This is a genomic window from Porticoccus sp. Uisw_050_02 (assembly GCF_047729555.1).
GTDB lineage: Bacteria > Pseudomonadota > Gammaproteobacteria > Pseudomonadales > Porticoccaceae > Porticoccus.
Genome location: NZ_CP159825.1, coordinates 1,326,447 through 1,384,117, shown reverse-complemented (window position 1 = coordinate 1,384,117; position 57,671 = coordinate 1,326,447). Strand labels below are relative to the sequence as shown.

60 protein-coding genes, 1 other RNA gene and 1 pseudogene (2 of these 62 cut by a window edge) are annotated in these 57,671 nt (G+C 41.7%); 34 read left to right on the top strand and 28 right to left on the bottom strand.

The window, feature by feature from the left end:
* The 3 genes in view from ABXT41_RS06750 to pdxH are tightly spaced (at most 57 nt apart) and all read left to right on the top strand, a layout consistent with a single transcriptional unit that may run on beyond the window.
* Positions 1-919: the 3' portion of a phosphoserine transaminase gene (locus ABXT41_RS06750; RefSeq protein ID WP_415390739.1), read on the top strand. It extends 197 nt beyond the left edge of the window; only the last 919 of its 1,116 coding nucleotides appear in the window; its start codon lies off the left edge, out of view; the stop codon is at positions 917-919.
* A 33-nt stretch (positions 920-952) separates the two neighbouring features.
* Positions 953-2,122, top strand: coding sequence for a phosphoglycerate dehydrogenase (locus tag ABXT41_RS06745; protein WP_415390738.1), 1,170 nt, complete (start codon positions 953-955; stop codon positions 2,120-2,122).
* A 57-nt stretch (positions 2,123-2,179) separates the two neighbouring features.
* Positions 2,180-2,815, top strand: a complete 636-nt coding sequence (pdxH, locus tag ABXT41_RS06740; RefSeq protein ID WP_415390737.1) for a pyridoxamine 5'-phosphate oxidase — start codon at positions 2,180-2,182, stop codon at positions 2,813-2,815.
* A gap of 32 nt (positions 2,816-2,847) precedes the next feature.
* On the opposite strand, the gene rho is transcribed toward pdxH, so the two are convergent.
* The gene (gene rho / locus ABXT41_RS06735) at positions 2,848-4,107 is read right to left on the bottom strand and encodes a transcription termination factor Rho (protein ID WP_415390736.1); all 1,260 of its coding nucleotides are present in this window, start codon (positions 4,105-4,107) and stop codon (positions 2,848-2,850) included.
* Positions 4,108-4,311: 204 nt separating this feature from the next.
* The gene (gene trxA, locus ABXT41_RS06730) at positions 4,312-4,635 is read right to left on the bottom strand and encodes a thioredoxin TrxA (protein ID WP_415390735.1); all 324 of its coding nucleotides are present in this window, start codon (positions 4,633-4,635) and stop codon (positions 4,312-4,314) included.
* A gap of 235 nt (positions 4,636-4,870) precedes the next feature.
* On the opposite strand from trxA, the gene ABXT41_RS06725 reads away from it, so the two are divergent.
* Positions 4,871-4,996: a hypothetical protein gene (locus ABXT41_RS06725; protein ID WP_415390734.1), complete on the top strand. Its 126-nt coding sequence runs from the start codon at positions 4,871-4,873 to the stop codon at positions 4,994-4,996.
* A 64-nt stretch (positions 4,997-5,060) separates the two neighbouring features.
* Positions 5,061-5,366 (top strand): annotated as a pseudogene (locus ABXT41_RS06720) (hypothetical protein); the annotation flags it as partial.
* A gap of 211 nt (positions 5,367-5,577) precedes the next feature.
* Here the strand turns inward: ABXT41_RS06720 and hemW are convergent.
* From hemW to coaBC, 9 genes are all read right to left on the bottom strand, one after another.
* Positions 5,578-6,735, bottom strand: a complete 1,158-nt coding sequence (hemW, locus tag ABXT41_RS06715) for a radical SAM family heme chaperone HemW (RefSeq protein WP_415390733.1) — start codon at positions 6,733-6,735, stop codon at positions 5,578-5,580.
* A 38-nt stretch (positions 6,736-6,773) separates the two neighbouring features.
* Entirely contained in the window at positions 6,774-7,628 is an 855-nt protein-coding gene (purU, locus tag ABXT41_RS06710; RefSeq protein ID WP_415390732.1) for a formyltetrahydrofolate deformylase, read from the bottom strand.
* Positions 7,629-7,696: 68 nt separating this feature from the next.
* The gene (rdgB, locus tag ABXT41_RS06705; RefSeq protein WP_415390731.1) at positions 7,697-8,284 is read right to left on the bottom strand and encodes an RdgB/HAM1 family non-canonical purine NTP pyrophosphatase; all 588 of its coding nucleotides are present in this window, start codon (positions 8,282-8,284) and stop codon (positions 7,697-7,699) included.
* 41 nt (positions 8,285-8,325) lie between these two features.
* Complete coding sequence (locus ABXT41_RS06700) at positions 8,326-8,769, bottom strand: DUF4426 domain-containing protein (protein WP_415390730.1); 444 nt, start codon at positions 8,767-8,769, stop codon at positions 8,326-8,328.
* Complete coding sequence (gene metW / locus ABXT41_RS06695) at positions 8,762-9,379, bottom strand: methionine biosynthesis protein MetW (protein ID WP_415390729.1); 618 nt, start codon at positions 9,377-9,379, stop codon at positions 8,762-8,764. The genes ABXT41_RS06700 and metW overlap by 8 nt, the downstream gene beginning before the upstream one ends.
* The gene (metX, locus tag ABXT41_RS06690; protein ID WP_415390728.1) at positions 9,376-10,566 is read right to left on the bottom strand and encodes a homoserine O-succinyltransferase MetX; all 1,191 of its coding nucleotides are present in this window, start codon (positions 10,564-10,566) and stop codon (positions 9,376-9,378) included. The genes metW and metX overlap by 4 nt, the downstream gene beginning before the upstream one ends.
* A 179-nt stretch (positions 10,567-10,745) precedes the next feature.
* Positions 10,746-11,342: a nucleoid occlusion factor SlmA gene (slmA, locus tag ABXT41_RS06685; protein ID WP_415390727.1), complete on the bottom strand. Its 597-nt coding sequence runs from the start codon at positions 11,340-11,342 to the stop codon at positions 10,746-10,748.
* Between the two features lie 7 nt (positions 11,343-11,349).
* Complete coding sequence (argB, locus tag ABXT41_RS06680) at positions 11,350-12,273, bottom strand: acetylglutamate kinase (RefSeq protein ID WP_415390726.1); 924 nt, start codon at positions 12,271-12,273, stop codon at positions 11,350-11,352.
* Between the two features lie 57 nt (positions 12,274-12,330).
* Positions 12,331-13,554 (bottom strand): bifunctional phosphopantothenoylcysteine decarboxylase/phosphopantothenate--cysteine ligase CoaBC, encoded by a 1,224-nt coding sequence (gene coaBC / locus ABXT41_RS06675; RefSeq protein ID WP_415390725.1) that lies wholly within the window; start codon positions 13,552-13,554, stop codon positions 12,331-12,333.
* A gap of 297 nt (positions 13,555-13,851) precedes the next feature.
* Here coaBC and rpmB point away from each other — a divergent pair, with 297 nt between their 5' ends.
* The 3 genes from rpmB (at position 13,852) to mutM (ending at position 15,206) form a co-directional block, all read left to right on the top strand.
* Entirely contained in the window at positions 13,852-14,088 is a 237-nt protein-coding gene (gene rpmB, locus ABXT41_RS06670; protein WP_415390724.1) for a 50S ribosomal protein L28, read from the top strand.
* A gap of 11 nt (positions 14,089-14,099) precedes the next feature.
* A complete protein-coding gene (gene rpmG, locus ABXT41_RS06665; RefSeq protein ID WP_415390723.1) occupies positions 14,100-14,267 on the top strand; it encodes a 50S ribosomal protein L33 in 168 nt (55 codons plus the stop codon).
* A 123-nt stretch (positions 14,268-14,390) separates the two neighbouring features.
* Positions 14,391-15,206 (top strand): bifunctional DNA-formamidopyrimidine glycosylase/DNA-(apurinic or apyrimidinic site) lyase, encoded by an 816-nt coding sequence (mutM, locus tag ABXT41_RS06660; protein WP_415390722.1) that lies wholly within the window; start codon positions 14,391-14,393, stop codon positions 15,204-15,206.
* 19 nt (positions 15,207-15,225) lie between these two features.
* Here mutM and coaD read toward each other — a convergent pair whose 3' ends face one another.
* Together coaD and rsmD are read right to left on the bottom strand one after the other, a co-directional pair.
* A complete protein-coding gene (coaD, locus tag ABXT41_RS06655; RefSeq protein ID WP_415390721.1) occupies positions 15,226-15,708 on the bottom strand; it encodes a pantetheine-phosphate adenylyltransferase in 483 nt (160 codons plus the stop codon).
* Between the two features lie 57 nt (positions 15,709-15,765).
* A complete protein-coding gene (gene rsmD, locus ABXT41_RS06650) occupies positions 15,766-16,338 on the bottom strand; it encodes a 16S rRNA (guanine(966)-N(2))-methyltransferase RsmD (RefSeq protein WP_415390720.1) in 573 nt (190 codons plus the stop codon).
* Between the two features lie 87 nt (positions 16,339-16,425).
* On the opposite strand from rsmD, the gene ftsY reads away from it, so the two are divergent.
* The 9 genes from ftsY to ABXT41_RS06605 all read left to right on the top strand — a co-directional run bounded on the left by ftsY (position 16,426) and on the right by ABXT41_RS06605 (position 23,501).
* On the top strand, positions 16,426-17,571 hold the full coding sequence (gene ftsY, locus ABXT41_RS06645; protein WP_415390719.1) for a signal recognition particle-docking protein FtsY: 1,146 nt from the start codon (positions 16,426-16,428) through the stop codon (positions 17,569-17,571).
* Between the two features lie 5 nt (positions 17,572-17,576).
* Positions 17,577-18,245: a cell division ATP-binding protein FtsE gene (ftsE, locus tag ABXT41_RS06640; RefSeq protein WP_415390718.1), complete on the top strand. Its 669-nt coding sequence runs from the start codon at positions 17,577-17,579 to the stop codon at positions 18,243-18,245.
* Positions 18,242-19,249, top strand: a complete 1,008-nt coding sequence (ftsX, locus tag ABXT41_RS06635; protein ID WP_415390717.1) for a permease-like cell division protein FtsX — start codon at positions 18,242-18,244, stop codon at positions 19,247-19,249. The genes ftsE and ftsX overlap by 4 nt, the downstream gene beginning before the upstream one ends.
* A 110-nt stretch (positions 19,250-19,359) precedes the next feature.
* Positions 19,360-20,211, top strand: a complete 852-nt coding sequence (rpoH, locus tag ABXT41_RS06630) for an RNA polymerase sigma factor RpoH (protein ID WP_415390716.1) — start codon at positions 19,360-19,362, stop codon at positions 20,209-20,211.
* Between the two features lie 105 nt (positions 20,212-20,316).
* On the top strand, positions 20,317-20,694 hold the full coding sequence (locus ABXT41_RS06625; RefSeq protein ID WP_415390715.1) for a DUF423 domain-containing protein: 378 nt from the start codon (positions 20,317-20,319) through the stop codon (positions 20,692-20,694).
* Between the two features lie 116 nt (positions 20,695-20,810).
* Complete coding sequence (gene trmB, locus ABXT41_RS06620) at positions 20,811-21,443, top strand: tRNA (guanosine(46)-N7)-methyltransferase TrmB (RefSeq protein ID WP_415391476.1); 633 nt, start codon at positions 20,811-20,813, stop codon at positions 21,441-21,443.
* 32 nt (positions 21,444-21,475) lie between these two features.
* Entirely contained in the window at positions 21,476-22,138 is a 663-nt protein-coding gene (gene elbB, locus ABXT41_RS06615; RefSeq protein ID WP_415390714.1) for an isoprenoid biosynthesis glyoxalase ElbB, read from the top strand.
* Positions 22,139-22,151: 13 nt separating this feature from the next.
* On the top strand, positions 22,152-22,655 hold the full coding sequence (locus ABXT41_RS06610) for a TIGR02444 family protein (RefSeq protein WP_415390713.1): 504 nt from the start codon (positions 22,152-22,154) through the stop codon (positions 22,653-22,655).
* Positions 22,656-22,733: 78 nt separating this feature from the next.
* Positions 22,734-23,501 (top strand): FKBP-type peptidyl-prolyl cis-trans isomerase, encoded by a 768-nt coding sequence (locus ABXT41_RS06605; protein WP_415390712.1) that lies wholly within the window; start codon positions 22,734-22,736, stop codon positions 23,499-23,501.
* A 49-nt stretch (positions 23,502-23,550) separates the two neighbouring features.
* Here the strand turns inward: ABXT41_RS06605 and ABXT41_RS06600 are convergent, their stop codons facing one another.
* The 3 genes from ABXT41_RS06600 to ABXT41_RS06590 are packed head-to-tail and all read right to left on the bottom strand — an operon-like array spanning position 23,551 to position 25,102.
* Complete coding sequence (locus ABXT41_RS06600; protein ID WP_415390711.1) at positions 23,551-24,255, bottom strand: LrgB family protein; 705 nt, start codon at positions 24,253-24,255, stop codon at positions 23,551-23,553.
* 2 nt (positions 24,256-24,257) lie between these two features.
* Complete coding sequence (locus ABXT41_RS06595; protein ID WP_415390710.1) at positions 24,258-24,623, bottom strand: CidA/LrgA family protein; 366 nt, start codon at positions 24,621-24,623, stop codon at positions 24,258-24,260.
* 2 nt (positions 24,624-24,625) lie between these two features.
* A complete protein-coding gene (locus ABXT41_RS06590) occupies positions 24,626-25,102 on the bottom strand; it encodes a disulfide bond formation protein B (RefSeq protein ID WP_415390709.1) in 477 nt (158 codons plus the stop codon).
* A gap of 139 nt (positions 25,103-25,241) precedes the next feature.
* On the opposite strand from ABXT41_RS06590, the gene ABXT41_RS06585 reads away from it, so the two are divergent.
* Positions 25,242-25,778: a hypothetical protein gene (locus tag ABXT41_RS06585; RefSeq protein WP_415390708.1), complete on the top strand. Its 537-nt coding sequence runs from the start codon at positions 25,242-25,244 to the stop codon at positions 25,776-25,778.
* Positions 25,779-25,784: 6 nt separating this feature from the next.
* Here ABXT41_RS06585 and gshA read toward each other — a convergent pair whose 3' ends face one another.
* A complete protein-coding gene (gene gshA / locus ABXT41_RS06580) occupies positions 25,785-27,371 on the bottom strand; it encodes a glutamate--cysteine ligase (RefSeq protein ID WP_415390707.1) in 1,587 nt (528 codons plus the stop codon).
* A gap of 545 nt (positions 27,372-27,916) precedes the next feature.
* Between gshA and ABXT41_RS06575 the strand changes: the two genes are divergently transcribed.
* From ABXT41_RS06575 to secB, 4 genes are all read left to right on the top strand, one after another.
* Entirely contained in the window at positions 27,917-30,100 is a 2,184-nt protein-coding gene (locus ABXT41_RS06575) for a hydantoinase/oxoprolinase family protein (RefSeq protein ID WP_415390706.1), read from the top strand.
* Positions 30,101-30,128: 28 nt separating this feature from the next.
* Complete coding sequence (locus ABXT41_RS06570; RefSeq protein ID WP_415390705.1) at positions 30,129-32,474, top strand: hydantoinase B/oxoprolinase family protein; 2,346 nt, start codon at positions 30,129-30,131, stop codon at positions 32,472-32,474.
* Positions 32,475-32,551: 77 nt separating this feature from the next.
* Positions 32,552-33,052: an acetone carboxylase subunit gamma gene (locus tag ABXT41_RS06565; RefSeq protein ID WP_415390704.1), complete on the top strand. Its 501-nt coding sequence runs from the start codon at positions 32,552-32,554 to the stop codon at positions 33,050-33,052.
* 254 nt (positions 33,053-33,306) lie between these two features.
* Positions 33,307-33,777, top strand: coding sequence for a protein-export chaperone SecB (gene secB, locus ABXT41_RS06560; protein ID WP_415390703.1), 471 nt, complete (start codon positions 33,307-33,309; stop codon positions 33,775-33,777).
* An 84-nt stretch (positions 33,778-33,861) separates the two neighbouring features.
* Here the strand turns inward: secB and ABXT41_RS06555 are convergent, their stop codons facing one another.
* The 5 genes from ABXT41_RS06555 to ABXT41_RS06535 are packed head-to-tail and all read right to left on the bottom strand — an operon-like array spanning position 33,862 to position 39,108.
* Entirely contained in the window at positions 33,862-34,596 is a 735-nt protein-coding gene (locus ABXT41_RS06555) for a 16S rRNA (uracil(1498)-N(3))-methyltransferase (protein WP_415391475.1), read from the bottom strand.
* Positions 34,583-35,434, bottom strand: a complete 852-nt coding sequence (gene metF / locus ABXT41_RS06550) for a methylenetetrahydrofolate reductase [NAD(P)H] (RefSeq protein ID WP_415390702.1) — start codon at positions 35,432-35,434, stop codon at positions 34,583-34,585. The genes ABXT41_RS06555 and metF overlap by 14 nt, the downstream gene beginning before the upstream one ends.
* Before the next feature lie 48 nt (positions 35,435-35,482).
* Positions 35,483-36,856 (bottom strand): adenosylhomocysteinase, encoded by a 1,374-nt coding sequence (ahcY, locus tag ABXT41_RS06545; RefSeq protein ID WP_415390701.1) that lies wholly within the window; start codon positions 36,854-36,856, stop codon positions 35,483-35,485.
* A 46-nt stretch (positions 36,857-36,902) separates the two neighbouring features.
* Complete coding sequence (gene metK / locus ABXT41_RS06540) at positions 36,903-38,057, bottom strand: methionine adenosyltransferase (protein WP_415390700.1); 1,155 nt, start codon at positions 38,055-38,057, stop codon at positions 36,903-36,905.
* A 28-nt stretch (positions 38,058-38,085) separates the two neighbouring features.
* Positions 38,086-39,108, bottom strand: a complete 1,023-nt coding sequence (locus tag ABXT41_RS06535) for an ArsR/SmtB family transcription factor (protein WP_415390699.1) — start codon at positions 39,106-39,108, stop codon at positions 38,086-38,088.
* Between the two features lie 138 nt (positions 39,109-39,246).
* Between ABXT41_RS06535 and tkt the strand changes: the two genes are divergently transcribed.
* From tkt to ABXT41_RS06500, 7 genes are all read left to right on the top strand, one after another.
* Positions 39,247-41,241 carry a transketolase gene (tkt, locus tag ABXT41_RS06530; RefSeq protein WP_415390698.1) on the top strand — a complete coding sequence of 665 codons (1,995 nt, stop codon included), beginning with the start codon at positions 39,247-39,249 and terminating at the stop codon, positions 41,239-41,241.
* A gap of 44 nt (positions 41,242-41,285) precedes the next feature.
* Complete coding sequence (gap, locus tag ABXT41_RS06525; protein WP_415390697.1) at positions 41,286-42,302, top strand: type I glyceraldehyde-3-phosphate dehydrogenase; 1,017 nt, start codon at positions 41,286-41,288, stop codon at positions 42,300-42,302.
* A 13-nt stretch (positions 42,303-42,315) separates the two neighbouring features.
* Positions 42,316-43,485: a phosphoglycerate kinase gene (locus tag ABXT41_RS06520; protein WP_415390696.1), complete on the top strand. Its 1,170-nt coding sequence runs from the start codon at positions 42,316-42,318 to the stop codon at positions 43,483-43,485.
* An 84-nt stretch (positions 43,486-43,569) separates the two neighbouring features.
* Positions 43,570-44,622: a class II fructose-bisphosphate aldolase gene (gene fba / locus ABXT41_RS06515; RefSeq protein ID WP_415390695.1), complete on the top strand. Its 1,053-nt coding sequence runs from the start codon at positions 43,570-43,572 to the stop codon at positions 44,620-44,622.
* A 101-nt stretch (positions 44,623-44,723) separates the two neighbouring features.
* Entirely contained in the window at positions 44,724-45,677 is a 954-nt protein-coding gene (locus ABXT41_RS06510) for an alpha/beta hydrolase (RefSeq protein WP_415390694.1), read from the top strand.
* Between the two features lie 136 nt (positions 45,678-45,813).
* Positions 45,814-46,956 (top strand): hypothetical protein, encoded by a 1,143-nt coding sequence (locus tag ABXT41_RS06505; protein WP_415390693.1) that lies wholly within the window; start codon positions 45,814-45,816, stop codon positions 46,954-46,956.
* Positions 46,953-47,987, top strand: coding sequence for a serine/threonine protein kinase (locus ABXT41_RS06500; RefSeq protein ID WP_415390692.1), 1,035 nt, complete (start codon positions 46,953-46,955; stop codon positions 47,985-47,987). Before ABXT41_RS06505 ends, ABXT41_RS06500 begins: the two co-directional genes overlap by 4 nt.
* A gap of 34 nt (positions 47,988-48,021) precedes the next feature.
* Here ABXT41_RS06500 and rpiA read toward each other — a convergent pair whose 3' ends face one another.
* Positions 48,022-48,726 (bottom strand): ribose-5-phosphate isomerase RpiA, encoded by a 705-nt coding sequence (gene rpiA / locus ABXT41_RS06495; protein ID WP_415390691.1) that lies wholly within the window; start codon positions 48,724-48,726, stop codon positions 48,022-48,024.
* Positions 48,727-48,897: 171 nt separating this feature from the next.
* Here rpiA and ilvA point away from each other — a divergent pair, with 171 nt between their 5' ends.
* Complete coding sequence (ilvA, locus tag ABXT41_RS06490) at positions 48,898-50,409, top strand: threonine ammonia-lyase, biosynthetic (protein ID WP_415390690.1); 1,512 nt, start codon at positions 48,898-48,900, stop codon at positions 50,407-50,409.
* Positions 50,410-50,431: 22 nt separating this feature from the next.
* Here the strand turns inward: ilvA and pyk are convergent, their stop codons facing one another.
* From pyk to ABXT41_RS06465, 5 genes are all read right to left on the bottom strand, one after another.
* On the bottom strand, positions 50,432-51,856 hold the full coding sequence (gene pyk / locus ABXT41_RS06485) for a pyruvate kinase (RefSeq protein WP_415390689.1): 1,425 nt from the start codon (positions 51,854-51,856) through the stop codon (positions 50,432-50,434).
* Positions 51,857-51,929: 73 nt separating this feature from the next.
* Complete coding sequence (locus tag ABXT41_RS06480; RefSeq protein ID WP_415390688.1) at positions 51,930-52,502, bottom strand: 5-formyltetrahydrofolate cyclo-ligase; 573 nt, start codon at positions 52,500-52,502, stop codon at positions 51,930-51,932.
* 19 nt (positions 52,503-52,521) lie between these two features.
* Positions 52,522-52,698, bottom strand: a non-coding RNA gene (ssrS, locus tag ABXT41_RS06475) — 6S RNA.
* 22 nt (positions 52,699-52,720) lie between these two features.
* Positions 52,721-53,029 carry a cell division protein ZapA gene (locus tag ABXT41_RS06470; RefSeq protein WP_415390687.1) on the bottom strand — a complete coding sequence of 103 codons (309 nt, stop codon included), beginning with the start codon at positions 53,027-53,029 and terminating at the stop codon, positions 52,721-52,723.
* Between the two features lie 5 nt (positions 53,030-53,034).
* Positions 53,035-53,241 carry a DUF904 domain-containing protein gene (locus tag ABXT41_RS06465; protein WP_415390686.1) on the bottom strand — a complete coding sequence of 69 codons (207 nt, stop codon included), beginning with the start codon at positions 53,239-53,241 and terminating at the stop codon, positions 53,035-53,037.
* Between the two features lie 200 nt (positions 53,242-53,441).
* Between ABXT41_RS06465 and ABXT41_RS06460 the strand changes: the two genes are divergently transcribed.
* From ABXT41_RS06460 to ABXT41_RS06445, 4 genes are all read left to right on the top strand, one after another.
* The gene (locus ABXT41_RS06460) at positions 53,442-54,002 is read left to right on the top strand and encodes a UPF0149 family protein (protein ID WP_415390685.1); all 561 of its coding nucleotides are present in this window, start codon (positions 53,442-53,444) and stop codon (positions 54,000-54,002) included.
* Between the two features lie 65 nt (positions 54,003-54,067).
* The gene (gene pepP / locus ABXT41_RS06455) at positions 54,068-55,381 is read left to right on the top strand and encodes a Xaa-Pro aminopeptidase (RefSeq protein ID WP_415390684.1); all 1,314 of its coding nucleotides are present in this window, start codon (positions 54,068-54,070) and stop codon (positions 55,379-55,381) included.
* Positions 55,382-55,402: 21 nt separating this feature from the next.
* Positions 55,403-56,722: a 2-octaprenyl-6-methoxyphenyl hydroxylase gene (ubiH, locus tag ABXT41_RS06450; protein WP_415390683.1), complete on the top strand. Its 1,320-nt coding sequence runs from the start codon at positions 55,403-55,405 to the stop codon at positions 56,720-56,722.
* Positions 56,715-57,671 carry the 5' portion of a UbiH/UbiF/VisC/COQ6 family ubiquinone biosynthesis hydroxylase gene (locus tag ABXT41_RS06445; RefSeq protein WP_415390682.1) on the top strand. The gene runs 276 nt beyond the window's last position, so 957 of the gene's 1,233 nt are visible here — the first part of the coding sequence; its start codon is at positions 56,715-56,717; its stop codon lies off the right edge, out of view. Before ubiH ends, ABXT41_RS06445 begins: the two co-directional genes overlap by 8 nt.

Genomic DNA, 57,671 nt, shown 5'->3' with positions numbered 1-57,671 from the left:
CGTTGTCCCAGCTTCAGATACTGGCGCCTTTGAAATGGCAATGTGGTCTTTACTTGGCGCCAAAGACGTCGATGTTTTCTCATGGGAGTCGTTTGGTCAAGGCTGGGTTACAGATATAATTAAACAATTAAAACTTGAAAATGTTAATAATTTTGGCGCTGATTATGGGCGACTTCCTGATCTTTCTCAGGCTAATGCTGATCATGATATAGTTTTCACTTGGAATGGCACCACCTCTGGAGTAAAGGTTCCACAGGCCGACTGGATTGCATCCGATAGAACTGGGCTAACTATTTGTGATGCAACATCAGCTGTTTTTGCTATGAGCCTCCCATGGGAAAAACTTGATGTTGTTACCTACAGCTGGCAAAAAGTTTTAGGTGGTGAGGGAGCTCACGGCATGCTTATACTGAGTCCTCGTGCTGTCCAAAGGCTGGAGAGCTACACCCCTCCTTGGCCTATGCCTAAAATTTTTAGACTTACTAAGGGCGGCAAGCTAATTGATGGTATTTTCAGAGGAGAAACCATCAACACCCCTTCAATGTTGTGTGTGGCAGATTACCTCGATGCCCTTAGTTGGATTAAATCTATAGGGGGTGTTCGAGCATCTATTGCTAGGTCAGAAAAAAATCTTAGTGTTATTAAGCAATTTGTTGCACATAATGACTGGATTAATTTTTTAGCCGAAGAGCCTGAAACTTTATCAAATACTAGTATTTGCTTGACCCTTGATTTAGAGGCTGACAAAGTAAAACAGGTGGTAAAATTACTAGAGCAGGAAGGAGTTGCTTACGATATAGGCGCTTACCGTGACGCACCGGCTGGATTGCGTATTTGGGGTGGAGCTACTATAGAGTCTTCAGATCTTGAGACACTTATGCCTTGGCTTAAATGGGCGTATTATCAGGTTGCAGCATAACCCCTTAATCATCACCGACATAGAGCAAAAGATATGTATAGAGTTCGCACTTATAACAAACTTTCATCCAAAGGATTAGATCGTTTTAATTCTGAAAATTATGATGTTTCTAGTGATGCTGTTGATCCAGACGCTTTTATGCTTAGAAGCCAGAAACTTCATGATGAAGAGATACCTATGAGCGTTAAAGCTGTAGCTCGGGCCGGCGCCGGCGTAAATAACATCCCAATTGAAAAATTTACCGAGAAAGGGATCGTTGTGTTTAATACTCCTGGCGCTAACGCCAACGCGGTAAAAGAACTGATTGCTTCTGCATTATTTATCTCATCAAGAGATATTTTTGGAGGAATGAATTACGTACAAGGCCTGACGGACATCAAGGATGCCGGCGAGATGTCGAAATTGCTTGAGAAGCAAAAAAGTCAATTTGCAGGTTCTGAGGTTATGGGCAAAACTCTAGGTGTAGTTGGACTTGGTGCCATTGGCTCCATGGTGGCCAATATGGCTCTAGAGTTAGGCATGAATGTTGTTGGCTTTGATCCTGCAATGTCTGTTGAAGCGGCTTGGCGTTTATCCCACAAAGTAGAAAAAATGGATAATTTGCAGAGTTTGCTGGCTAAAGCAGATTTCATTACGTTGCATGTGCCAGCACTAGATGTGACGAAGCATTTAATTAATGCTGAGACGTTAACTTTTATGAAGGCGTCAGCAGTTTTGCTTAATTTTGCCCGTGAAGAGGTAGTTGACTCCAGTGCCGTGCGACATGCCTTAGACCATAAAAATTTGAGCAAATATGTTACAGACTTTCCTACACCTGAGCTGCTAGGGCGCAAAGATGTCATATTGATGCCTCATATTGGCGCTAGTACAGAAGAGGCTGAAGAAAATTGCGCCATCATGGCTGCAGATCAACTGATGGATTATCTGGAACAAGGAAATGTTCGCAATTCAGTTAACTTCCCGGCAACAAAAATGCCTAAAAATAGCGGATATAGAATTACATTTTGTAATAAAAATGTACCTAAAATTTTAGGTAGCGTGCTTTCTTTGCTGGCTGACTGCAGCCTCAATGTGATTGATATGGTGAATAAAAGTAGGAATGATGTGGCTTATAATATTATAGATGTTGAGTCAGAGCCAACACAAGAGTTGCTGAAAAAAATCTCTAATGTAGAGGGGATTTTTAGCGTACGCTTGGTCTGAATAACCTACCCGTCGTTCATGTTGGGTGAAGATAGCTGTACGCCCTGGAGAGTCTAAATGTCGATTGAAGGTACTCGTCGAGAATATCAATACGATTCTTTGACCAAGGAATCTTTGAAAGGGTGTCCTATAGATCAATTTTCTTATTGGATGGATCAGGCGCTAAATTCACAGCTACCTGATCCTACTGCAATGTCACTGGCAACGGTCGATCCTGTTGGGAAATCATGGCAGCGCACGGTTCTGCTGAAAGGTGTCAATAAACAAGGTTTTATATTTTATACAAACTTTGGGAGCCGCAAGGCTCTTGAGATGGAGGGCAACCCAAATGTCAGTCTTCTATTTCCTTGGTTTTCTCTTGACCGTCAAGTCATTGTGGGCGGAAAGGTAGAGAAAATATCTGAAAATGAGTCACTTATTTATTTCAGAAAGCGCCCTAGAGCTAGCCAGCTAGGAGCATGGGCCTCAAAGCAAAGTAGTAAACTATTTTCTCGGGCAGCTCTCGAGGACGAATATAGCTGCATAGAAAAAAAGTATACCAACATGGAGGTACCCTGCCCTGATTTTTGGGGCGGCTATAGAGTGGTTCCTGCTGAAATTGAATTCTGGCAAGGAGGTGAATTGCGCCTTCACGACCGGTTCCAGTACTTACTGGGCGAGAAGGGATGGATAATTTCTCGGCTCTCTCCCTAAAATTTCAAACTAAAATAATGATCCAAAAATTCCTATTTTCGTTTCATGGAAAGGAAAAACTTATCGTTGGTTTCTGAGCCTTTTAGCTTGTCGATCAGAAATTCAATAGCATCTGAATCTTCCATGCTATGCAATAATTTGCGAAGAATCCAAACTTTTTGTAGATCGTCTTCAACCATTAGCAGGTCCTCACGACGTGTGCCAGACCTGCGAATATTTATTGCAGGATAGACTCGTTTTTCAGATACTTTTCGGTCAAGGTGAAGCTCAAGGTTGCCTGTTCCCTTGAACTCTTCGTAGATCACCTCATCCATCTTTGACCCAGTTTCGACTAACGCAGTAGCTATGATTGTCAAACTCCCGCCTTGTTCGATATTTCTTGCTGCGCCAAAAAATCGCTTTGGACGCTCTAGGGCATGAGCATCAACACCACCTGTTAGAACTTTTCCAGAAGAGGGCTGGACGGTATTATACGCTCTAGCAAGACGAGTAATAGAATCAAGCAGAATTACAACATCTTTCTTATGCTCTACTAATCTTTTTGCTTTTTCTATTACCATCTCAGCTACTTGGACATGTCGAGAAGGTGGCTCATCAAAGGTTGAAGCAACCACTTCTCCTCGAACAGTCCGCTGCATTTCTGTAACTTCTTCCGGTCTTTCATCGATAAGCAACACAATGATATGGCATTCCGGATTATTACGAATAATAGCCTGTGCTGTGTGCTGCATCATTATGGTTTTGCCTACTTTAGGCGGCGCTACAATAAGCCCTCGTTGACCCTTGCCAATCGGTGAGACCAGATCAATAATACGACCAGTAAGATCTTCTGTAGACCCATTGCCTGATTCTAGGACCAAACGCTCATCCGGAAATAAGGGGGTGAGATTTTCAAATAAAATCTTATTCCGTGCATCTTCAGGCTTATCAAAATTAATTTCATCTAGTTTAAGCATGGCGAAATATCGTTCGCCTTCTTTGGGAGGCCTGATCTTTCCAGCAATGGAGTCACCGGTCCTTAGATTAAATCGACGAATCTGGCTTGGCGACACGTAAATATCGTCCGGCCCTGCTAGGTATGAAGCATCTGATGACCTTAAGAAGCCGAATCCATCAGGTAGGATTTCTAGGACACCTTCGCCATAAATGTCTTCGCCGCTTTTTGCATGGCGCTTGAGGATACTAAAAATCACATCCTGCTTTCTTGAGCGAGCTAGGTTATCAAGTCCATTTTCTGAAGCAATTCTTATGAGCTCATCAATGGGTTTGGTTTTAAGTTCTGTTAGATTCATAAATAAAGGGATACAAGGTTATTGAAATTTGAATAGTATATTGGTCAGAAGCAACTGCTCTGCCGACGAAAGTAAGGTTAGTTGAAATATAGCGATTGTCTCAATCTTGGGGTTCTTGCACTGCAGCAAGTCAGAAGTATAGGCTTGATAATATTAAATCGCAATACATTAACGTAGGATAAAATTTGTTGTTCGCACAATTAATTATAAGTTGCCTTCGATGAATTCAACTAACTGAGCCCTCGATAGTGCGCCTACTTTTGTTGCTTCTACATTTCCATCTTTAAACATTAGTAATGTTGGGATACCGCGAACATTAAATTTGCTTGGCGTAATAGAATTATCATCTACATCCATTTTGCAGATTTTGATTCGGCCAGCATACTCAGTAGCTAATTCGTCTAGCATTGGTGCAATCATTTTACATGGTCCGCACCAGGCAGCCCAAAAGTCTAACAATACAGGCAACTCAGCGTTTAAAACGTCATCTTCAAAGCTGGTATCAGTAACGTGAACGATATCGTCCATATTTAGCAATCTCCATATAGTGTGTGTAGATTAAATTTCAAAAGATACATACATACAAAGGTAATAACACATTAATGATAACACTCGCCTTGGGTAGCAAACAAACATCAATTGCCTGTTTTTATGGTTGTTTGGCACAAACAACAAGATTGCAAAAAATAATTATGCAACATGAGTTGATTTTAGATAAAAAATAAGTAGGAGTTAACTTTAGCCGCAGCAAGGATGTCGTTTCTTGATTGCGCCTGGTTTCACTATTCTTTATGGAATATCTGACTCTCTTGATATAAAGCATATGAGCACTTCTGCTGGAGCCTTAAGAGAGGTTAGCTATGATTTGCTGGACCGTTTAGCACATTAGAGGGTGCTCAATATCAGCCATGATGCTGAGAAGTGAAGTTGGCCAATAAAATGCTGAACAAGTCAAAGAAATAGTCATATTGTTATTTGATTTCTGTTTTGGTGACTGGGGCCTTAATTCATCTGATAGGGATTTTTTGGGCGGGGCCACACGTTTGCATGAGACAGGGTTAAGTGTTGTGCATACTCAATATAATAAACATGACCAGTACTTGGTCGAGCATTCTGACTTGCAAGGCTTTAATAGATCTGAACAGAAGTTCTTAGGATTGTTAGTTCGTGGCCACAGACAAAAATTCCCTATGGGGGAGTTTAAGAATTTTAGTAGTATGCACTCACTTCGACTAAAAGACTCTAATGGTATTAATTAAGTTAGCTGTGTTATTTAAACACATACTTCCAGCCGAAGGCGATCTGCCCTTTATGCCATTAGCAGAAAAATAAGGAACAGCCTTGCGTTTTTCTCAAGGCTGGTTGGCTGAAAATTCTTTAATGGCAACAGTACTGCAGATCGAACAACAATATTTAATAAATGCAGATTTTATGCTTACCCTTGTGGAAACCTAGTCGGGCACTAAAGTTTTATTTTTCAAAGAATGCCTCAAGTGTAGAATTTAAAAACATATGACCTTTTTTGGTGGGACAAATTTTTTCGCGTGAATTTTTTATTAGTTTTTGTTCTTTTAGTTTTCTTAAAACAGGTTCTATTTGATTGACAGATAGCCCTGTTCGGTCTTCATAAGTGCGGATATCAACGCCTTGACTAAGGCGCAGTGCATTCATCATAAACTCTAAAGACATTTCTTTTATATCAATATCTTTGGAGGCAGATACATAGGACCCTTCTCTGCGTAAATAATCTTCTGGCGACCTAGTTTTCTGTATTCGTATAACCCTATTCTCTTTTGGTAAAGAAATTTTTCCATGTGCGCCAGCGCCAATTGCGAGGTAGTCACCGAACTCCCAGTAGTTCATATTATGTACAGATTTTCTATTGTTCTTGCAATAGGCAGATACTTCATATTGCTCGTAACCAGCATCTAATAAAAGTTGCCCCCCTTTATTTTGGATAGACTCAAGAATGATATCTGTTGGTAATATAGGAGGCTTGTTGAAGAACACAGTGTTGGGCTCAATGGTAAGTTGGTACCAAGAAATATGAGTGGGATCCAACTTAATGGCACAAATTAAATCATTAAGCGCCTCAGCTGTATTCTGGCCTGACAATCCATGCATTAGATCGAGATTTATGTTGTCAAAACCAGCAATTCTTGCATTTTTAACAGCCTCGATAGCTTGCTCAGAGGAATGAATGCGCCCAAGGGATTTTAGCTGGTTATCATTAAAACTTTGTATTCCAATGGACAAACGATTAACTCCTTGGTTCCTATAGGCAGAAAATTTCTCTTGCTCAAATGTCCCTGGATTGGCCTCTAAGGTAATTTCTATCTCCGCATGAAAACCAATACGAAGCTTGGCTGCTTGAATAATTTTTCCAATAGTGTCGGCTGAAAATAAACTGGGAGTTCCTCCACCAAAAAAAATTGAGCTAAGCTGCCTTCCTTGGACGTGGTCTAATGTTGTGTCAAGGTCTTTGATTAGCGCTATCAGATATTCTTCTTCAGGGATTTTTTTGTCGGTAGTATGTGAGTTAAAATCGCAGTATGGACATTTTCGTATGCACCATGGAATATGGACATAAAGCGAAAGAGGTGGAAGAGATAGTTCGGCAAACTGCATGGATTTTAGTCCAATGTTCTGGACCCTATTACCTTAAATTAATTAAAAATGACTGTTTTGTTCTTATATAATAATACTCTATTTTCAATATGCCATCTCACGGCTCTAGAAAGAACAATTCGCTCTAAATCTTTCCCCCTTCGAACTAGGTCATCCACTTGGTCGCGATGAGAAACACGAGCAATATCTTGCTCAATAATTGGGCCTCCATCGAGCTCTTGCGTAACATAATGGCTGGTAGCTCCAATTAGTTTGACTCCGCGTTCATAGGCTCGATGATAGGGCTTTGCTCCAACAAATGCAGGTAAAAACGAATGATGAATATTAATAATTTGTTGTGGATATTTTTCTATAAATTTTGGCGATAGAATTTGCATATACCTAGCTAAAATTATTAGATCAACATCGAATTTTTTAAATAGTGTAAATTGTTCCTGCTCAGCTTCTTGTTTATTAGATTGATTGAGCTCAATATGATGAAAAGGGATCTCATAAAAACCTACCAATGCTTCAGTGTCTTTATGGTTGCTAATCACTACAGAAATTTCACAATTTAATTCTCCATTTTTATGTTTATACAATAGATCAGCCAAACAATGGTCGTATTTAGAGACCATAATGGCCAACTTGGTTTTAATTTGGCTTGATCGTAACTTCCATGTCATGCCATATTGGCTGGCAATTGATTGAAAATGCTGTTGAAATTCTTTTTCACATAACTGGAAATCGGTCACATCCCATTCCAGCCTCATCAGAAACAGATTGTTTTCTGTATCTAGATGCTGGTTGGCATGTAAGATATTGGCATTATGAGTTAAAAGAAAACTAGAAATTGAGGACACGATACCTTTTTTGTCCGGACAGCTAACCAGTAATGTTGCAGTTTTCTTCACAGCTTCTCCTTTCAGTACGCTTAATTATGTACGTTATACAATAGTATGTATTCAGTTGATTTTTTAAATTATGGGGATAATTGTTGTATCAATTTTGTCATTGCTATGCCTCGATGGCTTATCTTATTTTTTTCTTCTTGCCCCAATTCGGCTGAGGTACATTTAAGCTCTGGAAGATAAAATACAGGGTCATAACCAAAACCATGATCTCCTTGTGGGTTTAGAGCAACCAGCCCTTTCCAAGCCCCTTGGGCAATAACTGGGGTGGGGTCTTCGGGGTGTCGCATGTAAACTATAACGCACTGGAATCGAGCAATACGCTCAGACAAGGGTGTACTTACCAAGGCCGATAACAATTTCGAAATATTTTTCTCATCTGTTGAATTTTTTCCAGAAAAACGAGAGGAGTAAATTCCAGGAGCCCCGTTTAAGCAGTCTACTTCAAGACCAGAATCGTCTGCTATTGCAGGCAAACCGGTAAGTTTCGATGCATGACGAGCCTTGATTAACGCATTTTCAATAAAACTTAGACCATCTTCGACAGCATCAGGAACATTAAATTTTGATTGTGGCTCTACGTCAAAATCCAAATTTAAAAATAATCTTTTAAATTCCTTTAGTTTACCTTCGTTGCTAGTTGCGAGTATTACTTTCATGCTGCAGGATTCTTTGGTTGTAAAAATGTAAGGAGCAGGCACTATTTTTCATAGTAAAATTTATTTTGAAATGACACTAAGAGGCTTGGTTTATTAGGCTCCGTCATAATTTCAATTTTAAATGTCAAAAAATCTTCGTTGTAGTACTCAAATGGAGCCAAATAGTAGGTGGCCTCACCTTCCTTAATTTCAATAAAGCTTAATTTTTGCTGCTGCTGGAGCATATTGGTAGCAGTTCCAGAAACAAAGGCTTTCTTGCCTCCTATTTGGTCAGATTTTGTGATGGCAATGGTTACCAATCCTTTGTCCTTGCCTCGCGCAATACTGTAAATACTAGCGATTTCCGGAAGAATAAAGCTGCTGTTGAAGGAGCTATAAAAAACCCTATATTCCCCAATATCTTTATAGGGCTTTTCTTCCGCAGAGGCACTAAACGTCGATAACGCTATTAGAAAAAAAATCAATAAATGTTTAAAATTAGTCATTGTTAGGTCCGATATGTTTGCTTAGCATATAAATAGCAGTGTCAGAAAATAAATTAGGCCACAAAGTTTTTAACCAGGCACCAGGAAAACGGTCAGCAGTAAACTTCTTGTTATCTATATGGATACCTTTATCAGCGCAGAGAGCTTCAAAGTCTGAGACAGTGCAGAAGTGAATATTTGGGGTGTTATACCACTGGTAGCTTAGCTTTTTGGTTACAGGCATTTGCCCCTGAGTCGCCAGAAAAATCCTTGTTTGCCAATTTCCAAAATTTGGAAAAGTTACAATACAATTTTCTCCGATCCTCAGCATTTCATCTAGGACAAGATCTGGATTCCGCATAGCCTGAAGGGCTTCGGTCATTACCACAGTGTCAAAACTGTTATCTGAAAATTGTGATAACCCTGAATCGAGATCAGCTTCGATTACATTTACATTGTTTGATATTGCTTCAGTAATTTTTTCTGGATCAATCTCTAGCCCATAGCCTTCAATTTGACTGGATGCTTTTAGACTTTGAAGCAATGTTCCGTCACCGCAGGCTAGATCTAAAATCCTGCTGTTCGGCGCAATCCAGGTTTGAATAAATTCAAGATCGGTGCGTAGGCTCATAGCACTGCCTCTGGCGTATTGACGCTGTGTTTGGGTTTTTCTGGATCCTTGAGCAGGCGACTCATATAGGCTGCAAGAATTTTTTCATAACGTTCATTTCGCAGCAAAAACGCATCATGTCCAAGATCGGAGGTAATGGCAGCATATGAAACGTTCTTTTTTGCGTCTATTAGCGCACTAACAATTTCCTCTGAACGCTCTGAGGAAAACCGCCAATCGGACAAAAAAGACACTATTAAAAAATCGCATTTAGCGTGACTAAACGCTTTGACGGGATCATTGTCATACTCGCGAGCCAAATCAAAATAGTCTAAGACTTTTGTCATCAAAATATAAGTATTAGCGTCAAAATTCTCAGAAAAAGTATCACCTTTGTGGCGCAAGTAACTTTCTACTTGAAATTCAACAGGCGTATATTGTCCCTGTTGAAAGGAGCCGGCACTGAGTGTGCGGCCAAATTTATTTCCCATTTCTTCATCAGAAAGATAGGTGATGTGACCAATCATTCTTGCTAATGCTAGCCCGTTTCGTGGTTGGGTGTTTTCTTTGATAAAACTTCCATTTTTAAAATCAGGGTCTGACTTGATAGCATTTCTAGCCATTTCATTGAAGGCAATATTTTGCGCACTGAGTTTCATTGCTGCGGCAATGACTACTACATGTCTGACACGATCTGGAAACTCAAGAGCCCAACGCATAGCTTGCATGCCTCCCAAGCTTCCGCCGATAACAGCAGCCCATTGATTAATGCCTAGTTTATCTGCAAGCCTTGCTTGACTATTGACCCAATCCCGAGCCCTTAGCGGAGGAAAATTGACACCCCAGGCTTCATTTGTTTCTGGATTGATCGAGCTTGGACCTGTACTGCCATGGCATCCTCCTAGATTGTTTGGACATACCACAAAGAATTGATTTGTATCAATTGGTTTTCCTGGGCCAATATGGTTATTCCACCAGCCTGGTTTTTGGTCATCTTCAGAATGATAGCCAGCAGCATGGTGGTACCCACTAAGGGCATGGCATATCAAAATAGCGTTACTCTTGTCGCTATTAAGCTCCCCATAGGTTTCTATGACAAGCTGATAACTGACTAGCGCCCGCCCGCATGCTAACTCTAAAGGCTCATCAAAATTTATTGTTTCTGGGACTATAATCCCTATAGAATTTTCTGGAATAATATCTGGCATTGGTGTTTAAGTTTCTCCATAAAAACTGGTTTAATGCGGAGCTTAAGAGCTAATATTTAGCGCAGGGCTTCTGCTTCTGATGGCTTTGCTTTATTTTGGCTGCGAATCTTCAAACTTTAATCAAATATCTTGGCATGGTACATCAGAACTCTAAAATCTTCTTTGCATTAAGCTTGTAGCTATGTCGGATCTCGGAAAAAACCAACCATAGCGATTGACCATTGTTCTTGCCAGTTCTCGGTAGGCAAACGACTGAATCCACTGCGCACAAACTGACTCATGCGCCCTTCTGCTAGAGCTAAAATCATATTGACTGATGCTCCTATAGTGCAGGTTGTGCGAACATTTTCAGCAATCTCTGCTTCTCGCAAAATTTGTTTTAATTGAATCTCTAGTCGATCAAAGAGTTGTTTTATGCGCACATGAAGCTTATCTGTTTCGCCAGTCAAGACATCGCCAGTTAACAGCCTGGTGATTCCTGGATTACGTTCAGAAAAGGTCAGCATTAGTGTAAGAATTCTGTAACAACGATCCGCGGCATCGGACTCTTCTGTCAGAATTATGCGTATTCGACTAAACAAAGTGTCCTCAATAAAGTCAATTAAGCTCTCGTACATTTTAGTTTTACTAGCAAAATGACGATAAAGAGCCGCTTCTGAGACACCAACCTTTGATGCTAATTTGGCAGTAGTTATTTTTCCGCCTGGTGTTTCCTCCAGCATTAGAGCCAAGGATTGCAGAATTTGTTGTTTTCTTGAATTTTTTTCAGCGGCCATAGGGACCTCAGTCTCTGCTTCTTTGGTCTGTAATTTTTGTACCAACACCCTGATCGGTGAAAACCTCCAATAAAGATGCATGATTCACTCGACCATCAATGATATGGGCACTTTTTGTGCCACCTTTCACTGCATTCAGTGCGCACTGGATCTTGGGAAGCATGCCTCCGTAAATAGTGCCGTCAGCAATCAATGCATCCACCTGTTTTATGGATAGGCCGGTTAGCACCACACCATCTTTATCTTGCAGGCCGGCGACGTTAGTTAGGAGCATTAATTTTTCTGCTTGAAGAACCTCAGCAATTTTGCCAGCAACTAAGTCAGCATTAATGTTATACGAGTTTCCTTCGTTATCTACACCAATAGGTGCAATAACAGGGATAAAATTACTGGCAGTTAGCATGTCGATAACATCGGTATTAATTGATACCACCTCGCCTACTTGCCCTATGTCAATAATTTCTGGTTCTTGCAGCTCAGGTGTCTTTTGCCCCGAAGGTTTTTTAGACACTTTTAACTTGCGAGCCCTGATCAGCTGACCATCTTTGCCGGTAATCCCCACAGCTTTTCCGCGAGCTTGATTAATAAGTTGAACTATTTCTTTGTTAACAGCTCCACCCAAAACCATCTCAACCACATCCATTGTTTTGCTATCTGTAACTCTCATGCCGTTTACAAAATGTGAATCAATGCCTAGTTCTGATAATAAGTTTCCGATTTGAGGTCCTCCACCATGAACTATGACTGGATTCATTCCAACTAGCTTCATCATCACTACATCTCGCGCAAAACTAGCTTTTAGTTTTTCGTCTACCATCGCATTCCCCCCGAACTTAATAACAATAGTTTTACCGGTAAATTGCTGAATATAGGGCAACGATTCTGACAGAACCTTTGCTACGTTTTTTGCTTCTGCGATGGTTAGTGACATGTCTGGATCCTGATCAAGGGCTGAAGATTTAAAACTATCATTTATAGCGAGGAGCCATTATAACGTTTTATTGGTAATTTTTAGCATCTGTGCAATTTTTGCAATTAACTGCCGCGACAAAATAGTTTTGCTTGTTTTTGGTATCGCTTCTGAACTGCTTGTCTCGACTACCAGAACAGCATTGTCATCACTATCAAAGCCCATAGTTCGACCTGAAACATCGTTTGCAATAACAAGGTCAAGATTTTTTCTTTCTAATTTTTCACGCGCATAAATTTCTAGACAGTCTTTTGTCTGTGGGGTTTCAGCGGCAAATCCTACAGTAAAGGGACGATTAGTAAGGGCAGCAATATCAGCCACAATGTCTGGATTCTTGATCAGATTAATAGTTATCTCATCCTTAGATTTTTTAATTTTTTGTTCTGATTGATTCACTGGGCGATAATCTGCTACCGCAGCACAGGCAATAAACAGCTGGCAATCAACGGCCTCCTCGAGTGCAGCAATATGCATTTCTCTAGCACTTGTGACATAGACGGTCTTTGCTCGACTAGGCGGCTTTAAATTTACGGGACCGCTTATTAATATAGTTTCTGCGCCCGCCTCACTAGCTGCTTCAGCTAAAGCATAGCCCATTTTCCCAGAGCTGTTGTTGCTAATATAGCGAACGGGATCTATAGCTTCACGCGTAGGGCCTGCGGTAATGACTACCTTAATCCCTGCTAGGGAGCCTGTTTCAAACAAATCAGCGGTAAGCTCTGCGATATCTTTCGGTTCTATCATTCGTCCTGGGCCTGTATCCCCGCATGCTTGAGAGCCTTCTGCTGGGCCAAAAATATGAATTCCGCGACTTCGCAAATACCCAATATTTTTTTGAGTGCTTGGGTTTTTCCACATACCTTGGTTCATGGCTGGAGCAACAGCCAGCAAGGAGCGACTAGCCAGGCATAATGTAGAAAGAAGATCGCTGGCTTCCCCGCTAGCAAGTTTAGCCATGAAGTTGGCTGATATAGGGGCAATTAGTATTACGTCAGCCCATTTTGCTAATTCAATATGACCCATAGCAGCTTCTGCTTTAGTATCTAGTAGTTTTGTATGGACAGGATTTCCAGATAGCGCTTGCAAAGTAAGTGGGGTAATAAAATCTGTGGCTGCTGCAGTCATTACGACTCTAACTGTGGCACCCAAATCTTGCAGACGCCGAACAACCTCGGCACTTTTGTATGCAGCTATGCCGCCAGAGACGCCTAGCAAAACACGCTTGTTGGCTAAGGAATACATCAATAATTTACCTGAAATTTTTATCTTAGGTGTATAAGATACCATCGAGAAAGTCATTTGCGTAGTCAGTACTTGCTATACCATCACAAAACAGACATGAAATCTTACATTCAGGTTAATCTATGGAATTTTTGTTGCTTCGGGCGGCGGCTTCTGGTATAAAATGCGGCTCTTTATGTGGGCGTACAACTCAGCTGGAAAGCGTTCTCACCTTCAGAAGATTTTTTAATAAAAATTTACTAACAAATTTGATTGAGTGGCCGCTGAGCTGGCGGCATAATCATTAGAGGCGATACAATGTCTAAGGTATGTCAGGTCACCGGCAAGCGGCCGATGTCGGGAAATAATGTTTCACACGCAAAAAATAGGACTCGTCGTCGATTTGAGCCGAATCTACATTCTCATCGTTTTTGGGTTGAAGAAGAAAAGCGCTTTGTGAAGCTGCGTCTTTCTGCAAAGGGAATACGTGTTATTGATAAGTTGGGAATTCAGCAGGTACTTGCAGATATTCGCCAGCGTGGCGAGAAGGTTTAAGGGGAAGAATAATGGCTAAATCGGGTCGTGATAAAATTAAATTAGTTTCCAGTGCTGGCACTGGACACTATTACACTACGGATAAAAACAAACGCACTAAGCCTGATAAGCTAGAGTTTAGTAAATACGATCCAGTGGTTCGAAAGCATGTTCCTTACAAAGAAGCAAAAATTAAGTAAGCTTTGTTGTAGGCTGTAAAATAAAAAAACCCTGAGAGATCGGGGTTTTTTTATTATTTTTGATAATGAAGCTTATGACAGCATAATGAATTAATTTTCAGTTTACCTTCGCAAGGAGTCGATATGCCCGAATTGCCAGAGGTTGTTGTTACTTTAAAAGGAGTGTTGCCTCATATCGAAGGAAAACAAGTAGCTGGTATTATCATTCGAAACCCCAATCTTCGTTGGCCAGTTCCAGGTAACTTGTTTGAATTGCTGAATGGGCAGTTACTAAAATCTGCACGACAGCGTGCAAAATATATGTTGTTTGAGTTTTTGAACGGACATCTGATGGTGCATTTAGGCATGTCTGGCAATCTCAAAGTTTTGCTAGAGAAAAGTCCTCCCGAAAGACATGATCATGTAGATATCGTTTTTAATGATGGAACTATACTTCGTTATACAGACCCTAGAAGATTTGGTTCTATCTTATGGATAGAAGGAGACCCCGAACAGCATAGGCTACTTAAGCATTTGGGTCCCGAGCCATTTGAACCAAAATTTGATGCGGAACGTTTGTATTGTTTGTCTCGCGGCAAGACCACTTCGATAAAACAGTTTTTAATGGATAACAAGATTGTTGTGGGGGTGGGTAATATTTATGCTAATGAGACATTATTTCTTAGCGGGATCAGGCCAAAAAAACCAGCTGGCCGAATTACGCTTGATAGATATAAAATTTTAGTTGAAAACGTCAGAGAGGTCTTGTTAAAAGCGATCGATCAGGGAGGAACAACCTTAAAAGATTTTTCAGGCAATGAGGGTAAGTCGGGTTATTTTAAGCAAGAGCTTTTTGTTTATGGTCGAGGAGGAAAGGCTTGCGTTCTCTGTAAATCGATACTAAAAGAAATAAGGTTAGGTCAGCGTTCCTCGGTGTATTGTTCTTGCTGCCAAAAATAATTTATCTTTAAGGGTACTATTAGGCAATATTAAACTTTACTGCTAAAGCATCCCGCACACATGGCGGAACAAAAGCATTAATGTCTCCACCAAGTAAGCCGATTTCTTTGACTAAAGAAGATGAGATGTAGGATAATTTTTCTGAAGGCGTAAGGAAAATACTTTCTATTTCAGGAGACAGTGCACGGTTCATATTAGCTAGCTGGAACTCATATTCAAAGTCTGATACCGCACGGAGACCCCGAAGAATTGCATCTGCATTTTGATCTTTTACAAAATTAACCAGGAGATAGTCGAACCCAATAACCTCTACATTATTAAAATGCGATAGGGCCTTGCGAGCTAGATCAATGCGTTCGTCCATATCAAATAATGGCGCCTTTCTTTTGCTGCTCGCGATAGCAACGATTACATGATCAAAAAGCCTGCTAGCACGCTCTACGAGATCAGCATGGCCATTGGTGATTGGATCAAATGTTCCCGGGTAGACGATTGTTTTCACATTTTTTGCTCGAAAGTTGGAATTATTTATATAAGCAACATGCTTTAGCTTATAGCCTTAATCTCGGCAGTATAACTTATAGGCCACTTGCCCTGATATTTTTTCTTTAAGCAGCTTCCAGTCAGTCGGAATGATTGGGGCTAAACGGTTTTGATCTGTTTCGACATAAATGTATGATTTTTTTGCTAGAAGACCATTTTCTTCTAGCAAGCTACAGCAGGCTGTTAACAGATTAGAGTCAAAGGGGGGGTCCAGAAATACCACATCAAAAGGCCTTGAATCATTTTTTTCAGTTAACCATTTTAGTGCATCGACTTGAATGATGGTTACGTTTTCCATATCCAAGAAGGAGCAACTGCTTTTTAGAGCCGTAAATGCAGAATGATTTTTTTCAATCATTGTTACACTAAAAGCTCCTCGAGATACAGATTCAACTCCTAGAGAACCTGACCCAGCAAACAGATCTAGACAGTTCGAGCCTACAATAATAGAAGGAGTGAGCCAGTTAAAAAGAGTTTCCTTTATACGGCTTCCGGTTGGCCTTAGCCCTTCAATATCAGCAAAATTTAGATTTTGGCCACGCAGTTTTCCTCCGATAATTCGAACCTTATTGTTAGATTTTTTTGACAAAAATTTCTGATTACCTGAATGTTTCAAAGCGTTTTTCTCGTTCTAAAGTGATAGCATGCATTAATCAGTTTTCATAGAGTTAGAATAATGTCTTCAACAGATACAACAAATATTTCTGCAAAAGAAAAAAATAGCGTATTAAAGTCTGCCAAAAAGCAGACATTTTTCCAGCGTTTGCGCCGTCAGAAAAATGTAGAATCTAGCATAGAACGAGAGCTACAAGCTAATGAAAAAACAACAAATACTCATGAGCCAAATAACAATAAATCTTTAGATCAAGCCTCCGATGACCCTGAAAAAATTAATATAGGTGTTGGAATACAGGAACGATTTCGTCGTGCGCTATCGAAAACAGGACGTAGTTTTAGTGACCTCTTTCTTATTGGGCGGGAGATTGATGCTGAGTTCTTGGAAGATTTGGAGACGCGCTTGTTATTGGCGGATGTAGGCGTAGAAACAACAGTCGAAATAATGCAAGAATTAACCAGTCAGCTAAAACGTAAAAAGCTGATCGACGGACATGGGTTGTTGGTGGCATTACAGGATATTTTGATTAATAAAATCGTTGGTTGTCAAAAGTCGTTAGAGATATGTTCTCAGAAATCTCCGTTTGTCATACTTGTGGTTGGCGTTAATGGCGTTGGCAAAACAACCACTATTGGAAAAATTGCCAAATATTATGGCAAGCAGGATAAGATAGTTATGCTTGCTGCTGGAGATACCTTTAGGGCAGCTGCTGTTGAGCAGCTGCAAGATTGGGGAAACAGAAATGACATACCTGTGATTGCCCAAGGAGAGGGTGCAGACAGCGCCTCTGTCATTTTTGATGCTATAGAGTCAGCTAAATCTAATAGTGTCGATATATTGATTGCCGATACAGCAGGACGACTTCATACAAAAAATTATCTAATGGAGGAGCTGAAAAAAATTAGACGCGTTATCACCAAGCTCGATGACTCTGCCCCCCATGAAGTGCTGCTAGTTATTGATGCTGGTACTGGACAGAATGCTATGAATCAAATGCAAGAATTTAGCGATGCGGTTGCTGTGACTGGTTTAGTGTTAACTAAACTTGACGGTACCGCTAAAGGTGGAATGATCTTTTCTTTATATAAGCGTTTTGGTGTTCCTGTGCGTTTTGTGGGGCTGGGAGAAAATCTTGAAGATTTGCAGCCTTTTGATGCGCGCAATTATGTGGAAGCGGTACTTAGTAGTGACAATAAGAATGCCTGATAGATATGATTCAGTTCAATAAAGTAAGCAAAATTTATCCATCTGGATATGAAGCTTTAAGCAATTTGAGTTTTGATCTAGATCTTGGTGAGATGGTTTTTTTGACGGGCCACTCTGGAGCAGGCAAAAGCACTCTTTTGAAGCTTATTATGCTTATGGAGAGGCCGACTAGCGGGGACTTGCTTGTCGATGGCCAAAATTTAAATCGTATATATCACAGCCAAATGCCATATTATCGGCGAAATATAGGGGTTGTTTTTCAAAATCATCAACTGCTCTTTGATCGTAGTGTGTTTGATAATGTTGCGTTGCCTCTTTTAGTTTCGGGATTACAGCATCGTGAAGTTGGGCGAAGGGTTAGAGCTGCTCTCGATAAAGTTGGATTATTAGATAAAGAAAAAATGAATCCAATGATTTTATCTGGGGGGGAGCAACAACGTCTAGGCATTGCTCGAGCTGTTGTGCATAAACCACGAATCTTGCTAGCTGACGAGCCTACTGGCAATCTTGACCCAAGGTTGTCTAGGGAAATTATGCGCTTATTCCATAATTTTTGTGAGGTTGGCGTCACAGTATTGATTGCTACACATGATGTAGATCTAATTTCCTCTATGGGATTGCGTTTATTGAAGCTGGATCACGGACAGCTATTAGAGGACGGAAAGTCTCAATGAAGCGTAATTACCGTCGCAAGCCCGAAGCTAAAAACCGCCCAGGTTTATTGATTTCTAAAGAACGAAAACAGAGATTTTCAGATCAATTTAAAGGTTATTTCCGGAGCCATTATCAGTCGTTCGCCAGCACAATTCGTCGATTGTGCGCCGAACCACTCCAGACGCTAATGACGTCCCTTGTTGTAGCAATAGCTTTGGGTTTACCTTTAACTTTATATGTCGGTGTTATTAACCTTAAAGAACTAGGCAGCCATGCGGAGTCCACAACTCAAATCACTGTATTTTTAAAGATGACAGCCTCTCAACTGAAAGCCGAGAAACTAAAGAAAAGTTTATTGTCAGATATCGATATAACTGCTGTGAAATATATTTCCAGCCAGCAAGGACTTGACGAATTTCGTTTAGAGTCAAATTTTGGAAGCGTTTTAGAAATGCTGGATGAAAACCCATTGCCAGCAGTCCTTCTTATTCAACCGAAGGAAGACATCAAGCATGATTCTGAGGCTATCGGAACCCTAGTAAGAAAATTACAGGAAGAGACTCTTGTTGATAGTGTTCAGGTCGACATGCAATGGCTGCAAAGGTTGCAAGCAATGCTGGAGGTTTGCGAGAAGTTGGCCTTGATGCTTGGGGTGATTCTAGCTTTTAGTGTTTTGTTGATTATTGGAAACACTGTTAGGCTTGCTCTTGAAAATCGTCGCAATGAAGTGATTGTTGTGAAGCTTGTAGGTGGAACCGACAGCTATGTTCGGCGACCATTTTTGTATACTGGTGCTTGGTATGGCTTTATAGGTGGGGCTCTGGCATGGATTTTAGTTACTGTGTTTGTACACTGGATGTCTGCGCCTGTGGCACACTTAGCTGATCTTTATCAGAGTGTATTCCAATTAGAAGGCTTGGGATCTTCTGGTTTAATGTGGCTTTTACTTATTGGTGCTGGTTTGGGGTTTTTGGGGGCTTGGTTGGCGATTGTAAGACAGCTGGCCTCTATCGAACCAAAATAATTTTTATTGATTCAAAACAGCGAGTTATGATATTTTATATTGGTATGGTAATCTAATTTTAAGCTGTTAAAATATCTGTCCCGAGTTTTCGGGGTTTATATGAGGTTTATATGAGTCAAAATTTACAACCTTTGGATTGGATGACCCCTGGAGCAAATATTGCCGCTTACATACAGGGCGCTAATGCAATTGCCATTCTCTCCGCCGAGGAAGAGCGTGCTCTCGCCGAAGATCTTTATTACCATGAGGATTTAGACGCCGCACGGCGCTTAGTTTTATCTCATCTTCGTTTTGTTGTTTATATTGCACGCTCTTATAACGGTTATGGATTGCCTTTGGGCGATCTAATTCAAGAAGGTAATGTTGGATTAATGAAAGCCGTTAAGCGTTTCAATCCTGAAAAAGGTGTTCGCTTAGTGTCTTTTGCCGTGCACTGGGTTAGAGCTGAAATACATGAATATGTGTTAAGAAACTGGCGTATAGTTAAAGTTGCTACTACTAAAGCTCAGAGAAAATTGTTCTTTAACCTGCGTGGCGCCAAGAAAAGTTTGGCATGGTTAAGCAATGATGAGGCTAAAGCAATTGCAGACGATTTGGGTGTTGAAGTTTCCCAAGTTATGGAGATGGAAAAGCGTCTTGCAGGTCATGATGAATGCTTTGACTATTCATCAGATGACGATGAGAGCCCTTACCAAGCGCCAGCATTGTATTTAGAGGACAAGACGGCTGATCCAGCATTATTGGCTGAGATAGCAGAAACTGGTAACGATAGCCACAATCGCATGACGAAAGCATTGGCCGAGCTGGATGAGCGTAGCCGTGACATTATTCAGAGTCGCTGGCTAACAGATAATAAAGCTACACTTCATGATTTAGCGGCTAGATATAAGATTTCTGCAGAACGTGTGAGGCAGCTAGAAAAAAATGCAATGAAAAAAGTCCGGATGAGCATGGAGGCGTAAACTCTTAGCGGGCTTAAGTTTCCAAAAGCCGCGTTTTATGCGGCTTTTTTATTTGTTTTTCTGCATGAAATGATAAATTATCAACTCGATAGAATAGGATGAAAAATGAAGATGCTAACAGGCATGACAGCAATGTTAGGTTTTTTTGCTGTCGCCTTGGGTGCCTTTGGCGCTCATCTGCTTCAGGGCACTACGGCACCAGAGATGTTGAATCTTTGGCAAACCGGGGTGCAGTACCAAATGTTCCATGTCCTGGCGTTGCTGTCAGTCATTGTTGCTGCAAATCGCCATTATACTGTTTTATGGAGCGTTGTAGGCTGGTTGTTTGTCATGGGCTCCATCATTTTTTCAGGCAGCCTTTACTTATTAGTTATTACTGGCATCAAGGCCTTTGGCATGATTACGCCTATCGGCGGTAGTATGTTTTTGGTTGGCTGGTTGGTCCTTTCTTTTGCCCTGACTAGGACTTTAGTAAAATCCTAGTCATGGTGTTCTTGGTCATTATAGCCTGAAATAGTACGGAGTTATTAAAGGTGGAAGACGTCAGGCCCGAGTACAAAAAAAAATCCATACGAAGCTATGTTGTTCGTTCTGGACGTATGACCGATGGACAAAAGCTAGGCTTTCATGATCATTGGCCAAATTATGGCTTAAGCTTGCATCAAGGGCTGCTAAACTTTCAGTCAGAATTTGGGCGCAATGCCCCTCAAGTACTAGAAATTGGGTTTGGTATGGGCGGATCGTTGCTCAGCATGATTCAACTTGAGCCAGATAAAGATTTCGTGGGTATCGAGGTGCATGCTCCTGGCGTTGGACGTTTAATTAGTGATGCAGGCAAGCTGTCCCTCCAAAATGTCAGAGTATACATGGCTGACGCCATAGATGTTATTGAAGACTGCATCCCTGATGCTAGCATCCACCGTGTGCAAATATATTTTCCTGACCCATGGCATAAAAAGAAACATAATAAACGCCGACTAATACAGCCAAGTTTTATTCAAATGCTTAGAGAAAAATTGGAAATAGGGGGTACGGTCCATTTAGCGACTGATTGGGAACCGTATGCTGAGTCGATGTTGGAGGTGATGGAATCGGCTACAGGTTATCAGAATACCGCTGGTGCAAGAAAGTACTCATTGAGGCCAGACTTTCGTCCAGTCACTAAATTTGAGGCACGAGGCGAACGACTGGGTCATGGAGTTTGGGATCTTATGTACGCTCGCATATTGTAAGATATTATAGCTAAGACAACAGGAGATAAGTTTTGAGTAAAAAAATAGCCGTGATTTTGTCAGGATGCGGTGTATTTGATGGATCAGAAATCTATGAATCTGTCATCACTCTTTTGTGCTTAGATAAAGCGGGAGCACAAGTGCAATGCTTTGCCCCAGACATTCAACAGATGCATGTTATTAACCATTTTACTGGTGATGTAGTCGAAGATGAGAGTCGAAACGTATTAGCGGAGGCTGCTCGACTGGTTCGCGGAGACATAAAAGATTTAGCCCAGGCCAACATGGTAGATTTTGATGCAGTTATTATACCTGGTGGATTTGGCGCCGCTAAAAATCTATGTGATTTTGCTGTCAAGGGCTCTGCCTTTTTGTTAAATGAAGAACTAAAGCGTTTTGTTCAAGCAGCGCACCAGGCCAAAAAGCCAGTGGGTGCGATGTGTATTGCGCCGGCAATGGCAGGTAAGCTGTTTGGGGAAGGAGTTCGTTTCACTATTGGTGATGATAAGTCGACCGCTGAGGCTATCGAAGCTACTGGAGCTATCCACGAAGTCTGCAGCGTCAACGATATATGCATTGACGATAAGAATCTTTTAGTGACAACCCCAGCATACATGCTGGCGAGCAATATCAGTGAAGCGGCAGTCGGTGTCGAAAAGCTAGTGCAGGCCGTGTTGGCTATGATCAAGACATGAGATTCCGCAAGCTTTGAAAAAACTAGGCAGCAATACAGAAAATTCTTTTTGGATTTATTCGCTATCGCATTACGCTCGATCAGGTGTGGCAGAGCACTGTCTTCAATACCAAGATAAATACGACGCCAATGTTAACATGCTGCTTCTGTGCTGTTGGCTTGGCTCTTGTGGTATTGAGATCACAAATAAGGATTTAACCGCGGCAGGGGAGAAAATTAAACAATGGGATCATTGTGCTGTGCAACCATTGCGCCGAGTGAGACGATTTGTGGCTGTGTCAGCATTAATTAAAAACAGTGTTAGAGTGCTGAAAGAATTGGAAGTAACTGCCGAAAAAGTGGTCCAAGAGATTCTGTATCACTGGGCAAAAGAACAGCATTTTATTATTAATGATGCGGTCAACACAGAATGGCAAATGATTAATCTTAATAATTATTTGACCATGCTGAACGCTCCTGAAATCTTAATCGGTCATCCATTGCTGTTTCATGCAAGTCTTCCTCAAGACTCTGATTAAGTTTTCAGGACTTATGAGTTATGATGCGCTACTTGTTAAATAATTCCAATTACAGATAGGCTTAAAAAGGATAGTCATATGAAATTCACACACTTATTTTTGATCCTTGCAGCAGCCCTTGGCTTAGTCGCTTGCAATGATAATGAATCACCTGAATTAGGTTTTGCTGCAGAAAAAGAATTGCTTTCGGTTGTGGGTGCAGAAGAATCAACCATGGAAACCGAAATTGAAAAGTTTAGTTACATCGTAGGCGGCGATGTAGGCCTTCAATTTTTTACTTCAGATACAAAGATTGATCAAAAAGCTTTTGCATTAGGTATGGCTGATGCATTGAATAATCAACGTCCTCGAATTTCTAAGGAAGATGCAGTAAAGGTGGTAGAGAACTACTATGCCGCACAGCAGGAAAAAACTGCTAAGTATCAAGAAGAAATGAATGCTACAGCAGAAAAAAATATTCAAGAAGGTAAGAAATTTTTATCAGAAAATAGCACGAAAAATGGCGTCGTCACGACAGAAACGGGCTTACAATATAAAATTATTATCCCGGGCGCAGGCGCATCACCAGCAGCAACAAGTCGCGTTCTTGTACATTACAGGGGTACATTTATTGATGGTCGTGAATTCGATACTTCGTCTAAGCACGGTGGTTCGGTAGAACTTAGTCTTGCTGACGTTATTCCTGGCTGGACAGAAGCATTACAAAAAATGAAAGAAGGTGCCAAATGGGAGCTTTATCTTCACCCAGAGCTTGCTTATGGACCGCAGGGGCAATTGCCTACAATTGGACCTATGGCAACCCTTGTTTTTGAGGTAGAGCTGGAGAAAGTCCTAACATCAGAATAAGTAGTCACCATATACCTTAGTAATAAAAAGGCCCGTTAGGGCCTTTTTATTACTTTACTGCAAAGAGAACAATGTAAGGCAAGATTAAAGCAGTCAGTATTCCAGTTGCACTAAGACCCAGTATAGCAAATGCACCACACTTTCGACTAATTTCAAGTGCCTTTGCGGCGCCTATGCCGTGAGCACAAATCCCTAGAATAAACCCCTTAATGCGGTCATCTTTGATGCCTAGCCGATTAAATAGCACGGGTCCAAAAATTGCGCCTATTATCCCGGTTAGCACCACTATTCCAGCAGTCATAGACAAGTCTCCACCAATCTTTTCTGCAATACGAAGCGCTATGGGGGTAGTTACTGATTTTGGCGCTAGAGACGCTATACTGCTGATATCGACACCGAACATTAAGGCGCACCCTGCCGCGCTAATGCTTGCAAAAAAGGCACTAAATATTAAAGTGATCAGTAAGGGTTTGACTGCTATTCGGAAGTTGTAAAATTGCTGATACAAAGGTACGGCTAAAGCGACAATTGCGGTATCGAGCAAAAAGAAGAATGGTTCATTAGCCAAGCGATATTGCTGATAATCAATGCGTAACAATATGAGAAAAATTGTCACTAGAAAAGGACCTACGACTAACGGATGCAGGAACAGATGAATAACAGACTCTGACTGACTGGCACTCAAGACCCAGGTAGCCGCCCAAAAACCCAAAAGGGTTAGCGTAAACATAATAGCTAAGCTTGCCGTTTCCATTATTATGAATTTTCCCTAGACTTTTTTTGATGTCTTGTCAGCATATATTTCATCATCAGTGCTCCAATGATCATGGTTGCAAAAGTGGATATAGCAACACTAGCGATTATTATGATCCACCCTTCCAAGTTATTTTTGATCAAAAAAAAGCATCCAACACAGGCTGGAATCAGGAACAAATAAAGATAGCGGATCATGAGGTGAGCAATGCTTTCAAGGGAGGCTGGGGTGCCTTGATTTCTAGCCTGTAACGTTAAAAAAAGTAGCATCATGCCAATCACTGGACCAGGTATTGGTAAATGTCCAAAATAAACAATGGATTCTCCAATCCCCTGAAAAATCAATAAAGCAATAAATCCTCGTAGCATCTCTAACGTTTGCGAATGATTGGTAGTAGCCCCAGTATAGCCAGCAGCAGAAAGCTAACCAGTGTCCATCCAGGAATACTTAAGTGCAGAAATGTCCACTGTATTGTTGCACAGTTCCCATCACCTTGTAGCAACATGCTTAAAGCCTCGGTAAAGTTAAAGGCATTAAATAAATATTCGGCAGGTGGCCCACAGGCAGGAATTTGGTCAACAGGAAGATTTTGAAGCCACAACTGTTTGGCGGAAAAGTAGCCACCACCTAGTGCGCTTACTATAGTTAGTGATCCGTAGATCTTAAGACCTCTATTGTGAAGTAACGCTAGCAAGGTAAGCATCCCTGTAGCAACCACAAAAACTCTTTGTGTTACACAAAGGTAACAAGGGCGTAATTCCATTACATGCTGCATATAAAGCGCAGTCGCTATGAGCCCCATGCAAAATATAAAAGCGAAAAAATTTATTTGCCTGTTTGTTATCAACTTTTAGCCTCGGGTTGGGGGAAAATGTTGAACACTAATATTTTTTAATGCAATCAGGTCAACCATGGTGAATTAGATCTTTAGACTGTGTAGAATGCAACACTATATAACTCATTATAGAAAATTAAGAGTGTAATAAATGTATAGAAAATTCTTGTTGGCACTGTTCATCTCTCTTTTTATGACATCTACTTCTTATGGAGACTTAGGCACAGGTTTAGGTACAGGCTTGCAGGGCGCATCAAACGAAAATACGAGACCAATGGGGACTAAGGATCCAAAATTTCAGCAAGGAAGGGCTCGCTATAAGGGGTTTGATCCGAAGCTAGGTAAGTTGTCTTGGTGTCTAAAAGTGGATAGCCAGCTCGTTAAATTAAATATATTCAATTTATGGAAGACTTATGGTCGCTTTAAGGGCGTGACAACCGATCACTTTGTGGGCAGTTTTTATATTTGTGATCGCCCAGAAAAGACGGCCTATGAATTTATAGGCAAGCAACATATGCGAGCTATTGTGTACTATCTAGATAAGCGCTTTAAGTTGTATCTCACCGAGCGCTCTAGTTCTGACCTTTATCAAACTGGCGACGTACAGCCTACCAATACCAGCACCAACCCTTCGACAGACATGGATGATAACCCTGCAGACTTTTCGACAATACTAAAGCTTAATTAAGAGAACCTATACTTTAAAGTCGTATTGTTGGTGATGTGCTGCAAGAAATTGATCAAAAGATAGGGTATCCGATGCTTCAATATTTTTCTGACGTCGTAAAGATTCCGCGGCCATTAGTTCATATTTTCTAGTGGTTTCTGGTGCAAGCTTCTCCTGTAAAAAGTATTCCCGACTCTTTAGTGCATGCCCCATTGCTACCTTAAAATAGGTTTGCCCAGTTTCCCTCATTGTCTCGAGAATTTTTGCAGAAGGAGTGAGAGATGGGTCATCAATAAGTTTTTCTAGCTTACCTAGAACTTCTTGGTAGCGAGTTGTTTGGTGTTGTTGATCAAGGAGTTGAGCAACCGGATACATTTCTTTAAAAATAGAATGACCCCAATCTGAAAAAGATCGCATGCCCTCACGACTGTGAAGTTTGAAGTCTGGGCTCCTGCCGTTGTGAACCATCAATCGTTGGTTTTCCAGTATATGATGATATTCATGCTGGTCTGTTGGAGCGCTTTTGGAGAGCAAACAGGTCAATAGAAAAATGTCCATAAAGTCTACTTGCGCACGATCTATGCCAAGCGGCAAAAAGGGATTAAGATCAATGCAGCGAACTTCTATATATTCTACCCCTGCTGCCTGTAAAGCCCGAAGGGGTGATTGTCCTGGGCGAGCAGTTCGTTTTGGGCGTATTGGGCTATAGAATTCATTTTCAATTTGCAATATGTTGAGATTTAGTTGCTTGTAGTCTCCGGCACTATCTTTCAATCCGATTGACTCATAACCTGGATAAGGCTCAGCCAATGTCTCCCCAAGAGTACGAATATAGCTTTGTAGGCTGTTATAACAGACTGTCAGTTTATCTTGGGCTTTGCTCTGGTAGCCCAAATCACTCATCCTTATGGATGTGGCATAGGGAAGATACAGACTGTGTTCATCGGCATCAAATTGGATCAGCTGATGATCTCTTCCTTTAACAAAGCTGCGACAAATTCCCGAGGAAGCGCCAAATAGATATAGTAGTAGCCAAAAATGACGACGAAAATTTCGTATTAGGGAAAAATAATTTTCGGTTTTAAAATCTTGTGGGGATAACGTAGATTTTTCGTTCTTTCTTAGCAGCTCCATCAACTCATCGGGGACCGAGAAGTTGTAATGGATGCCGGCTATAGTCTGCATGAGTCGCCCGTATCGATGGCCTAGCCCCAGCCTATAAGTATGCTTCATTGCCCCAATGTTTGATGACCCATATTTCCCAACGGGAATATCACTTTCACCACTTAGTTGGCAAGGCATACTGCTAGTCCAGAGTATCTCATTGCCTATCTGTTGATAGGTAAAACGGTGGATATCTTCTAATGTTTGTAATATTTCATTTGCATTGGTTGACGGAGGGGTGATGAATTCAAGCAATGCTTCTGAAAAATCAGTAGTAATCTGTGGATGAGTGAGGGCAGAACCCAGCAACGATGAATGGGGTGTCTGGGCTATTGTTCCTGCTGGAGTGACACGCAAACTTTCTTTTTCGATACCCCTTGTGATGCCCAGAAGTATTCTTGATGCAGTATCTTCAGCAAGTAAATTGAGACGATTTCTTAAAAGAGGCAATTTAGCTTCCCTGTTTTGGATTGCTTGGGCGGAGGGGTAAGTAGCACACCAACGAAAATAGCAGTAGGTTTTAGTGCGCTCAGTATATACATATTTGAAGTAGTCTTGGGTGCCATAGAATATTAATATCCCTAAAAATTAATATGGCAGCTTGTTTCGCTCCAGATTAAATAAAATTAAAATAAAATTAATGACTTATGAAAAATCAATAACTATAAATAGCTCTTTTGGAGAGATTTTATCGTTAAATATGTTGGACAGACTTAGTTTCTCATGCTTTAATTCGATTCGATATAAGCCTCCGCATACTCTTTATAGGTAACAGATAAGGAGCAAATAGCGGTGGTTTTTTGTCGGTAATTTTTGTAAATCAGTGATTTTTATAAGTATTTTTCTACTGAATTGCATTAATTAAGAAGTGGTTTTTTGAGGGTATTTTTTGTTTGATTTAGATACATATAAACTATAAGACTTAAGTATCTAAATGGTTTTTTACAAAAAATATGAAGTTAACAACTCATGAATATAAGAAAGAGGATATAAACTTGAACGAATTAACTAATCCCGTCGAGGTCCTGGGGATCGATGCAGGCGGAACTATGACAGATACGTTCTTTGTGCGCGCAGACGGCTCTTTTGTTGTCGGTAAAGCACAGAGTGATGCTGATGAATCCAAAGCAGTGCTAACTTCTAGTGTGGACGCTTTAGCTCATTGGGGACGTACAGTTGAAGACACATATCCAGAAATGGTCACTTGTGTTTTTTCTGGAACTGCGATGCTGAACCGTGTTGTAGGCCGTAAAGGACTACGTACCGGACTTATCGTAAGTAAAGGTTTTGAGGATTTCCATCGTATGGGCCGTGCACTTCAGTGCTACCTAGGCTATGCGTTCGAAGATCGTCTACATTTGAATACGCATAAGTACGATGAATCTTTGGTTCACATCCACGACACTCGTGGTGTAACTGAGCGTATTGACTCAAAAGGACATGTTGTAATACCTGTTCGCGTAGAAGAAGCTATTGTTGCTGCTGGCGAACTAGTTGATCAGGGCGTCAAGGCGATTGCAATTAGCTTGCTAAGCTCTTACCTAAACCCAACACACGAGCATGCTGTTCGTGATGCGGTCCTTAAAGTAATTAAAGACAAAGGCTCTAATATTCCTGTATTTGCTTCTGTTGACTACTATCCAGCACGTAAGGAAAGTCACCGTACTAATACAACAATCCTAGAAGCCTATGCTGCTGAGCCTTCTCGTAAGATTCTTGGCGCACTAAGCGACAAAATGAAGTCTTATGGTGCTACTTTTGATCTACGCGTAATGGCTACCCATGGCGGTACCATTGGCTGGAAAGCAAAAGAATTGGCTCGCTCATTAGTGTCTGGGCCAATCGGTGGTGTAATTGGTGCTAAATATCTAGGTGAACAGCTTGGCTATGAAAACATTGCTTGTTCCGACATTGGTGGTACTAGCTTTGATATGGCTTTGATCACTGGCGGCAACTACTCTATCCATAAAGATAGTGATATGGCTCGCTTGGTGCTTTCTCTACCTATGGTAGCTATGGACAGTATCGGTGCAGGTGCGGGTAGTTTCGTACGTATTGATCCTTATTCAAACTCTCTAAAGCTAGGTCCTGATAGCGCTGGTTATCGTGTTGGTACTTGCTGGCCAGAAGGCGGTCTAGATACAGTTTCTGTAACTGACTGTCATATTATTCTTGGTTACTTGAACCCAGATAACTTCCTTGGTGGAATCTTGAAGCTTGATGTTGAGCGCGGAAGAAAATGTGTACAAGAGCAAATCGCTACCCCTATGGGTCTTTCTTTGGAAGACGCTGCTGCGGGTGTGATCGAGCTACTTGACCTTTCTTTACGTCAACATCTGCGTGCAATGATCTCTGGTAAAGGCTATAGCCCACGCGACTTCGTATGTTTCTCATACGGCGGCGGCGGTCCAGTTCATGCTTATGGTTACACTAAAGGTCTAGGCTTTAAAGAAACTATCGTTCCTGCTTGGGCTGCTGGATTCTCAGCATTTGGTTGTGCTTCAGCAGACTTCGAATATCGTTATGATATGAGTGTGAATGTTGGTATCACTGAAGAGTCTACAGATGAAGATCTAGATGTTTCGGTTAAACAGCTACAAACAGCTTGGGATACACTAAAGGTTAAGATTCTGGAAGAATTTGAAATTAATGGTTTCTCTGAGAAAGACATTACTTTCACACCAGGATATAGCATGCAGTACCTAGGTCAGCTGAATGACTTGGAAATTGATTCGCCATTGAAATCTGTGAAAGACAAAAAAGATTGGCCAGCATTGGTTGCAGCTTTTGATGCAGAATACGCTCGCGTATATGCTGATGCGGCTCGTTCTCCTGAGCTTGGTTTTGGCATTACTGGTGCGATTCTTCGTGGTTCGGTTGAGACTAGCAAACCTGCTATTCCTAATGAGAAAGATCACGGAAAACAACCACCTGCTGGAGCTAAAACAGGCACTCGTAAGTTCTACGACCAACGTAAGTGGGTTGAAGCTGATCTTTATCATATGGAAAGCTTGATGCCTGGTAACCACGTTAAGGGTCCGTGTGTTATTGAATCCGATGCAACTACTTTTGTAGTGCCAACCGGCTTCGAAACGTTCCTGGATAACCATCGTCTTTTCCACTTGGTTGAAACCGACGCAATACAGAAAGTAGCTTTCAACACTGTCGATGCGATCTAGATCAATAGGATAATAGAGGGAAATTAAAATGACTATTTTACAAACCTTAAAAGGTGCAGAATTAGGCAAACTATTGAGAAATGGTATGTCTTTGGATGAGAACCGTAATGGTATTCTGGCGCGTGCGTCAGAAACCGGGCACTACGACGGTATCAAAACCTTAACATTGAAAGAAAAAGATCCAATCAAATACGAGCGTATTTTTTCTAAAGTACGTGCGGGATTGGTTAACTCTCGTGAAGTTGCTAAGAAGATTGCAGCGTCTCCAATCGTTGAGCAAGAAGGTGAGTTGTGTTTCACCCTTTACAACGTAGCTGGTGACTGTATTGCTACATCTACTGGTATTATCATTCACGTTGGTACCATGGGTGCTGCGATCAAGTATATGATCCAGAACAACTGGGAAATCAACCCTGGAATCAATGAAGGTGACATGTTCACTAACAATGATTGTCAGACTGGTAACGTTCACCCTTGCGATATTGCAACTATCATTCCTGTATTCTTCGAAGGATACTTGTGTGCATGGGTAGGTGGCGTAACACACGTAATTGATACTGGTGCTGTTGGACCAGGTTCTATGTCAAACGGTCAAATCCAGCGCTTCGGTGACGGTTTGCAGATCACTTGCCGTAAAACTGGCGTCAACGATACCCCGCTACGGGATTGGTTGCATGAAAGCCAGCGTAACGTACGTACTGTAAAATACTGGATTCTTGATGAGAAGACACGTATTGCTGGTACGTCAATGATTCGCGAAATGGTTCAAGAAACTATTGCTGACGAAGGCGTTGAAGCATGGGATATCTTTGCAAACGAAGTTATTGAAGATGGTCGCCGTGGTCTAACTAGTCGTATTAAGGCTATGTGTATTCCTGGTGAAGTTAGGACTGTTGCATTTGTTGACGTACCTTACACTCATCCAGATGTAGCTGTACCTTCTCCCTTCGCTAAACTTGACTCAATTATGCATGCACCATGCCTCATTACTGTTAAGGCCGACGCTAGCTGGCGTTTAGACTTTGAAGGATGTAGTCGTTGGGGCTGGCATACGTATAACGCAAACCCCACAGCGTTTACCTCTGGTATTTGGGTAATGATGACTCAAAGTCTTGTACCTACAGAGCGTATTAATGACGGGTGTCGTTATGCAACTCAGTTCCGTCTACCTAAAGGTACTTGGACTAACCCAGATGACCGTCGTACAGCTCACGCTGATGCATGGCACTTCTTGGTTTCTTCTTGGAGCTCTTTGTGGCGCGGTATTAGTCGCACATACTTTGGTCGTGGTTATCTAGAAGAAGTTAACTCTGGTAACTCTAACCCTTGTAACTGGCTACAAGGTGGCGGTATCAACCAAGACGGCGATATTCACGCTGTTAACAGTTTCGAAACTGCTGCTTGTGGTACGGGTGCATGTGCTATGAAAGACGGCCTTAATAATGCTGCTGCAATTTGGAACCCTGAAGGTGATATGGGTGATATTGAGATTTGGGAACTTGCAGAGCCACTCTTATACATGGGTCGTACTCAAAAAACCAACTCAGGCGGCTACGGCAAATGGCGTGGTGGTAATGGATTTGAAACTTTGCGTATGGTTCACGCATCATGTGACTGGACTATGTTCTTCATGGGCAATGGCTACATGAACAGTGATTGGGGCTTGATGGGTGGTTATCCTTCAGCAACTGGTTACCGTTTTGAAGCTCACAACACTGGTCTTATCGGTGAAGATGGAAGAATCGCAAAAGGCCTATCAATTCCTTTGGGTGAAGATTTGAACCCAGATGATTGCGAGTGGGAAAAACATCTTGGACCAGATGCTGTAGTTAAGCGTGACAAGCAATGTATCACTACCGAAGCAATCTTCGATAATGGTGACCTATACTTGAACTACCTACGTGGTGGTCCTGGTTTCGGTGATCCTTTGGATCGTTTACACTCAGGCGCACAAAGTATCGAAGAAGATCTTAACGAAAACTACATTCTTCCTGAATACGCCAAGAAAATTTATGGCGTTGTATACACTCAAAATCATGAGGGTGTCTACACTGTAGATTCAGCTAAGACTACTGCGGCTCAAGCTAAAATTAAGCAAGACCGTATCAAGCGTAGTACTCCTGTCCGAGAGTGGATGAAAGGTGAACGTAAAAATATTGTTGACAATATAGCCTCTCCACAAGTTAAGCAGATGTTTGCTTCAAGTTTTGCTTTGTCTGAGCCGTTCCTAAATGAATTTAAAACATTCTGGGACTTACCAGCAGATTACAACTTGCTAGAGTCAAGCCTGGGAATCCCCACGTTTGGATCTACTAAGACTATGGATATCAGTGAAATGCCGGACTGTAAGCCCGTCATTATGACTGAGGAATAATCGTTAACTGAGAAATTGAACCGAGTGTCCCTTGGGGCACTCAATCAATGATCAATTAGATATAAGAGAGTATAGATATGTCTACATATACAAAAAAAGAAGTTGGGCAGCTGGTCGATGGCACGTTAGCCTGGGATACAGTGCATCAAATGCTTTCCATGCCTAAAGATGAAGATCGTTATAAGCTTTACATGGAAGTAATTCAGGAAAAAATGACATACAAACATAAAGTTATTATGGCATTAGGACCACACCTGAACTTAGCTATAAGAGATAGTGACGAAGAAATCCACGCTTTCTGTGATTGCGGTAAGGATTTTGGACACTACAAAGAAAACTGGAAGCTTAACGCAAACATTTATGTTCGTGACACAGCTGAAAAAATGGATCAAGTGTATCCACGTTTAATGTCTCCAGACACTAGCTGGCAAGTATACCGTGAGTATTCATGCCCAGATTGTGGCACTATGCTTGACATTGAAGCGCCAACTCCTTGGTATCCAGTGATGCATGATGTCAAACCAGACTTGAAGGTTTTCTTTGAGTGGGTAGGAATCAAAGCACCAGCTAAGATATAAGTTGTTGATAGTTCCAAATAAGTCCCAGCCTTTGGCTGGGACTTATTTATTTTCGGTTTAAAATACTTTATCTCAATGTGAGTCTGAAGCTTATAAAAATCTATTCAGTCATGGATGCAATAGTTTCCAAATACTCATAAGGCAACTGAGTTGTATTTTCAGCGACTTTTTGATGGCTAAGTACGAACTTCCACCTCATCTCTGGACAATCGTTTGGGTCGCAATCAGACCACAAAAAAATCAAGGAAAAAGAAATGTCAGAAGAGACTAATCAACCGCATTTTTCGATGCAAAAAATTTATTTGAAAAAAAATCTATTTACGTCTCCTAACTCAGCAGGTGTTTTTGGCACTGACTGGAAGCCGGAAACTACGTTAGATCTTAATATTACGAATACAGCTATTGATAGCGATGGTCGCTATGAGGTCATCATCACTGTTAAAGTGACAGCAACAAATGAAAATATTGTAGCTTTTACTCATGAAATTGATCAGGCGGCACTGTTTTTGATTAGCGGTTTTTCAGACGAACGTTTGGATGAAGCGCTTCACTCTGCTTGCCCTTTAATTATGTTCCCTTATCTTAGGGAGACATTAGACAATGTGCTACTTAAGGCTGGGTATCCTCCGATGATGCTTGCACCCATCAACTTTGATGCGATGTACAAAGAAAAGCAGGAAGCCAAAAAAGCTAAAGAAGCGCTAGAAAAAGAAAAGAAGCATTAATATTTTTGGTTAGATAAAATTTTTGTAGAAAAAGGGTCAAGAGTATATCTTCGACTCTTTTTTTATGTCCTCGTAGTCTGACTTCTAAACAAAGTCGCCCCATATGGATTGAATGATGCTGATCGCAGCAACCGGGGCCGTTTCTGTACGTAGAACCCTTGGTCCAAGCGTCAGTTGCTCAAAGTTCTTATGTATAGATGCTTGTATTTCTTCCTCGGTAAGGCCGCCTTCAGGACCCACCAAAAGAGAAACACTCGAAATATTTTTTTCTTTGATGGCCGAGAGGGTCTTGTCTCCACGATGATGGAGCACCAGTTTTTTTTCTGATTTGACGTCAGTAATCCACTGGTTCATTTTGATGGGTAAGTGTATTTGAGGAATTTCAGTTCTATAGGATTGCTCGCAAGCGCTAATGCAGATTTTTTGCCAGTGGGATAACTTGTTTTGTATTCTATTTTCGACCAACTTTACTTCTGTTCTTTGAGTAATCAGTGGCGTTATTTCAGTAACTCCAACTTCAGTGGCTTTTTGTATGACCCAGTCCATGCGATCGCCACGCGAAAGACCAATACCCAAATGAATATGTAATGGCGACTCTCGGTTGGTCTCCAGGTAGTCACCAATAAGCACAGTCACTTTTTTCTTGCTAGATCCTCTGATGGTTGCTTTAAATTCTCCGCCCTGACCATCAAATAATATGACCGGATCTCCCGTAGTTAACCTTAAAACGGTTCCCAGGTGTTTGGAGACCACGTCATCAAGTGTTATCTCTAGTCCGGGCGAGAGAGTTTGGTTTGTGAAAATTCTAGTGTTTCGCATCAGCGTCAAGAAAACCCAGCCTTTTGCATAAAGAGAGACTCACGTCTGCTTGGTTCATTGTATAGAAGTGCAAACCGGGCGCGCCATTTGAAAGCAGGTTCTCGCAGAGACTAGTTACAATGTCTAACCCAAAATCTCTGATGCTATCGATATCATCACCATACTGATGAAGCCTTTTCTTGATCCAGCGTGGAATGTCAGCACCACAACTATCTGAGAATCGAATCAAATTATGGTAATTGGTAATGGGCATAATGCCAGGAATGATTGGAGCTTCAATGCCTACTTTTTGGCACTGTTCTATAAAATAAGCATAGCTGTCAGGATTGTAGAAGTACTGGGTGATTCCACGACTGGCGCCAGCTTCAAATTTTTTCTTCAGCCAATAAATATCTTTTTCATAGCTCTCAGCTTCGGGGTGAATCTCCGGGTAAGCAGCAACTAAAAGCTCAAAGCTGTCACCAAAGTGCTCACGGATAAAAGAAACAAGTTCATTTGCATAAATAAGCTGCTTGGGCCCACCCATACCAGAGGGCAAGTCACCTCGGAGCGCTACAATTTTTTTGATTCCTGCATCTTTGTATTCATGAAGTAGTGTGAGTAACGATGATTTTTCGTCTGCACACACAGAGAGGTGAGGGACTGCACTGGAACCTGCAGCCTGAATCGCTAATACAAAATCCCTAGTAAATTCTCTGGTTGAACCGCCTGCACCATAGGTGACCGAGAAAAACTCTGGCTGGAGCTCACTCAGTTTGCGATGCACATGAATAAGTTTCTCCTTTCCTTCGGGAGTCTTAGGCGGGAAGAACTCAAAACTCAAATGGCGAGTATTCATAGTTTACCAGGGATTTTCAATAGCAGTGCTAGTTGCTAGGTTAATTAATTAGTATTTGTAGCTATCGTCCTTAAAAGGACCATCGATAGGTACGTTGATGTACTTAGCTTGCGAGGCTTTGAGGCGAGTGAGTGTGCCGCTAAACCCTTTCACCATCTCAATAGCTACTTCTTCGTCTAGTTTTTTCGGTAGCACCTCTACACGCAATAAATCTACTTTAGTAGCATTATCTTGATGCGCAAAAGCTTGCTTGTAAATATGCATTTGAGCTAACACTTGGTTTGCAAACGATCCATCCATTATTCGGCTGGGATGTCCCGTAGCATTTCCTAGGTTAACTAGCCTTCCTTCGGAGAGCAGCAATAAGTAGTCATTTGTTGCAGAGTCTCTAAAAACTTGATGGACTTGTGCTTTTACTTCAACCCATTTCCAATTTTTTCGCATATAAGCAGTATCAATTTCATTATCAAAATGACCAATGTTACATACAACACAACCTGTTTTTAGGTTATTTAGGATATCTGCATCACACACATTGTAGTTGCCAGTGGCAGTCACTAGTAGGTCTGTTGTTCTCAACAAGGCACTGTCTACAGCCTTAGACGGGTCACCGTCGACATAGGGAGACACCACTTCAAATCCATCCATGCATGCCTGCATCGCACAGATTGGGTCTATCTCAGTGACTTTTACAATCATGCCTTCTTGGCGTAACGATTGCGCAGAACCCTTGCCAACATCACCATAGCCAATAACGAGGGCCTTTTTCCCTGAAAGCAAATGATCAGTTGCACGCTTGAGAGCATCACTGAGGCTGTGGCGACAACCATATTTATTGTCGTTCTTGGATTTTGTAACAGAATCATTTACGTTAATGGCCGGTATCTTTAGTTCGCCATTGTTGAGCATTTCATAAAGACGATGCACGCCAGTTGTTGTTTCCTCCGTGACCCCATGAACATGTTCTAACACTTGCGGATATTTTTCATGAAGCAGCCCTGTTAAATCACCGCCGTCATCAAGAATCATATTTGCATCCCAAAGTTCTCCATCTTTCAGGATTTGCTGTTCAAGACACCACTCGTATTCTTCTTCAGTTTCACCTTTCCAGGCAAAGACAGCCGTGCCATTTGCAGCAATTGCCGCTGCTGCATGATCTTGTGTTGAGAAAATGTTACAAGACGTCCAACGCACTTCAGCTCCTAAAGCTTCGAGCGTTTCGATTAATACAGCTGTTTGGATGGTCATATGAATACAGCCGAGAATCTTTGCTCCCTGGAGGGGTTGCGCTGCATGATACTTTTTCCTGAGAGCTATTAATGCAGGCATTTCTGTTTCTGCTATGGCAATTTCTTTGCGGCCATAATCTGCTAGAGTAATGTCTGCGACCTTATAGTCGTTATTAATAATCATATTGTTCATTTTCTGTTCCTTTCGATATTAATTTGAATTTTAGTAAAATAATCTCTTATAAAGAGGCTTTTAGAACACTAGCTTTATTGGTTCGCTCCCACGTGAAGTTCTCTTCCTCTCTGCCAAAGTGCCCATAGGCTGAGGTAGCTTGGTAAATAGGTCGTTTTAGATCCAGCATATCAATGACGCCTTGTGGACGAAGATCAAAATTCTCTCGCACCAAGCGCACAATTTCGTCATCACCAAGTTTTCCTGTATTAAAGGTATTGATGCTGATGGAGGTTGGCTCCGCAACACCAATTGCATAAGAAACTTGTATTTCGCAACGATTAGCAATGCCTGCTGCCACAATATTTTTTGCCACATAGCGCGCAGCATAGGCTGCAGATCTATCAACCTTAGATGGATCTTTCCCTGAAAATGCTCCACCACCATGGCGTGCCATTCCGCCATAGGTATCAACAATAATTTTTCGACCAGTGAGTCCACAGTCCCCCATAGGGCCGCCAATAATGAACTGTCCCGTGGGGTTGATGTGATATTGGGTATCTTTGTGAAGCCATTCTTCCGGAATCACCGGTTTAATGATTTCTTCAAGTACAGCTTCTCGAAGATCCGACAGCGAGACATTAGGGGTATGTTGAGTGGAAAGCACGACGGCATCTACTGCAACAGGCACACCATTATCATAGCGCAAGGTTAGTTGGCTTTTGGCATCAGGACGCAACCACGCTAACTCACTATTTTTCCGCAACTGGGCTTGTCGTTCTACTAGCCGGTGCGCATAGTAAATAGGCGCTGGCATCAGGACTTTTGTTTCATTGGTTGCATAGCCAAACATCAAACCTTGATCTCCAGCCCCTAGTTCTTTTCCTTCACCTTCATCTACGCCTATAGCAATATCATTAGACTGTTTGCCGATGGCATTAATTACGGCACATGAGGCACCATCAAAACCTATATCAGAACTTGTGTAGCCAATGCCTGTAATGACATTACGGACAATATCCTCCAAATCGACATAAGTATTTGTCCTTACTTCACCAGCAATGACAACCATGCCTGTTTTGACCATTGTTTCTGCGGCAACCCGAGAATGAGGATCATCTTTAAGAATAGCATCTAAGATCGCATCAGAAATTTGATCAGCCATTTTGTCTGGGTGTCCTTCGGAAACAGATTCTGAAGTAAAAAGACTGTAATTAGACATATAGATTTTTTCCTGTTGTGATAAATAGTCACTTAGTTTTTTTAAAAAATTGCCGCAGTTGTATTTGAAAACCATTGCGTTGAGCAAGATAAAGACTTTCTCCTTCATCTAGCCCTGCAGCGTCAGCCCAACTGCTTAAGTCGTTGGGTTCAAAGCCGAGCCATAGATCGCCACATGATTCATACGCCCAAGTTTGGTCGTGATGGCAGAGTTCTGTAATGAGCAAGACACCATTTTTTTTAAGCAATCTAGCCAGGTCACTCAAAATAGCTGCTGGATCTGGCGCATGATGAAGCACCATATTCAAGGTGATACAATCAACTACCAGTTCCTCTTCTAAGGCTAGCCGAGTATCGCCATGAATTAGCTCTACGTTAGCTAATTTTTGATCTTGGATTTTTTTTTGAGACAGAGCAAGCATTTCTTTTGATGTGTCGAGAGCAATTACCCGATCAAATCGTCTTGAAAGCTCTAAAAGAAAAGCCCCTTCTCCTGGCCCCACCTCAAGAACTCGACCCTTTTTTGTAGACGTCGCATCCAAAAACTCAGTTACTGTTTGCCCGTATTGGGCATAGCTAGCGATTAGGTCCTGATTTGCATGAAACTGGCTAACATTTTGTTCAAAAAATTCTCGTGAAGCTCGAGTGCGCTCAAGGTTTATAAGTTGAATTCGCTGTGCTAGATCAGAACAAATCTCAATCAAATCAATAGTTGCAAAAAGACCACGATGCAGATCTTGCATAGCTGGTTTTGCAGGTAGCGGAGAGCGCCTATAAAATATTGTGTTACCTTCTCTGCGTGTAACAACAAGTCCGGCATTAGCAAGCACTTTTAAATGATGGCTCATGCCAGATTGCTTTACCTCAAAGAGTTCGCTGAGCTCAAGGACGCCATAGGCGTTATGTTGCAGGACTCTGAGAATATCTAAACGAAGTGGTTCTCCAGCAGCTTTGAAGAAAACTGCTAAGGCAGTTGTATTCAAAGCTGTTTGGTTGAGATAAGAAGCGTTTATTTGTTGAGCGGTATTTATCATTTGTAACAATTTTATCACAACTCTATATCTATATCAAAAAATATTGATATAGATTAAAGTGTATAATTAGAGTGTTTACGAGAGTCTCTTAGTAAGAGAGAATGTCACCCCGTTTTTTTGAATGTCTCAATGATTTATTTAAGTAGGAGTCTTTAAATGCTTTCTAGACGTGATCTTGCCAATGCAATTCGCTCACTGAGTATGGATGCTGTTCAGAAGGCTAATAGTGGCCATCCTGGGGCACCCATGGGGATGGCAGATATCGCTGAGGTGCTATGGAATGACTATTTGAATCATAATCCTGCGGATCCGTCTTGGGCCGATCGTGATCGCTTTGTGTTATCTAATGGCCATGGGTCTATGTTGTTATATTCATTGCTGCATTTAAGCGGCTACGATCTATCCATAGAAGATCTAAAGAATTTTCGTCAGCTACATTCAAAAACACCCGGACATCCGGAGTATGGATATACGCCAGGTATAGAAACAACAACAGGTCCGTTGGGACAAGGGTTGAGTAATGCTGTAGGGATGGCATTAGCCGAGAAAGTCCTAGCCGCACAGTTTAATAGAGAAGGGCATGAGATTGTAGATCATTACACATATTGCTTCTTGGGCGATGGTTGTCTTATGGAGGGAATTTCACATGAAGTCTCTTCTTTGGCTGGCACCCAAAAATTGGGTAAGTTGATTGCTTTTTATGACGATAATGGCATATCCATTGATGGCGAAGTTGAAGGATGGTTTACAGATGACACGCCGGTTCGCTTTGAGGCGTATGGTTGGCAGGTAATTCCTCATGTTGACGGGCATGATGCTGATGCGATAAAGGCGGCTATTGAGGAAGCTCGCATGCAAAAAAATCAACCTACCTTAATATGCTGTAAGACTATTATTGGTTTTGGTTCTCCCAACAAGCAAGGCAAGGAAGACTGCCATGGGGCACCATTGGGCACTGAAGAAATCGAGCTAGCTCGTAAGCAGCTGGGTTGGAAGCTTGGTCCGTTTGAGATTCCATCAGATATGTACACACGATGGAATGCAGTTAAAAAAGGTATGAACTCTCAATCGGAATGGAATAAAAAATTAAGTAGTTACCGTAATGCCCACCCTGAACTTGCTATAGAGCTTGAGCGTCGTTTGAGTGGAGATCTACCTAAAGATTTTAATGAGAAGGCGAATACTTACATTAGTCAGTGCCAAGAAAAGATGGAAAAGATTGCATCTCGAAAGGCATCACAGAATTGTTTGAATGTCTATGGACCCTTGCTGCCGGAATTATTGGGAGGCTCTGCTGATTTGGCAGGTTCAAATTTGACCCTTTGGTCTGGATCAAAAGGTATTAGTAGCAACGACGCGTCGGGAAATTATTTGTTTTATGGTGTCCGTGAGTTTGGCATGAGCGGCATGATGAACGGCATTACACTGCATGGTGGATTTATTGCCTATGGTGCTACGTTCCTAATATTTATGGAATACGCTAGGAATGCAGTACGCATGGCGGCACTCATGAAGCAGAAAAGTATCTTCGTCTACACTCATGACTCTGTGGGATTGGGCGAGGACGGTCCGACACATCAGCCGGTAGAACAATTAACTACCCTACGATCAACCCCTAACTTAGAAACTTGGCGTCCCTGCGATACCATAGAATCGGCAGCATGCTGGAAGAGAGCCCTCGAGAGACACGATGGCCCCAGTGCACTGGTGTTTAGCAGGCAAAATTTAACTGCACAGCTACGCAGCAAGCAGCAAGTGGCTGACATATCTAGAGGGGGCTATATATTATATGAGGCCTCAGGAGATTTAGACGCTATCATTATTGCAACTGGTTCGGAAGTAGGCTTGGCGCTTGATTCTGCAAATCTATTGTCTGAGAAGGGTATTAATGCCCGAGTGGTATCAATGCCTTGCGCTGAAATTTTTTCTGCACAAGAATCTACTTACCGTGACGCAGTCTTGCCTCCTACCCTAAGAGCTCGGGTAGCGGTAGAGGCAGGCCATGCAGATTATTGGTATAAATATGTTGGACTTGATGGCAGAGTGATTGGTATGACAACCTTTGGTGAATCAGCCCCAGGTGGAAAGGTAATGGAGCACTTTGGATTCACGGTGGACAATGTAGTTAATGCCGTCTTAGTACAGCTGTAATTGATTCTGGAGCAGACTATGGGTGGCAATCAGGAGGACATGTTGTGATTCGTGTGGCTATTAATGGCTATGGTCGCATTGGACGCTCTGTATTGCGCGCATTATATGAATCTAAGCATCGTGAGTATATACAAGTGGTCGCCATTAACGAGCTTGCTGATTGTAAAACCATAGCACACCTGACTAAATACGATTCAACCCATGGGCACTTTCCTGGTAGTGTGCAACTTGCAGATAGCACCTTACTGGTCAATGGAGACAATATTTCCATATTTCAGTTCAAAGATATAAGTCAGTTGCCTTGGGTCACCTTAAACATTGATCTAGTCTTGGAGTGTAGCGGTGCTTTTACTGATCGCTTGACGGCAGAACAACATATACTGGCTGGAGCTAAAAAAGTACTCTTCTCGCAGCCAGCTGAGCCAAATGTAGATGCCACCATTGTCATTGGTGTTAATGAAGATAGCCTGAATGGCAATGAAACTATTATTTCTAATGCATCTTGTTCGACTAACTGTGTGGTGCCAGTTATCAAGACTCTTCATGAAGCCTTTATGGTCGAAGGGGGTGTAATTACAACTATTCATTCCGCCATGAATGATCAGCCAGTTATTGATGCCTACCACCATACTGACTTGCGAAAAACACGTGCTGCAATTCATTCTATTATTCCTGTGGATACCGGTTTAGCTTTGGGTATTGATAGAATGTTGCCCGAGCTAGCTGGACGTTTTGAAGCTCAAGCTATGCGTGTGCCTACGATTAATGTATCGGTCATTGATCTGTCTATTTTGCTTAAAAAAGATGTAGATGTTTCTTCTGTGAATAGGGTTTTGAAGGAAGCGTCTCATGGCATCTTATCTGGTATTATTGGATATACAGAAGAACCTCTTGCCTCTTGCGATTTCAATCATGACATGCGGAGCGGTATTGTCGATGCTAGCCAAACGCGTGTTAGCCAGCAGCGACTAGTGAAAGTCTTGGTTTGGTTTGATAATGAGTGGGGATATGCAAATCGCATGCTTGAGTTAGCTAGGCATTGGATAGATTTGAGAAAATAAGGATAGTGTGATTTTGAATGTAGTTAAAATGACAGACTTATGCTTGAAAGGAAAACGTGTCCTGATTCGTGAGGATTTTAACGTTCCAATCAAAAATGGAGTTATTTCTTCAGATGCCCGTATCCGTGCCGCATTACCAACTATTCAGTGTGCTCTGGAGTCTGGCGCTAACGTAATATTAATGTCTCATCTGGGGCGGCCCACCGAAAATAAGTTTGACCATCAGTATTCTATCCAGCCAGTTGCCAGACACTTAAGCGCACTACTTGGGATGACAGTAAGGGTGGCTTCAGATTGGACAGAACGGCTTTCTTGTCATGATGGCGAAATAGTATTACTAGAGAACGTTCGTTTTAATCAAGGAGAAAAAACGAATAGTGAAAGCTTGGCAAAGGCTTATGCTTCTATTTGTGATATTTTTGTCATGGATGCTTTTGGGGCCGCACATCGATCTCAGGCTTCTACCCATGGCGTAGCAAAATATGCTCCAGTTGCTTGCGCCGGACCTTTGTTGGTTCGTGAATTAAAAATGCTTGAGAGGGTCTTGGAAAACCCAGCGCGCCCTATGGTGGCGATTGTGGGAGGATCAAAAGTGTCTACAAAGCTTGCTGTGCTAGAGAAAATGTCAGATAAAGTTGATCAGCTCGTGGTAGGCGGCGGTATCGCTAATACTTTCTTGGCAGCACAAGGACTACCGATAGGTAATTCACTGTGCGAGCATGACTTCATTGCTGATGCGCAAAGGATTATGCTGAAAACCAATGTACTTCTCCCAACGGATGTCATAGTAGGTCAAGAATTTTCAGAGTTTGCTACAGCCACTTTAAAGGCAACGGAAGAAATTTCCAACGAGGATATGATTTTGGATATTGGTCCCGTCTCAGCAAAAAAATTAGCTAACATGCTAAAGCAAGCCGGGACCATTTTATGGAATGGACCTGTCGGTGTGTTTGAATTCGATCAATTTGGAGAAGGCACTCGAGCAATTGCAGAAGCAATTGCCGACAGCAAAGGATTTTCTATTGCTGGAGGCGGAGATACTCTGGCAGCAGCAGATAAATATGGTATTGCCGATAAAATTTCTTATGTGTCCACAGGTGGGGGCGCTTTTCTCGAATACGTAGAGGGAAAAGTTCTTCCTGCTGTAGAGATTCTTGAGAGCCGATTTAAAATACAGGCTTAAGTAAGTTAAAATATAAAAAACTGTAGCTGTTTATCAGCTACCTTAAAGGCTGGGCGACTAGCAGAATTATTGGGGAATAAACTCATGGCTCTTATTTCAATGCGACAATTATTGGATCACGCTGCCGAAAATGGATACGGTGTTCCTGCATTTAACGTAAATAATTTGGAGCAAATGCGTGCGATTATGGAGGCTGCAGATATCACTAGCTCGCCAGTAATTGTTCAAGCCTCGGCGGGCGCCAGAAAATACGCTGGAGCGCCTTTTCTGAGGCATTTAATCTTAGCAGCTATAGAGGAATTTCCTCATATTCCAGTGTGCATGCATCAAGATCATGGTACGAGCCCTGATATCTGTCAACGCTCTATCCAGCTGGGCTTTAGTTCAGTGATGATGGACGGATCTTTGATGGAAGACGGAAAAACTCCAGCATCTTATGAATATAACGTAGCAGTTACAAAAAAAGTAGTTGAAATGGCCCATGCATGTGGGGTGTCTGTAGAGGGCGAGCTGGGTTGCTTGGGATCTCTGGAGACTGGCCAAGCTGGAGAAGAAGACGGCGTTGGAGCTGAAGGAACTTTGTCTCATGATCAAATGCTAACTGATCCAGAAGAGGCTGCAGATTTTGTGTCGAAAACGCGCGTAGATGCCCTTGCTATTGCCATCGGAACATCTCATGGCGCCTATAAATTTTCCCGTCCGCCCACAGGAGATATTTTAGATATTGACCGGATAAAGGCTATTCACTCCCGTATTCCTAATACACATCTGGTTATGCATGGCTCATCATCGGTGCCGCAAGAATGGTTAACAGTTATTAATCAATTTGGTGGTGATATACCTGAGACTTACGGCGTACCAGTAGAGGAAATCGTAGAAGGCATAAAGCATGGAGTTCGGAAAATAAACATAGATACGGATCTTCGGTTAGCTTCTACCGGAGCTGTTAGACGCTTTATGGCTGAAAATAAGTCAGAGTTTGATCCTCGAAAATACCTTGCGGAGACAACCCTAGCCATGAAGAATGTTTGTATTGATAGATATAAATCGTTTGGTACAGCCGGCAATGCGAGAAAAATAAGAGTATCTAGTCTAGATAAAATGCATCAGAATTATTCTAGTGGAGCGGTATCCTAGTTAGATATTTTTTGTCCATGATGCCATAAGATAAAAAATGGCAGTATTTGGCCGCCACCCTATGTTAATTTAAAATAATACAGGTTCGGCAGCAAGAGAACATGATATTCACGTTTGAATTATTAGAGATGATTCGCAAAGACCTTCAAATCTTAAGTTTTGATGTAGACTTTGATCGGACAGCCAAAACGACATCTGAACTTAGCTATATCGATCATTATGGATTATCTTTTTCCTCTGAGCACTCTGCAATAAGTCATTGTTTGGGTTTATATACATCTGGCGATTTTAAGCTTGCCGCCCAATATTGGCTCCCCGATAATCCCAAAGGCACCTATTTTATTATCCATGGCTATCTGGATCATGTGGGTCTTTATGGACATCTAATCAAATATCTTGTCAAACTAGGTTATGCGGTAGTTGCATTCGACTTGCCGGGACATGGGTTGTCAAGCGGAGACAGAGCAACAATTAAGAACTTTGATCGCTATGCGGACGCTTTTTCTGACTTGTTGTGTAGTTGTGAGGCTCGCTTCCCTAAACCGTGGAAAGCAGTTGGTCAGAGCACAGGAGGGGCCATTCTGATTAAGTATCTTTTGAGCCCTAAGGCGCATCATTATGGAAATAATTTTTCTGAGATAATAGTGCTTGCCCCATTAATTCATCCTGTGAATTGGAAGAAAAATTTGTATGTATATTATTTACTACGTTTATTTTTGAAAAAAATAAAAAGAAAATATAAGCCAAATACAGCCAATGAGAAATTTAATGAATTCGTAGAAAACCATGACCCGCTTCAGTCCAAATTTATTCTGATAGAATGGATTGGGGCTATGAGATTTTGGATCGAGGAATTTCTAGATTATCCATCGAGCGATTACCCCTTAAGAGTTGTTCAGGGAGACCATGATAAGACTGTTGACTGGCAATATAATTTAAAAGTACTAAGAAAGAAGTTCTGTAATATAAAGATTGAACTCATACATAGCGCACAGCACCATATGGTAAACGAGGCTCCCTTGCTAAGGAGTAGCGTTTTTAGGTGTCTTGATTGAGTGCGTAGAGTTTTTCAGCATCCAAGCTGATTATTGCATTTATTTCAACTGAACTGGACATTCCGCTGGCTAGCAATAAGAATGTAATTCAAAAAACAACGTCGATGATTTTGTAGTAGAACCTAAAGGCTGGTGGATGTCGTCACTTTTATTTGAAAAAAAATATGTGGATATAAACAGCATTGGCGCACGCTTGACCGCAATAATGGTCACATTAAGTGCTACGGCATATTTGATTAATATGCCTCTAATCTTGGCGCTAGCAGCTAAAGATTTAGGCCTTACTCAGACAACGCCTTTATGGCTTGGAGGGGTTTTTTTGGGCGGCGTTGCTCTGGCTATGACGCTGTCGACTTTATTTATTTTGCTGGTGAGCTGGAGATCACTGATATTCATAAGCGGGATGATGGGCTTAATGAGTTTTGCGCTGCCTATATTTGTGTCGGGCTTTACTTTTTTATTGATCTGCCAGGGATTAGCGGGGATTTTTGTTGGTACTAGTTGCGCAGCAGCCGTTACCTGCCTTGGGGCAAGCCTTAACCCTATCCGTAGTTATGCGTTAGTTTTGAGCCTTCAGGCCGGTGTAGTTGCACTTGCAGCCTACCTGTTACCTCCATCGATCGCTGAGACAATTAGCTTTAATGACGCACTGATCGCTGCTTCATGTATATGTTTGGTGTCAGTGATATTAAGTCGAATGATGCCCGTAGGATTAAAAAAAGAGAGAATAAATTTTTTTGTTGACGATGAGAAGAAGGCCCCTGTTCTCTTTGCGTTGCTTGCAGTATTGTTAATATTTTTTGGCGGCAATGTGGTGCGCGGCACCATAGAGCCCATAGCTTATGGTGCCGGCCCCCATATGATATTTTTGGCATTGGCTAGCAGTCTGGGGGCTTTGATTGCAGCATTAATGGATATTCGACCTAGTTATGCTAAGCCCGCAATAATAGCTTTAGGGCTTGCTATTGTTATTCTGGTGATAGGATTGTCTGGGAATTTGCCACAACCACTCATGTTCGTTGCCTTTTGTTTTGTTGGAGGGGCGTGGAATTTTTCTGCTGCCTATGCGATGGGGCTGACAGCCAAACTGGACTGTAGTCATCAATATGCGCCGCTAATAGTTACGATGCAGATTATAGGTAATGTTGCTGGTTTAACTATTATTGGATTGCTTGACGTCGGAAAGCCTTATATTGCTACCTGTTTCGCTTGGGCGTTAGCTATTATTGTTATTATTTTTCTGTTAGCAAGACCCAAGAGCAGCGAGCTGTGTAAATGATTAATGGTAATGTGCAAGAACCAGAAGAGGATGCAGTTGATAGCAGTGATCCCTTGTCGCATCCATTTGATAGCCTGACGCCTAATTTTATTCTTGATGCCATGGAAAGTTGCGGCTATCTCAGTGATGGCCGACTATTTCCCTTGAATAGCTATGAAAATCGCGTGTATCAAATTGGCATCGAAGACGAAGCTCCATTGATTGGAAAATTTTATCGTCCAAATCGATGGACCACAGAACAGATTCTTGAAGAACACCAGTTTTGCTTTGAGTTGGTAGAACAAGAACTACCAGTGGTTGCCCCCATATTGAACGATAAAGGACAAAGTTTATTTCAACATGAAGGGTTTAGTTTTGCACTTTTCCCTAGAAAGGGTGGACATGGCCCCGAACTAGACAATCTTGATAATTTATATTTGCTTGGCAAGCTACTAGGCAGAATACATGCAATAGGTGCCGTGAGACCTTTCAGTTTTCGTCATATGTTAAATAGCCATACCTTTGGACATGAGCCATCCATGTTGGTGAGCGAGCAATTTATTCCAAAAGAATTAAAAGCATCTTATGATTCGCTCATCAAAGATCTTATGCAAGCGGTAGATGAAAGCATCAGTAATGCGGGCACTATTCAGCATATACGTGTCCATGGTGATTGCCATGCAGGCAATATTTTATGGAGGGATGGTAATGCCCATTTCGTAGATCTTGATGACACGCTTATGGCTCCTGCCATTCAGGATATATGGATGCTGCTATCAGGAGATAGAGATCGACAGGCTGCGCAGTTATCAGAAATTATAGATGGCTATAATGAATTTTTTGACTTTCATCCGCGAGAGCTTCAGTTAATTGATGCGCTGAGAACACTGAGAATGATTAATTATACTGCCTGGATAGCTAGACGGTGGAGTGATCCTGCTTTTCCTATGGCTTTTCCTTGGTTTAATACTATTCGTTTTTGGAGTGAGCATATCTTGGAATTACGAGAGCAGTTTGCAGCTCTAAATGAGCCAACATTGCAGGTGCGCTAATAAATTTTTAAGCCATAGTTATGATATAACACGGCTATCTTTTTGCAGGATAAAGAGTTTTTACGCCATCTTTAGTGCCTAGCAGCAAAATATCTGCAGGCCTTATTGCAAAAATGCCATTAGTTACAACACCAGTAATATGATTAATTTTTTCTTCCATGGCACACGCTGAAGCTATTGGATGCAGATGATGAATGTCTAGAATGACATTTCCATTATCGGTTATAATTCCTTGACGATAAACCGGATCTCCTCCTAGCTTGACAACTTCCCTTGCAACATGACTTCTGGCCATAGGAATGACTTCAATCGGTAATGGAAAGTTTCCTAAGTGCTCCACCCACTTGGATTCATCAGCTATACATAAAAATTCTTGCGCTACAGCAGCAGTGATTTTTTCCCTTGTTAAGGCACCACCACCACCCTTCATAAGCTCTAAGTATTGATTTGTTTCATCGGCGCCATCTATGTAAATAGCCACTTCATTGGCGGAATTTAAATCATAAACCTCTATGCCGTGGTGTTTGAGTATTCGCTCTGAAGCTTCAGAGCTAGCAACTGCACCTCTAAATTTATTTTTATGCGACGCTAGCAAATCAATAAAAAAATTAGCAGTAGAGCCGGTACCGATTCCAACAATACTGTCTATGTTTATTTTGCCTAGAGTGTAGTCAACCGCTGCTTGCGCAACAGTTTTTTTGAGAGCGTCTTGTGTGGTTAAGTCGATATCTAAAGTCATAGTTGAGGTCTTTATTGTTGGGCCGCAAATGATGCACTTGTTCATTATTATACGGATCAGGGTACGAAATGATAGAAAATGTCCATCAGTGCTGGCTTTGCATGTAGTGAAAATTTACTATTAGTCCTAGACGGCTTAATCTATAAATTTTAAATTAAATAAAGAGCAAAAATGCCTACAAGTTACGTAAAACGAATTCTGGATGCTCAGATCTATGACCTAGTTGTAAGAACCCCTATAGACGAGGCTCCGCAACTGTCCTTGAGGCTTGGCAACCGCGTTCTATTAAAACGAGAAGACTTGCAGCCAATATTTTCTTTCAAATTGCGCGGGGCATACAACAAGATGTTGTCTCTTGGCAAGGCTGAGCTAGCCAAAGGGGTTATTGCAGCCTCAGCAGGCAATCATGCTCAAGGCTTGGCTATGGCAGCACAAAAAATAGGCGCTAAGGCAACTATTGTCATGCCAACCACTACGCCACAAATTAAAGTAAATGCAGTAAAAGCTCTTGGAGCTAAAGTCATATTACAAGGTGATAGTTATGACGAGGCTTCGGATTATGCTCAAAGACTAGTAATTGAAAAAGAGATGACCTACATCCATCCTTTTGATGATCCGGAGGTAATAGCGGGCCAGGGCACTATTGCTATGGAGATATTACAGCAAGTCCCTGAACGTTTAGATGCTGTTTTTATAGCTGTAGGCGGCGGAGGCCTTTGCGCAGGTATGGCCGCTTACATCAAGACTGTTCGTCCTGAGATTAAGGTGATTGCTGTTGAGGCTGAAGATTCTGCTTGTTTAGATGCAGCCATGAAAGCGGGGCGCAGGGTTCGCTTAAAGAATGTTGGAATTTTTGCGGATGGTACGGCGGTAGCGCAAATTGGAAAAGAGACTTTTCGTATTTTAAAGGATACTGTTGATGAGGTTATAACAGTTTCTGTTGATGAAATTTGTGCCAGCATTAAAGATACTTTTGACGATACCCGCTCTATTTGTGAACCAGCTGGAGCCTTAGGGTTAGCTGGATTAAAAAAGTATGTAGGACGGACCGGGGCAAAAGAACAGACATTGCTAGCTGTGGAGTGCGGCGCAAATATTAATTTTGATCGCCTCCGCTATATCTCTGAGCGTACTGAAATAGGAGAGAAAAGAGAGGCTATTTTAGCTGTCACTATTCCTGAAGAGCCAGGTAGTTTTAAGGCATTCTGTGCTTCTTTAAACAAGCGCAATATCACAGAATTTAATTATCGGATGGGCGGCGCGTCTCAGGCGCATATTTTTGTTGGCGTCCAAGTCGTTTCAGACGATGATCGGTATAATCTAGTTGCAGATCTTGGTGACAAAGGATATCCGGTGGTAGATATGACAGATAATGAAATTGCTAAATTGCATATTCGTCATATGGTCGGAGGAAGAGCCAAAGAAGCTACTGATGAAATGATATTTACGTTTGAATTCCCAGAACGTCCGGGGGCATTAATGAAGTTTTTGACAAGACTGGGCGACCGTTGGAATATTTCTATGTTTCATTATCGTAATCATGGCTCGGCTGACGGAAAAGTGCTTGCAGGACTCCAGATTCCAAGAAAAGACAGAAAGAAGGCGCATGTATTCCTGGATGATCTGGAGTATAGCTGGGCCGAGGAAACAGAAAATCCGGCTTATCAATTCTTTTTGAGCTAAGATCGCCTCCTGGTAGGGGCGATCACTCTGTATCGATGACCAACAGATCTGACAGTTGGCGAATTTGTATTGCATCAATGCCTGAACCAGCTAAAGCATCCGATATTACTACAACCCTATCTTCGGGCAAGAATTCTGTGCGGGTCATAAGAATTTTGGCAGCAGTTGCTAGAGTTTTTTCTGGGTCCTCGCTGAAAGTTATTCGAAAACTAAGCACATTTCGGTTGAGTACTAGCTGACGACGAGTGCGGCTATCATTAGTAAAAGCGCAAATAATAGGAGTCTGCGGATGGCAATTGGTCACATAGTTAGCCATTTTCCCGCGTCTTGTAGGAACAATAATAGCTTTTGCTTTAATAGATTCAGCTAATTTTACTGCAGCAGATGCAATCTCTGCATGATCATTTTCTAGCTCCAAATCTTTAACAAACTGTAGACCTGGACTCTGTTCTATTGATTGAGTGATTCGAGAGAGTATTTCGACACACTTCACAGGATATTTTCCCATGGCGCTCTCGCCTGACAACATTATAGCATCGGCCTCTTCGTAGACAGCATTAGCCACATCCGTAACTTCAGCTCTAGTAGGTATTGGATTTTCTATCATGGATTCCAGCATGTGTGTTGCAACAATTACACGTTTCCCTCGTTGTGCACAAAGTCGAATAATTCGACGCTGAACCCTTGGTAGTTTTTCGATTGCAATTTCAACACCAAGATCTCCACGCGCCACCATTACGCCATCTGATATGTTAACAATATCGCTAAGATTCTTTACGCCTTCTTGGTCTTCTATTTTTGAGATAATCTTAATTTTATCAACCTTGTCACCCAGTAGCACTCTTAATTGTTCGACATCCTCTGTATTTCTAACAAATGAGAGCGCGATGAAGTCCACTTCTTGTTCTATGGAGAATAAAATGTCACGCTTATCTTTTTCAGTAATTGCTGGCAAGTTGACTCGAATACCGGGCAGATTGACATGGCGCTTACTTTTTAAAATACCACCATCAATAACTTTGCATTGCATGATTCGGTCCTCTTTGCTTAGCACCTCTAGATTGATGAGACCGTTATCAACCGTAATCATATCTCCGATGGTTACATCGTTTATTAAATCCTCGTAATTGACGCTTATTGAAGTCGATTCAACATCTTCTTCCCCGCGAGCTACAATAGAGATTACATCATTTTTTTTCAGGTTAAGTTCTTGTTTTATGTCCCCTGTACGAATTTCTGGACCCTGGGTGTCCATAAGAATAGCAATAGGGTTGGGGAGTTTTTTATTTAGGGTGCGGACTGATTTTATAACCCGTGTATGAGATTCATGGTCTCCATGAGACATGTTCAGGCGAACAATATTCATACCGGCTTCAGCCAGCTGCTGTAGCATAGAAAACGACTCTGAAGCTGGCCCGATGGTGCAGATAATCTTAGTTTTTCTCATGGTAAATTTTCTTATTTTTTATTGATTCTAGTGGCAGTAGTTTATTCTGTGAGTGCATTTTTACTGAGCAACTTTAACTAGGATAAATGACACTTTTTTCGGTTACAACAGCTTGCAGCTGGATATCCCAAGGCTGCTTATTAATACTACCAGTTTCTTGGCAACTTTGTGCGAGCCCTACAAGCCTAGTAAGGTGTTGCTGAAACTGCAGTGTTCTGTCATAAAACCCCCCACCCATACCTATCCTATTGCAAGAACGATCAAATGCAACCAATGGCAACAGAATTAGATCAATGGCAAATGCGGGTATAACTTTTGCCTTTCGAAGGAGGGGTTCTTTTATTCCATATCGATTAATTGATAAAAAGTCAGCGTTGCTATGTCGAGCAAAATACAAACGATTTTGTTTGAGTGGATGCAGTATGGGTAAATAGCATTCTTTTCCGGCAGCCTCAGCTATACCCATAGCAAATCCTGGGTCTATTTCTCCATCATGGGCAATATAAAATGCAATGCGTTTGCTATTACAAAAGGGAGGAAACGTGGAGAGTTGTTTAGCAATATTTTCCCCAGCAATTTTTTGCTGCCTTGGCGTAAGCAAGCGACGTTTTTCACGCATTAGCTGGCGTATGGCAATCGTATCCATAAGAAGTTCTTTTTTTATAGGTGTCCCCGAAGATACCGCTATTGATTGCGCCTTGAACCGAAAGGTTCAAGGTGGCAGGTTCAGCGATACATTAGGCTTTCCGTCATGCGGACATGCACACCGTATCGGCTTAAACCCCCCAGATTATAAATTATCGGCTCAAGGACTCATCAACTGGCGAGTACCCCAGGGCGTAAAAACATTATACCCTGAAGAGATTATAAAGTGGACGATTCTTCGAAGCTTTGGAGGGCGGCAGAAACTTTTTTATCGAGATCTAGCGTAAGTTTACTGGGAGAGCTCTCTGCAGCAAGTTTAATTTCGAGTTTCGAAATCTCGTAGGTCAGATTCAATGCCGCCATTACAGCAATTCTTTCAGCACCAATAACACTGCCGCTATTACGGATGACTCGCATTTGTTCATCAAGTTTTTTCGCAGACTCCATGAGCGCGTTATGCTCTTCTAGAGGGCAGCTTACCTGATAGTCTTTGTCTAAAATATGGATATCGACTGTTTGTTGGCTCACGATTTTTAGTTCTCTTTGTTGAGGTTTTTTAGCCTCATGATCGTCTGTTTTAAGCGATTGCGAGTCATTTCGCTTTTTTCCAGAAGCCTGCTTCGCTCCAGTAGCAAGCCGGACTCTCTTTTTTTAAGAGATATATTTTCTTTTTTCAGTTGAGCGCATATAGCAATAATTCGATCTATTTTTTGCTCAAGCTTCCCTAGATCCTCTGACATTTACCCGCCCACAGCTAAGTTACTGTGGCTAACTATAATTGCCCAGCTATGGATTGGTCAACAAACTTAAAGTTAATTCGTTAAAAAGAAGCTAACTAAATGTATAGAAGTGATTTTTTTTAGTCGATTGATCTGAGGTGCTTGCTTTCCTCAAGAATGATAGGATGAGATACCATTCAATAATGTAAGTGCTGATAATAATGGATTATGATGAAATCGCTGATGCCTTTGTTCGAGCAAACTTAATAGGCAGTCCGTCGGAGTTACATGGTTTTTTATGTGGAGAAATCAGTGGTAAAGAGTTTTTTTCTGAAGATTTCTTGGTGACGACTGTGGCAGAGTTTCTTGATGTCTATCCTGAAAGGGTGGAAGACTTGGGCGATATGCTCATCGACTTATATCAATTTTCTGTAGACCAGATAAATAGCACTGATTTTCAGTTTTCACCATTACTTCCTGATGATGACTTCTCTTTGAACGAGCGACTGACCTCGTTAAGCGAATGGTGTCAGGGATTCCTTTATGGGTTGGGAAATTCAAAGCTATCCTTAAAAGAGGAGCCTCTTGGCAATACAGCGGAGGCCTTGGATGATTTGGCATCTATTTCTAATGTGCAGCTTTTAGATGAGAAAGATGTTGGAGATGAAGATGACGACGAGGCCAGCTATACTGAGCTAGTTGAATATATTAGAGTTGCAGTAGCAACTATTTGCGGAGAGATGATTGCCCCCGATAAGGCTGATTCACAAGTGATTCATTAGTCAGATAATGGCTATTCTTAAGTTACACTTTTCCAGATAATATTTTTTGAGAATTAAAATACACAATGATTACGAATCAAGAGTTTAATCGACGAAGACATCAATTAATGTCGATGATGCCTAATAATAGCATCGCTATTCTTTCGGCAGCACCTGAGAAATCTCGCAATAGGGATGTGCTTTATCCTTATCGCCAGGATAGCGATTTTTTTTACCTAACTGGATTTCTAGAGCCAGAATCTGTACTAGTTTTGATATCCGGTCGAGAGCAGCAGCAATTCTTGATGTTTTGTCGGGACAGAAATGTGGAAAGAGAAACATGGGACGGACGCCGAGCTGGACCCGAAGGTGCTCGCCTAAAGTATGGTGCTGATGATGCCTTTCCTATTGAAAATATCGATGAAATTTTACCAAAGTTGCTTGAAGGCCGAAGAAAGATTTATTACACCGCCGGCAAGGATGCTAACTTTGATTCTTTTTTGACAAAAAAAGTGGAAAATAATAGAGGTAATGCTGGCTCGACAGGCTCATCTGTAGAGTTATTTATTAATCTGGAACAACCGCTCCATGAGTTACGTTTGCTTAAGAGTATAGAAGAGCAAAAGATCATGGAGAAAGCCGCAACTATTTCTGCTCGAGCCCATTGCCGAGCAATGAGGAACTGTGCTCCGGGGGTCTATGAGTATCAACTGCAAGCGGAAATCGAATATGAATTTGCTATGGCCGGAGCTAACTCTCCTGCTTACGGAACTATCGTTGGCGGTGGCGTCAATGGGTGCATTCTTCATTATGTAGAGAACAATTCAAAACTGAAAGATGGAGATTTGGTATTAATTGATGCTGGTTGCGAACTACATAGTTATGCTGCAGATATAACTCGAACTTTTCCTGTTAATGGAAAGTATACAGATGAACAGAAAGTAATTTATGACATAGTTTTAGAAGCTCAAATGTCAGCGATAGCTGCTTGTTCCAGCAATAATTTCTGGAATGATTCTCACAAGACCACAGTAAGTATTATTACCGAAGGATTGCGTGATATAGGTATTCTGGATGGCGAGATTAACGAACTAATCGAGACTAAAAAGTATAGCGACTTCTATATGCATCGAGCTGGTCATTGGTTGGGTATGGATGTGCATGATGTGGGCAATTACAAAATAAATGAAGAATGGCGAGTGCTTCAACCAGGTATGGTGGCTACAGTGGAGCCAGGAATTTATATTTCCCCAGACAACAAAGATGTTGATAAACGTTGGCGTGGAATTGGTATTCGTATTGAGGATGATATCTTGGTTACAGACAATGCCCCTAAAGTGCTATCTAGCGATGCACCCAAAACCACATTCGAAATTGAAGCGCTAATGGCTTCTAAATAGCAAATTAGAGTCTATAAGAATATGACTAATCAGTCGCTAATTCGACAAGATGTTGATATTTCAATCATTGGCGGCGGCATGGTTGGAGCTAGTCTGGCTTTACTTTTGTCTTCTTGTAAGTGCGGCTGGCGCATTCAAATCGTAGATGCTCAGCCAATGCAGACCACACAGTCTATTGATGGCTTGGAATCGTATTTTGATGCCCGCTCTACAGCTCTTTCGCAAAGTAGCCGTGAGATCTTTGAAATCCTTGGATTGTGGGAGAATCTGAGCCCTAAACTTACCGAAATAAGTGAGGTGCATGTTTCTGATAAAGGTTACCCGGGTAGTGCTAGACTATGTGCCGAAGAGCAAAATTTGCCCGCTCTGGGGTATGTTGTTGAAAACAGATGGATTAGCTCTGCTTTATCAGAGGCATTAATAGAAGCTGAGGATATTGAGATTGTTGATTCAGCAAAAATAGCTGAACTTAAAGCTGTAAAAGGCGGTATGAAATTCTCTGTCTCCACAGCTGGGGTCGGTAAAAGTAGAGAAGTGAACTCAAAGCTTTTAGTAATTGCAGATGGTGCTAAGTCGGAAACTAGGAATATGCTAGGTATTGATTTTACTGTAAAAGATTACGGGCAAGTGGCTATTGTGGCGAATGTTTCATTGTCCCAAGATCATGCTGGCATTGCCTATGAACGATTTTCTGATTCTGGACCCATAGCTATGCTGCCACTGGAGCCGATAGATGGAGATTATCGTGCTTCGCTAGTCTGGACAGTTTCTTTAATTCAGGCTGAAAAACTATTATCAGAATCTGAAGATGCATTCCTGAAAGAGTTACAATTATGCTTTGGGTACAGGCTGGGAAAACTTCAACGAATCGGTACGCGTTACAGCTTCCCTGTGAGGTTAGTCACTAGCAACGAACAAGTCCGCAGCAATGTTGTGGTTGTGGGTAATGCTGCACATTCTTTGCACCCAGTAGCAGGACAAGGTTTCAATTTAGCATTGCGTGATGTGGCTATGCTGGCTAATGAACTAGCAAAGGCAGCAGTAGAAGGCAGCTCTTCATTAGGGGAATATAGCGTACTAGAGCGCTATCTTGATAATCAAAAATTAGATCAGGAGAGAACAATTTTACTGAGTGATTTATTGCCTAGAACATTTGGTAATAGAGCTCTTCCTATAGTGCTAGCAAGAAATATTGGGCTACTGGCATTAGATGTACTTCCCTTGTTCAGGAGAAATTTTACGCAATTAGGTATGGGGCTTCAGACGAGAGGTCATGAGCTGGCTAAGTTTAGACCACTAGATTCTCTTGTGTTTGATACAGGAATAAGAAGTGATGGGTGACAAAGAATACGATATTGTTGTTGCTGGGGCTGGGATGGTGGGACTCATTTTTGCCTCATTGCTGGCAACGCGCCAACACTCGGATTGCGTGAATCTAAAAATAGCTATTCTTGAAGCAAAGCCTTTTAAGGATACTGATATTAAGGCAAAATTTGATCCTAGAGTGGTGGCATTAACTGAATCCTCTCGACACCTTCTCGAAGATATAGGGGTATGGAGTAATATTGCTAGTCAGCGTGTTTGCCCTTACCAGCGAATGGAGATATGGGAGTCTGACGGCACTGGAAATATTGAGTTCGATTGTAAAGATATTCGCCAGTCCAGCCTAGGCCATATTGTAGAAAACAGATTGATTATTAAAAGTATTTTACATCGAATGGAAGGGCTAGAAAATGTTGAGCTACTATGCCCTGCCATGGTTGTAGATGTAGACCAAAAGTCTTCGTCAGGGCACTCAGAAGTAACAACCATCATCTTAAGTGATGGAACCGCTATAACGACAAAGCTTCTGGTCGCTGCTGATGGAGGTGAATCCAAGGTGCGTGATTTATGCGGCTTCCAGTTGCGAGAATGGAATTATGGGCATCATGCCATCGTCACTAGCGTCGTCACCGAAAAAGCTCATAATTTTACGGCCAGACAGAGATTTTTGCCGGATGGACCGCTAGCTTTTTTGCCCTTGCAGGCAGAGACAGGGAACTCTCATCACTGCTCTATTGTTTGGTCTCAGAAAGATTCCGTAGCAGAAAAATTGATGTTACTTGATGATTTTGCCTTTTGTGAAGCTCTAGAGTTGGCAGGTAGTAGCTGCTTAGGAAAAATAACCAAAGTTGAAAAGCGCTCTAGTTTTTCACTTAAGCAAAGGCATGCAATAGATTATGTTATGCCAGGAATTGCACTAATAGGAGATGCCGCACATACGATCCATCCGCTAGCCGGACAGGGGGTT

Excerpts from the sequence above, each read along its gene's own strand:
- ubiH (WP_415390683.1), top strand. The coding sequence starts at position 55,403 with ATGACTAATCAGTCGCTAATTCGACAAGATGTTGATATTTCAATCATT.
- secB (WP_415390703.1), top strand. The coding sequence starts at position 33,307 with ATGTCAGAAGAGACTAATCAACCGCATTTTTCGATGCAAAAAATTTAT.
- ABXT41_RS06605 (WP_415390712.1), top strand. The coding sequence starts at position 22,734 with ATGAAATTCACACACTTATTTTTGATCCTTGCAGCAGCCCTTGGCTTA.
- pdxH (WP_415390737.1), top strand. The coding sequence starts at position 2,180 with ATGTCGATTGAAGGTACTCGTCGAGAATATCAATACGATTCTTTGACC.
- ftsX (WP_415390717.1), top strand. The coding sequence starts at position 18,242 with ATGAAGCGTAATTACCGTCGCAAGCCCGAAGCTAAAAACCGCCCAGGT.
- trmB (WP_415391476.1), top strand. The coding sequence starts at position 20,811 with ATGACCGATGGACAAAAGCTAGGCTTTCATGATCATTGGCCAAATTAT.
- rpiA (WP_415390691.1), bottom strand. The coding sequence starts at position 48,726 with ATGACTTTAGATATCGACTTAACCACACAAGACGCTCTCAAAAAAACT.
- ahcY (WP_415390701.1), bottom strand. The coding sequence starts at position 36,856 with ATGAACAATATGATTATTAATAACGACTATAAGGTCGCAGACATTACT.
- tkt (WP_415390698.1), top strand. The coding sequence starts at position 39,247 with ATGCTTTCTAGACGTGATCTTGCCAATGCAATTCGCTCACTGAGTATG.
- ABXT41_RS06570 (WP_415390705.1), top strand. The coding sequence starts at position 30,129 with ATGACTATTTTACAAACCTTAAAAGGTGCAGAATTAGGCAAACTATTG.
- pepP (WP_415390684.1), top strand. The coding sequence starts at position 54,068 with ATGATTACGAATCAAGAGTTTAATCGACGAAGACATCAATTAATGTCG.
- ABXT41_RS06625 (WP_415390715.1), top strand. The coding sequence starts at position 20,317 with ATGAAGATGCTAACAGGCATGACAGCAATGTTAGGTTTTTTTGCTGTC.
- rpmG (WP_415390723.1), top strand. The coding sequence starts at position 14,100 with ATGGCTAAATCGGGTCGTGATAAAATTAAATTAGTTTCCAGTGCTGGC.
- ABXT41_RS06505 (WP_415390693.1), top strand. The coding sequence starts at position 45,814 with ATGTCGTCACTTTTATTTGAAAAAAAATATGTGGATATAAACAGCATT.
- ABXT41_RS06600 (WP_415390711.1), bottom strand. The coding sequence starts at position 24,255 with ATGGAAACGGCAAGCTTAGCTATTATGTTTACGCTAACCCTTTTGGGT.
- metF (WP_415390702.1), bottom strand. The coding sequence starts at position 35,434 with ATGAATACTCGCCATTTGAGTTTTGAGTTCTTCCCGCCTAAGACTCCC.
- pyk (WP_415390689.1), bottom strand. The coding sequence starts at position 51,856 with ATGAGAAAAACTAAGATTATCTGCACCATCGGGCCAGCTTCAGAGTCG.
- ABXT41_RS06745 (WP_415390738.1), top strand. The coding sequence starts at position 953 with ATGTATAGAGTTCGCACTTATAACAAACTTTCATCCAAAGGATTAGAT.
- ftsE (WP_415390718.1), top strand. The coding sequence starts at position 17,577 with ATGATTCAGTTCAATAAAGTAAGCAAAATTTATCCATCTGGATATGAA.
- ABXT41_RS06565 (WP_415390704.1), top strand. The coding sequence starts at position 32,552 with ATGTCTACATATACAAAAAAAGAAGTTGGGCAGCTGGTCGATGGCACG.
- slmA (WP_415390727.1), bottom strand. The coding sequence starts at position 11,342 with ATGGCCGCTGAAAAAAATTCAAGAAAACAACAAATTCTGCAATCCTTG.
- metK (WP_415390700.1), bottom strand. The coding sequence starts at position 38,057 with ATGTCTAATTACAGTCTTTTTACTTCAGAATCTGTTTCCGAAGGACAC.
- ABXT41_RS06500 (WP_415390692.1), top strand. The coding sequence starts at position 46,953 with ATGATTAATGGTAATGTGCAAGAACCAGAAGAGGATGCAGTTGATAGC.
- ABXT41_RS06465 (WP_415390686.1), bottom strand. The coding sequence starts at position 53,241 with ATGTCAGAGGATCTAGGGAAGCTTGAGCAAAAAATAGATCGAATTATT.
- ABXT41_RS06700 (WP_415390730.1), bottom strand. The coding sequence starts at position 8,769 with ATGACTAATTTTAAACATTTATTGATTTTTTTTCTAATAGCGTTATCG.
- rpmB (WP_415390724.1), top strand. The coding sequence starts at position 13,852 with ATGTCTAAGGTATGTCAGGTCACCGGCAAGCGGCCGATGTCGGGAAAT.
- ABXT41_RS06480 (WP_415390688.1), bottom strand. The coding sequence starts at position 52,502 with ATGGATACGATTGCCATACGCCAGCTAATGCGTGAAAAACGTCGCTTG.
- ABXT41_RS06585 (WP_415390708.1), top strand. The coding sequence starts at position 25,242 with ATGTATAGAAAATTCTTGTTGGCACTGTTCATCTCTCTTTTTATGACA.
- metW (WP_415390729.1), bottom strand. The coding sequence starts at position 9,379 with ATGAGCCTACGCACCGATCTTGAATTTATTCAAACCTGGATTGCGCCG.
- trxA (WP_415390735.1), bottom strand. The coding sequence starts at position 4,635 with ATGGACGATATCGTTCACGTTACTGATACCAGCTTTGAAGATGACGTT.
- rpoH (WP_415390716.1), top strand. The coding sequence starts at position 19,360 with ATGAGTCAAAATTTACAACCTTTGGATTGGATGACCCCTGGAGCAAAT.
- ABXT41_RS06460 (WP_415390685.1), top strand. The coding sequence starts at position 53,442 with ATGGATTATGATGAAATCGCTGATGCCTTTGTTCGAGCAAACTTAATA.
- ilvA (WP_415390690.1), top strand. The coding sequence starts at position 48,898 with ATGCCTACAAGTTACGTAAAACGAATTCTGGATGCTCAGATCTATGAC.
- ftsY (WP_415390719.1), top strand. The coding sequence starts at position 16,426 with ATGTCTTCAACAGATACAACAAATATTTCTGCAAAAGAAAAAAATAGC.
- ABXT41_RS06510 (WP_415390694.1), top strand. The coding sequence starts at position 44,724 with ATGATATTCACGTTTGAATTATTAGAGATGATTCGCAAAGACCTTCAA.
- argB (WP_415390726.1), bottom strand. The coding sequence starts at position 12,273 with ATGTCACTAACCATCGCAGAAGCAAAAAACGTAGCAAAGGTTCTGTCA.
- rho (WP_415390736.1), bottom strand. The coding sequence starts at position 4,107 with ATGAATCTAACAGAACTTAAAACCAAACCCATTGATGAGCTCATAAGA.
- mutM (WP_415390722.1), top strand. The coding sequence starts at position 14,391 with ATGCCCGAATTGCCAGAGGTTGTTGTTACTTTAAAAGGAGTGTTGCCT.
- metX (WP_415390728.1), bottom strand. The coding sequence starts at position 10,566 with ATGCCAGATATTATTCCAGAAAATTCTATAGGGATTATAGTCCCAGAA.
- ABXT41_RS06555 (WP_415391475.1), bottom strand. The coding sequence starts at position 34,596 with ATGCGAAACACTAGAATTTTCACAAACCAAACTCTCTCGCCCGGACTA.
- hemW (WP_415390733.1), bottom strand. The coding sequence starts at position 6,735 with ATGCAGTTTGCCGAACTATCTCTTCCACCTCTTTCGCTTTATGTCCAT.
- ABXT41_RS06595 (WP_415390710.1), bottom strand. The coding sequence starts at position 24,623 with ATGCTACGAGGATTTATTGCTTTATTGATTTTTCAGGGGATTGGAGAA.
- rdgB (WP_415390731.1), bottom strand. The coding sequence starts at position 8,284 with ATGAAAGTAATACTCGCAACTAGCAACGAAGGTAAACTAAAGGAATTT.
- coaBC (WP_415390725.1), bottom strand. The coding sequence starts at position 13,554 with ATGTATTCCTTAGCCAACAAGCGTGTTTTGCTAGGCGTCTCTGGCGGC.
- fba (WP_415390695.1), top strand. The coding sequence starts at position 43,570 with ATGGCTCTTATTTCAATGCGACAATTATTGGATCACGCTGCCGAAAAT.